The 55,644-nt window shown below is 68.1% G+C and carries 56 protein-coding genes (1 of these 56 only partly in view); 21 read left to right on the forward strand and 35 right to left on the reverse strand.

Annotation, left to right across the window (positions count from 1 at the left end):
- The first annotated feature begins 151 nt into the window (after positions 1–151).
- Both G6034_RS13565 and G6034_RS13570 read left to right on the forward strand, forming a co-directional pair.
- Complete coding sequence (locus G6034_RS13565) at positions 152–406, forward strand: hypothetical protein (protein ID WP_176635644.1); 255 nt, start codon at positions 152–154, stop codon at positions 404–406.
- A gap of 54 nt (positions 407–460) precedes the next feature.
- On the forward strand, positions 461–1,870 hold the full coding sequence (locus G6034_RS13570; protein ID WP_176635645.1) for an MFS transporter: 1,410 nt from the start codon (positions 461–463) through the stop codon (positions 1,868–1,870).
- A gap of 71 nt (positions 1,871–1,941) precedes the next feature.
- On the opposite strand, the gene G6034_RS13575 is transcribed toward G6034_RS13570, so the two are convergent.
- From G6034_RS13575 to G6034_RS13590, 4 genes are all read right to left on the reverse strand, one after another.
- The gene (locus G6034_RS13575; protein ID WP_176635646.1) at positions 1,942–3,690 is read right to left on the reverse strand and encodes a pyruvate dehydrogenase; all 1,749 of its coding nucleotides are present in this window, start codon (positions 3,688–3,690) and stop codon (positions 1,942–1,944) included.
- 118 nt (positions 3,691–3,808) lie between these two features.
- On the reverse strand, positions 3,809–4,975 hold the full coding sequence (locus G6034_RS13580; protein ID WP_176635647.1) for a mannitol-1-phosphate 5-dehydrogenase: 1,167 nt from the start codon (positions 4,973–4,975) through the stop codon (positions 3,809–3,811).
- A complete protein-coding gene (locus G6034_RS13585) occupies positions 4,975–6,894 on the reverse strand; it encodes a PTS mannitol transporter subunit IICBA (protein ID WP_176635648.1) in 1,920 nt (639 codons plus the stop codon). Before G6034_RS13585 ends, G6034_RS13580 begins: the two co-directional genes overlap by 1 nt.
- Positions 6,895–6,947: 53 nt before the next feature.
- Complete coding sequence (locus G6034_RS13590; RefSeq protein WP_176635649.1) at positions 6,948–7,670, reverse strand: TetR/AcrR family transcriptional regulator; 723 nt, start codon at positions 7,668–7,670, stop codon at positions 6,948–6,950.
- 115 nt (positions 7,671–7,785) lie between these two features.
- Between G6034_RS13590 and ptsP the strand changes: the two genes are divergently transcribed.
- Positions 7,786–9,471 (forward strand): phosphoenolpyruvate--protein phosphotransferase, encoded by a 1,686-nt coding sequence (gene ptsP, locus G6034_RS13595; RefSeq protein ID WP_176635650.1) that lies wholly within the window; start codon positions 7,786–7,788, stop codon positions 9,469–9,471.
- A 67-nt stretch (positions 9,472–9,538) separates the two neighbouring features.
- The gene (locus tag G6034_RS13600) at positions 9,539–9,817 is read left to right on the forward strand and encodes an HPr family phosphocarrier protein (protein WP_176635651.1); all 279 of its coding nucleotides are present in this window, start codon (positions 9,539–9,541) and stop codon (positions 9,815–9,817) included.
- 43 nt (positions 9,818–9,860) lie between these two features.
- On the opposite strand, the gene G6034_RS13605 is transcribed toward G6034_RS13600, so the two are convergent.
- The gene (locus G6034_RS13605) at positions 9,861–10,151 is read right to left on the reverse strand and encodes a MoaD/ThiS family protein (RefSeq protein WP_176635652.1); all 291 of its coding nucleotides are present in this window, start codon (positions 10,149–10,151) and stop codon (positions 9,861–9,863) included.
- A 9-nt stretch (positions 10,152–10,160) separates the two neighbouring features.
- Positions 10,161–11,273 (reverse strand): WD40/YVTN/BNR-like repeat-containing protein, encoded by a 1,113-nt coding sequence (locus G6034_RS13610; protein ID WP_176635653.1) that lies wholly within the window; start codon positions 11,271–11,273, stop codon positions 10,161–10,163.
- A 135-nt stretch (positions 11,274–11,408) separates the two neighbouring features.
- Here G6034_RS13610 and G6034_RS13615 point away from each other — a divergent pair, with 135 nt between their 5' ends.
- From G6034_RS13615 to G6034_RS13625, 3 genes are read left to right on the forward strand one after another with little or no spacing between them, the layout of a single operon-like run.
- Entirely contained in the window at positions 11,409–11,732 is a 324-nt protein-coding gene (locus G6034_RS13615; protein WP_176635654.1) for a metal-sensitive transcriptional regulator, read from the forward strand.
- Between the two features lie 4 nt (positions 11,733–11,736).
- The gene (locus G6034_RS13620) at positions 11,737–11,964 is read left to right on the forward strand and encodes a heavy-metal-associated domain-containing protein (protein WP_176635655.1); all 228 of its coding nucleotides are present in this window, start codon (positions 11,737–11,739) and stop codon (positions 11,962–11,964) included.
- Positions 11,965–11,982: 18 nt separating this feature from the next.
- Positions 11,983–14,328: a heavy metal translocating P-type ATPase gene (locus G6034_RS13625; protein ID WP_176635656.1), complete on the forward strand. Its 2,346-nt coding sequence runs from the start codon at positions 11,983–11,985 to the stop codon at positions 14,326–14,328.
- Positions 14,329–14,356: 28 nt separating this feature from the next.
- Here G6034_RS13625 and G6034_RS13630 read toward each other — a convergent pair whose 3' ends face one another.
- Positions 14,357–15,379 (reverse strand): EamA family transporter, encoded by a 1,023-nt coding sequence (locus tag G6034_RS13630; protein ID WP_176635657.1) that lies wholly within the window; start codon positions 15,377–15,379, stop codon positions 14,357–14,359.
- A gap of 73 nt (positions 15,380–15,452) precedes the next feature.
- Here G6034_RS13630 and G6034_RS13635 point away from each other — a divergent pair, with 73 nt between their 5' ends.
- Entirely contained in the window at positions 15,453–16,022 is a 570-nt protein-coding gene (locus G6034_RS13635; protein ID WP_176635658.1) for a CGNR zinc finger domain-containing protein, read from the forward strand.
- 9 nt (positions 16,023–16,031) lie between these two features.
- On the opposite strand, the gene G6034_RS13640 is transcribed toward G6034_RS13635, so the two are convergent.
- From G6034_RS13640 to G6034_RS13660, 5 genes are all read right to left on the reverse strand, one after another.
- On the reverse strand, positions 16,032–16,823 hold the full coding sequence (locus G6034_RS13640) for a carbohydrate ABC transporter permease (RefSeq protein WP_246295905.1): 792 nt from the start codon (positions 16,821–16,823) through the stop codon (positions 16,032–16,034).
- 104 nt (positions 16,824–16,927) lie between these two features.
- Positions 16,928–17,914, reverse strand: coding sequence for a carbohydrate ABC transporter permease (locus G6034_RS13645; RefSeq protein WP_176635660.1), 987 nt, complete (start codon positions 17,912–17,914; stop codon positions 16,928–16,930).
- Between the two features lie 5 nt (positions 17,915–17,919).
- Positions 17,920–19,335, reverse strand: a complete 1,416-nt coding sequence (gene ngcE / locus G6034_RS13650; protein WP_176635661.1) for an N-acetylglucosamine/diacetylchitobiose ABC transporter substrate-binding protein — start codon at positions 19,333–19,335, stop codon at positions 17,920–17,922.
- A gap of 80 nt (positions 19,336–19,415) precedes the next feature.
- Positions 19,416–20,180: a sugar isomerase domain-containing protein gene (locus tag G6034_RS13655; protein ID WP_176635662.1), complete on the reverse strand. Its 765-nt coding sequence runs from the start codon at positions 20,178–20,180 to the stop codon at positions 19,416–19,418.
- Positions 20,173–21,141, reverse strand: a complete 969-nt coding sequence (locus G6034_RS13660) for a MurR/RpiR family transcriptional regulator (protein WP_218063919.1) — start codon at positions 21,139–21,141, stop codon at positions 20,173–20,175. The genes G6034_RS13655 and G6034_RS13660 overlap by 8 nt, the downstream gene beginning before the upstream one ends.
- An 84-nt stretch (positions 21,142–21,225) precedes the next feature.
- On the opposite strand from G6034_RS13660, the gene G6034_RS13665 reads away from it, so the two are divergent.
- Positions 21,226–22,221, forward strand: coding sequence for an N-acetylglucosamine kinase (locus G6034_RS13665; RefSeq protein WP_246295888.1), 996 nt, complete (start codon positions 21,226–21,228; stop codon positions 22,219–22,221).
- Positions 22,222–22,224: 3 nt separating this feature from the next.
- Here the strand turns inward: G6034_RS13665 and G6034_RS13670 are convergent, their stop codons facing one another.
- The 4 genes from G6034_RS13670 to G6034_RS13685 form a co-directional block, all read right to left on the reverse strand.
- Positions 22,225–22,593, reverse strand: coding sequence for a hypothetical protein (locus G6034_RS13670; RefSeq protein ID WP_176635664.1), 369 nt, complete (start codon positions 22,591–22,593; stop codon positions 22,225–22,227).
- A gap of 77 nt (positions 22,594–22,670) precedes the next feature.
- Positions 22,671–23,261: a DUF308 domain-containing protein gene (locus G6034_RS13675; RefSeq protein ID WP_176635665.1), complete on the reverse strand. Its 591-nt coding sequence runs from the start codon at positions 23,259–23,261 to the stop codon at positions 22,671–22,673.
- Positions 23,258–24,643 carry an MATE family efflux transporter gene (locus tag G6034_RS13680; RefSeq protein WP_176635666.1) on the reverse strand — a complete coding sequence of 462 codons (1,386 nt, stop codon included), beginning with the start codon at positions 24,641–24,643 and terminating at the stop codon, positions 23,258–23,260. Before G6034_RS13680 ends, G6034_RS13675 begins: the two co-directional genes overlap by 4 nt.
- A gap of 4 nt (positions 24,644–24,647) precedes the next feature.
- On the reverse strand, positions 24,648–25,586 hold the full coding sequence (locus tag G6034_RS13685) for a LysR family transcriptional regulator (RefSeq protein WP_176635667.1): 939 nt from the start codon (positions 25,584–25,586) through the stop codon (positions 24,648–24,650).
- A 73-nt stretch (positions 25,587–25,659) separates the two neighbouring features.
- On the opposite strand from G6034_RS13685, the gene G6034_RS13690 reads away from it, so the two are divergent.
- Positions 25,660–26,622, forward strand: coding sequence for a DMT family transporter (locus tag G6034_RS13690; RefSeq protein WP_343038058.1), 963 nt, complete (start codon positions 25,660–25,662; stop codon positions 26,620–26,622).
- On the opposite strand, the gene dnaB is transcribed toward G6034_RS13690, so the two are convergent.
- Complete coding sequence (gene dnaB, locus G6034_RS13695; RefSeq protein WP_176635669.1) at positions 26,575–29,178, reverse strand: replicative DNA helicase; 2,604 nt, start codon at positions 29,176–29,178, stop codon at positions 26,575–26,577. The two genes, G6034_RS13690 and dnaB, sit on opposite strands and share 48 nt — an antisense overlap.
- 541 nt (positions 29,179–29,719) lie before the next feature.
- Here dnaB and G6034_RS13700 point away from each other — a divergent pair.
- Positions 29,720–30,226, forward strand: coding sequence for a DUF1801 domain-containing protein (locus G6034_RS13700; protein ID WP_176635670.1), 507 nt, complete (start codon positions 29,720–29,722; stop codon positions 30,224–30,226).
- Between the two features lie 62 nt (positions 30,227–30,288).
- Here the strand turns inward: G6034_RS13700 and rplI are convergent, their stop codons facing one another.
- From rplI to rpsF, 4 genes are all read right to left on the reverse strand, one after another.
- Positions 30,289–30,738 carry a 50S ribosomal protein L9 gene (rplI, locus tag G6034_RS13705; RefSeq protein ID WP_176635671.1) on the reverse strand — a complete coding sequence of 150 codons (450 nt, stop codon included), beginning with the start codon at positions 30,736–30,738 and terminating at the stop codon, positions 30,289–30,291.
- 15 nt (positions 30,739–30,753) lie between these two features.
- Entirely contained in the window at positions 30,754–30,993 is a 240-nt protein-coding gene (gene rpsR / locus G6034_RS13710; protein WP_003800144.1) for a 30S ribosomal protein S18, read from the reverse strand.
- A gap of 93 nt (positions 30,994–31,086) precedes the next feature.
- On the reverse strand, positions 31,087–31,683 hold the full coding sequence (locus G6034_RS13715; RefSeq protein WP_176635672.1) for a single-stranded DNA-binding protein: 597 nt from the start codon (positions 31,681–31,683) through the stop codon (positions 31,087–31,089).
- 61 nt (positions 31,684–31,744) lie between these two features.
- A complete protein-coding gene (gene rpsF / locus G6034_RS13720; RefSeq protein WP_113716340.1) occupies positions 31,745–32,050 on the reverse strand; it encodes a 30S ribosomal protein S6 in 306 nt (101 codons plus the stop codon).
- Between the two features lie 1,087 nt (positions 32,051–33,137).
- On the opposite strand from rpsF, the gene G6034_RS13725 reads away from it, so the two are divergent.
- From G6034_RS13725 to G6034_RS13735, 3 genes are read left to right on the forward strand one after another with little or no spacing between them, the layout of a single operon-like run.
- Positions 33,138–33,332 carry a hypothetical protein gene (locus G6034_RS13725; RefSeq protein WP_176635673.1) on the forward strand — a complete coding sequence of 65 codons (195 nt, stop codon included), beginning with the start codon at positions 33,138–33,140 and terminating at the stop codon, positions 33,330–33,332.
- Positions 33,333–33,337: 5 nt separating this feature from the next.
- Positions 33,338–33,922, forward strand: a complete 585-nt coding sequence (locus G6034_RS13730; RefSeq protein WP_176635674.1) for a Fic/DOC family protein — start codon at positions 33,338–33,340, stop codon at positions 33,920–33,922.
- A 35-nt stretch (positions 33,923–33,957) separates the two neighbouring features.
- Positions 33,958–34,599 (forward strand): DUF1345 domain-containing protein, encoded by a 642-nt coding sequence (locus G6034_RS13735; RefSeq protein WP_246295890.1) that lies wholly within the window; start codon positions 33,958–33,960, stop codon positions 34,597–34,599.
- Positions 34,600–34,602: 3 nt separating this feature from the next.
- Here G6034_RS13735 and G6034_RS13740 read toward each other — a convergent pair whose 3' ends face one another.
- The 5 genes from G6034_RS13740 to G6034_RS13760 form a co-directional block, all read right to left on the reverse strand.
- Positions 34,603–35,892 (reverse strand): M18 family aminopeptidase, encoded by a 1,290-nt coding sequence (locus tag G6034_RS13740; RefSeq protein WP_176635675.1) that lies wholly within the window; start codon positions 35,890–35,892, stop codon positions 34,603–34,605.
- 125 nt (positions 35,893–36,017) lie between these two features.
- The gene (locus tag G6034_RS13745) at positions 36,018–36,701 is read right to left on the reverse strand and encodes a response regulator (RefSeq protein ID WP_176635676.1); all 684 of its coding nucleotides are present in this window, start codon (positions 36,699–36,701) and stop codon (positions 36,018–36,020) included.
- Positions 36,702–36,752: 51 nt separating this feature from the next.
- On the reverse strand, positions 36,753–38,036 hold the full coding sequence (locus G6034_RS13750; RefSeq protein ID WP_246295898.1) for a sensor histidine kinase: 1,284 nt from the start codon (positions 38,034–38,036) through the stop codon (positions 36,753–36,755).
- A gap of 47 nt (positions 38,037–38,083) precedes the next feature.
- Positions 38,084–38,983: an ABC transporter permease gene (locus tag G6034_RS13755; protein WP_176635677.1), complete on the reverse strand. Its 900-nt coding sequence runs from the start codon at positions 38,981–38,983 to the stop codon at positions 38,084–38,086.
- Positions 38,983–39,933: an ABC transporter ATP-binding protein gene (locus G6034_RS13760; protein ID WP_176635678.1), complete on the reverse strand. Its 951-nt coding sequence runs from the start codon at positions 39,931–39,933 to the stop codon at positions 38,983–38,985. Before G6034_RS13760 ends, G6034_RS13755 begins: the two co-directional genes overlap by 1 nt.
- A 159-nt stretch (positions 39,934–40,092) precedes the next feature.
- On the opposite strand from G6034_RS13760, the gene G6034_RS13765 reads away from it, so the two are divergent.
- Complete coding sequence (locus G6034_RS13765; RefSeq protein ID WP_176635679.1) at positions 40,093–40,806, forward strand: phosphatase PAP2 family protein; 714 nt, start codon at positions 40,093–40,095, stop codon at positions 40,804–40,806.
- A 29-nt stretch (positions 40,807–40,835) separates the two neighbouring features.
- Here G6034_RS13765 and G6034_RS13770 read toward each other — a convergent pair whose 3' ends face one another.
- Entirely contained in the window at positions 40,836–42,125 is a 1,290-nt protein-coding gene (locus G6034_RS13770) for an MFS transporter (RefSeq protein ID WP_176635680.1), read from the reverse strand.
- 93 nt (positions 42,126–42,218) lie between these two features.
- On the reverse strand, positions 42,219–43,901 hold the full coding sequence (locus G6034_RS13775; protein ID WP_176635681.1) for an ATP-binding cassette domain-containing protein: 1,683 nt from the start codon (positions 43,899–43,901) through the stop codon (positions 42,219–42,221).
- Between the two features lie 130 nt (positions 43,902–44,031).
- On the opposite strand from G6034_RS13775, the gene G6034_RS13780 reads away from it, so the two are divergent.
- Both G6034_RS13780 and G6034_RS13785 read left to right on the forward strand, forming a co-directional pair.
- Complete coding sequence (locus G6034_RS13780; protein ID WP_176635682.1) at positions 44,032–44,262, forward strand: helix-turn-helix domain-containing protein; 231 nt, start codon at positions 44,032–44,034, stop codon at positions 44,260–44,262.
- A 23-nt stretch (positions 44,263–44,285) separates the two neighbouring features.
- Positions 44,286–44,624, forward strand: a complete 339-nt coding sequence (locus tag G6034_RS13785; protein WP_218063920.1) for a LuxR C-terminal-related transcriptional regulator — start codon at positions 44,286–44,288, stop codon at positions 44,622–44,624.
- Positions 44,625–44,639: 15 nt separating this feature from the next.
- Here G6034_RS13785 and G6034_RS13790 read toward each other — a convergent pair whose 3' ends face one another.
- From G6034_RS13790 to G6034_RS13810, 5 genes are all read right to left on the reverse strand, one after another.
- Positions 44,640–47,027, reverse strand: a complete 2,388-nt coding sequence (locus G6034_RS13790) for an HNH endonuclease signature motif containing protein (protein ID WP_176635684.1) — start codon at positions 47,025–47,027, stop codon at positions 44,640–44,642.
- Positions 47,028–47,190: 163 nt separating this feature from the next.
- Positions 47,191–47,523 carry a hypothetical protein gene (locus G6034_RS13795; RefSeq protein ID WP_176635685.1) on the reverse strand — a complete coding sequence of 111 codons (333 nt, stop codon included), beginning with the start codon at positions 47,521–47,523 and terminating at the stop codon, positions 47,191–47,193.
- 317 nt (positions 47,524–47,840) lie between these two features.
- A complete protein-coding gene (locus tag G6034_RS19550) occupies positions 47,841–49,058 on the reverse strand; it encodes a C40 family peptidase (RefSeq protein WP_281375483.1) in 1,218 nt (405 codons plus the stop codon).
- A 234-nt stretch (positions 49,059–49,292) separates the two neighbouring features.
- Positions 49,293–49,943: a response regulator transcription factor gene (locus G6034_RS13805; protein ID WP_176635686.1), complete on the reverse strand. Its 651-nt coding sequence runs from the start codon at positions 49,941–49,943 to the stop codon at positions 49,293–49,295.
- Entirely contained in the window at positions 49,940–51,244 is a 1,305-nt protein-coding gene (locus G6034_RS13810; protein WP_176635687.1) for a sensor histidine kinase, read from the reverse strand. The genes G6034_RS13805 and G6034_RS13810 overlap by 4 nt, the downstream gene beginning before the upstream one ends.
- 184 nt (positions 51,245–51,428) lie before the next feature.
- Here G6034_RS13810 and G6034_RS13815 point away from each other — a divergent pair, with 184 nt between their 5' ends.
- From G6034_RS13815 to G6034_RS13825, 3 genes are all read left to right on the forward strand, one after another.
- Positions 51,429–52,544, forward strand: coding sequence for an ABC transporter permease (locus tag G6034_RS13815; RefSeq protein WP_176635688.1), 1,116 nt, complete (start codon positions 51,429–51,431; stop codon positions 52,542–52,544).
- A gap of 95 nt (positions 52,545–52,639) precedes the next feature.
- Positions 52,640–53,359, forward strand: a complete 720-nt coding sequence (locus tag G6034_RS13820; protein WP_176635689.1) for an ABC transporter ATP-binding protein — start codon at positions 52,640–52,642, stop codon at positions 53,357–53,359.
- Between the two features lie 110 nt (positions 53,360–53,469).
- Positions 53,470–53,853, forward strand: a complete 384-nt coding sequence (locus G6034_RS13825) for an META domain-containing protein (RefSeq protein WP_176635690.1) — start codon at positions 53,470–53,472, stop codon at positions 53,851–53,853.
- On the opposite strand, the gene G6034_RS13830 is transcribed toward G6034_RS13825, so the two are convergent.
- Positions 53,850–54,266, reverse strand: a complete 417-nt coding sequence (locus tag G6034_RS13830; RefSeq protein ID WP_246295900.1) for a winged helix-turn-helix transcriptional regulator — start codon at positions 54,264–54,266, stop codon at positions 53,850–53,852. The two genes, G6034_RS13825 and G6034_RS13830, sit on opposite strands and share 4 nt — an antisense overlap.
- Positions 54,267–54,366: 100 nt before the next feature.
- Here G6034_RS13830 and G6034_RS13835 point away from each other — a divergent pair, with 100 nt between their 5' ends.
- Complete coding sequence (locus G6034_RS13835; protein WP_176635692.1) at positions 54,367–54,981, forward strand: NAD(P)-dependent oxidoreductase; 615 nt, start codon at positions 54,367–54,369, stop codon at positions 54,979–54,981.
- Between the two features lie 10 nt (positions 54,982–54,991).
- On the opposite strand, the gene G6034_RS13840 is transcribed toward G6034_RS13835, so the two are convergent.
- Positions 54,992–55,644: the end of a phytoene desaturase family protein gene (locus G6034_RS13840; RefSeq protein ID WP_176635693.1), read on the reverse strand. Its footprint extends 802 nt past the window's final position; only the last 653 of its 1,455 coding nucleotides appear in the window; its start codon lies beyond the right edge, outside the window — the gene reads right to left on this strand; the stop codon is at positions 54,992–54,994.

Here is a 55,644-nt window from a genome sequence, read left to right on the forward strand (position 1 = left end):
CGGCATGGCGGCCCGGGGACACGGGACCAAAATTTCATGATGTGAAATTTAGATCTCCTCTTGTGAAATCTAATGCATGGGTTTAGAGTCGTTTCATCCTCAAAATGTGAGGCACACAACACTCAGTTCCCTTGATTGGTTGTACCAAACGATGAATTACTACGAGCACGATGCGCTGAAGGCGAGTTCGGCGCATCCACGGCAGGGACGGCAACGACGCCGCATCCCCGGTCAGGTTCTGTTCGCCGCAGTGGCGTTGATAGTGATCGGCCACGTGTGGCCATTCACCGTCGTCCCGCCACTTTCCTGGAGCATGGAATCCGTCCTCATGGCGATCCTTTTGGCATCGCTGATCCCCATGGCGCGATCCGCCTGCAACTATTCAGCCGTTCGCGCCACCCCCTAGAAGAGCTCCCACCAGGCAGGCCAACGCCTCTACATCCCACTCCCGGAGATTTTCATGTCCAAATCAGCAAAAACGGTTCCTCCCGCGCAACCCACTGACCACCACGCGCCCAGCCCCGAGCCATTGTCCCCCGAGCGATTGTCCATTGCCAAGCCGGTGAAGCCACGCGGCAGGGCACGCTGGAACATTGCCCTGCTCATGGGCTTTGGCATTTTGATCAACTACATCGACCGGCTCTCCATCTCGGTCACCCAAACCCCGCTTTCGCACGAATTCGGTCTCACCGCGACCGAATTCGGCATCCTGTCCTCCGCCTTCCTGTGGTCCTACGCGATCATGCAGATTCCTTCGGGGATGCTCCTTGACCGCTTCGGCGTCAAGAAGATCTGGGGCGCCAGCGCCGTCCTGTGGTTCATCGCCTCGGTGCTGACAGCGGTTGCCTCGGGCGCCTGGATCATCGTCCTGGCCCGCGTCCTGCTCGGCGTCGCAGAGGCACCCGCCTTCCCCGGCGCCATGAAGGCCACCGGCCTGTGGTTCCCGCGCCACGAGCGCGGCCTGTGCACCGCCATCTTTGACAGCGGCACCCGCCTGGCCAATGTCCTCGGGCTGCCCCTGATTGCCTTCACCGTGGCCACGTGGGGCTGGCGCGAGGCGTTCTGGGTCCAGGCCGGCCTGTCCCTGGTGTTCCTGGCCGCCTTCGTCTGGAAGTACAGCGGCCCCGCGGCCAAGCTGCACAAGAAGGCGCTGTCCGAGGAAGAGTACAAGTACATCGTCGACGGCGGCGCCTCCTCCGAGTCCGTCCGCCCCAAGAGCGACCTGGCCACCGTCGGCTACCTCCTGCGCCAGCGCAAGGTCTGGGGCTTGTCACTCGGCCTCGCCGGGGCGGGGTACGTGCTCTGGATGCTGTTGACATGGCTGCCGGGCTACATGCAGCAGAGCATGGACCAGAGCATCCTCAAGAGCGGCATCTACGCGGCCGTGCCCGCCCTGGCCATGTTCATCTCGGAACTGACCATCGGCGGCTGGTGGGTGGACCGGGTGATTGGCCGCGGCGCCAACGCCGACAAGGTCCGCAAGGGCGTCATCATCGTCGGCATGGTCGTGGCCCTCCTGACGGTCGGCGCCGCCTTCAGCCACAGTGCGACGTCGGCCATCATCTGGATTGCCGCCGGCAGCGCCGGGATCGCGCTGGTCTACGTCACCAGCAATTCCCTCCCGGCCCTCATCGCCCCGGAGGGCAGCGCCGGCTCACTGGCCGCCATCGTCAACTGCGTCAACCTGCTGGCCGGCGTGGCCGCCCCGATCGTGACCGGCATGGTGGTGGACATCACCGGCAGCTTCGCCTTCGCCTTCATCATCGGCGGCGTGGCGCTCGTGGGCGGGCTGCTCTCCTACATCCTCCTCATGGGGAAGCTGGAACCCATCCCGGCCCGGGCCGTGGTGCACGACGACGCCATCGCCTGATCCCCCGCCCGCGTCCCCATCCCCCGCTGCTGCCGCGCCGTCCGCGCGCCAGCCGCGGGGGATGTTGCCTGTCAGCCGCGGGGGATGTTGCGCAGGTTGCTGCGGGCCATGCTGACGGCCTCGCCGGCCCCCTTGTTCAGCACGACCTTGGACATGGCCGTGGCAAAGCCGATCACCTGCCCGCCCTTGAGCTTGGGCGGGATGGACAGGGCCTGCGGATCGGTGATCAGTTCCACCAGGGACGGGCCGTTGTGGGCGAACGCGGCGCGGTAGGCGCCGGCAATGTCCGCCGGGTCGGTGACGCGGACGGCATGGAAACCCAGCGCGGCGGCAACCGCGGCGTAGTTGGCGTCCGGGACGTCCACACCAAAGTCCTGCAGGCCGTCCACCAGCATCTCCAGCTTGACCATTCCGAGCGTCGAGTTGTTGAAGACCACCACGTTGAGGGGCAGCTTGTGCGCGGCCGCCGTGACGAGTTCACCCAGGAGCATGGACAGGCCGCCGTCGCCGGAAACGGAAATGACCTGCCGGTGCGGAAAGGCGGATTGCGCCCCGATGGCCTGGGGCAGCGCGTTGGCCATGGAGCCGTGCAGGTAGGAGCCGATCAGCCGGCGGGTGCCAAGCGGGTTGATGTACCGGGCCGTCCACACATTGCACATGCCCGTGTCGGCGGTGAAGATTGCGTCCTCGGCGGCAATCTGGTCCAAAAGGGAGGCCGCGTATTCCGGGTGGATGGGCACCAGTTTGTCGGCCTTGCGCGTGTAGGCGCCCACCGCCTTGTTCATGAGCCTGTCATGCTTCTTCAGGATCGCGTCCAGGAATTTGGAGCCCTTCTTTTCCTTCACGAGCGGCAGCAGCGCCTGCAGGGTGGGCAGGACGTCGCCGTGAATGGCGAGGTCGACGTCGGTGCGCCGGCCCAGGTGTTCCGGCGCCCGGTCCACCTGCGCCGTCCTGGTTGCGGGCAGGAACTGGTCATAGGGGAAGTCGGTGCCGAGGAGGATCAGCAGGTCCGCGTCCTCGATCCCCTCAGCCGCGGCACCGTAGCCGAGCAGCCCCGTCATGCCGATGTCGTACGGGTTGTCGTATTGGATGAAGTCCTTGCCGCGCAGGCTGTGGCCGACGGGCGCCTTGGCCTTTCCGGCCAGCGCCAGGACCTCGTCATGGGCGCCCTGCACGCCGGCCCCCGCAAAGATGGCCACCTTGGCGGCGCCGTTGATGGCGTCAGCCAGCTCCTGCACGCTCTCGGCGGCCGGCACCAGGCTGGCCGGGCGCAGCGGGCGCTGCAGGGGCGACGGCGCGGTGGCCGGCAGGCTGGCGATGTCCCCTGGCAGGGTCACCACGGCCACGCCGCGCAGGCCCACCGCATGCTGGATGGCGTTGTGGAGCACGCGCGGCGCCTGGTCCGAGGTGCTGACCAGCTCCGAATACACGGAGCACTCGTCAAAGATCCGGTCCGGGTGGGTCTCCTGGAAGAAGCCGCTGCCAATCTGCTTGCTGGGGATGTGCGAGGCGATGGCCAGCACCGGGGCGCCGGTGCGGTTGGCGTCGTAGAGGCCGTTCATCAGGTGCAGGTTGCCGGGCCCGCATGAGCCCGCGCACACGGCGAGCCGGCCGGTCAGCTGGGCCTCGGCCCCTGCGGCGAACGCCGCGGCCTCCTCGTGCCGGACATGGATCCAGTCGATCCCGCCCTTGGCCGACCCTCCGGTTTTCCGCACGGCGTCGACCAGGGGGTTCAGGCTGTCGCCCACAATTCCGTAAATCCGCCGCACCCCCGCGGCCTGCAGTTGTTCGATGAGCTGGGTGGCAAGTTCCTTGGCCATGGGCACGTCTCCTGCAATTCTCGTCCAATAGGGTGGTCCTGCTGTTCGACTACCGCCAATATAGCCCCCGCGCCATGACGCCGGGCTACGAAAGAGGGGCCACGCCGCGGGTGCGCCGCTAGCTGGCTGCCGCCGAGTCCTGTGCCGCGGCGATCAGCTCGCGAACGGAAGGAAACAGCGGATGGCCGGGCGCGAGACCGGTGATCCGTTCCGCTGCGGCGTCCGCCGTGTTCTCGGCAAGGATGGAGGCCAGTTCCACGGCCTCGGCGTCGCCGGCGTCGTAGAAGCGCAGGGCGGCTCCGACGGCCTCCAGCAGGGCGGCGGGCAGGACGCCGTTTTCCGCGAGCTCGGCGGCCGGGCCGATAAAGCGCTCGTGGCGGCTGAGCTTGCGCAGCGGTGCACGGCCCACGCGCACCACGGTGTCCGGCAGGTGTTCATTGGAGAAGCGCACCAGGATTTTCTGGACGTAGGCCTCCTGCTCAGCCTCGCTGAAGTCATGCTTGGCCACCAGCAGGGCCTTCGTTTCCGCCAGCACGGCCCGGACCTTGGCCTGGACGTCCGGGTCCGCCATGGCGTCGGAAATCTTTGCGATCCCGGCGGCGTAGCCAAAGTAGGCCGTGGACGCGTGCCCGGTGTTCACCGTGAACAGCTTGCGTTCAATGTACGGGGCAAGGTCGTCAACAAAGGTGACGCCCGGAATGGCCGGCGCCGCCCCGCGGAACGGAGTCCTGTCAACGACCCATTCAAAGAACGCCTCCACCGTCACATCCAGTCCCTGGCCGGGCGCCTGGTCGGGCACAATCCTGTCCACTGCCGTGTTGGCAAACACGGCACGCGCATCAACAGTGGCGGCGTCCAAGGCGTCCGGCCCGGAGCCGCCGCGAATGGCCGCCTCCAGGATGTCCGTGGCGTTGATGGCGTTCTCGCAGGCCATGACCTGCAGCGGTGCCAACCCGGGCGAGCGGGCAGCGATGCCGCGGGCGATCAGCGGAGCCACGAACTTCAGGATGCCCGGCCCCACCGCGGTGGTGACCATGTCCGCCGTCGCAATTTCGGCAACCACTGCGTCGGGCTCCGCGGCCGAGTTCAGCGCCCGGAAGTTGTCCACCGTGTGCACGGCCGCGTTCTCACCCACCGCGCGCACCTGGTAGCTGTCCGCCGCCGCGAGCTCGTCGATGAGGGCCCCGGCGACGTCGGCAAAGACCACCTCGTAGCCGGCGTTGTGGAGCAGCAGCCCCACAAATCCGCGGCCAATGTTGCCGGCCCCAAAATGAACTGTTTTCACTACGCGTTGACCCTTCCGAAGATGTCCAGGACCTCGTCGACGCTGGTGGCCCGTTCCATCCGGGCCACCAGCTCCTTGTCCGTGAATACGCGGGCAATGGAGGACAGGATGGCCAGGTGCTCGTTGTTCAGACCAGCCACGCCCACCACGAACTTCACGGGCTTGCCGTTCCAGTCGATGCCCTCCGGGTAGCGGATGATGGACACGGCCGAGCTGGCAATGTTTCCCTTCGCCTCGTTGGTGCCGTGCGGGATGGCCAGGAAGTTGCCCATGTAGGTCGAGACCGTCTCCTCGCGCTCGTGCATGGACGCCACGTAGGCCGCATTGACTGCCCCGCGGGCCAGCAGCAGCGTGCCGGCCTCGTCGATGGCCGCGTCGCGGGTGGTGGCGGAGCCGTCCAGGATGACGCTTTCGCGGGCCAGGACGTTGCCGCCCACCTCATCCCCCGCTTCCTCGGGGCCCGCGAAGGCCTGCGCGGCGTCCGGGGAGTTGCTGGCCTTCACGAGCTCGACAATGTCCGCATAGCGGGGGCTGTTCATGAAGTTGTCCACGGCGAAGTGCGCGGCGCTGGCGGTGTAGGGCGCCGCCCGGTCCGCGAGGTCCTGGTGGGTGACCACCACGTCGTAGGAGTCCGTCAGGTTGGCGATGGCCGCGTTGGTGACCTTGACCTGGGGGAAGCCGGCCTTCTTGATCATGTTGCGCAGCACCGAGGCGCCCATCGCGCTTGAGCCCATGCCGGCGTCGCACGCAAAGACAACGGTGGAGATGGGGCCCCTGGCCGCGGCACCGGCCAGTGCCGAGGCCACCGAGCTCTTCCTGCCCTTGAGCTCCTCCATCCGCGCGGTGGCTTCGCCCAGGCTGTCCCTGTCCACGTCCTTGAGCGGGCTGACCTTCAGGATGAAGGAGGCGATCAGGAAGGAAACGGTGGCGGCGAGCACCACGGAGAGGGCGACGCCGACGTAGCTGTCCCTTGACGTCATGGCGAAGACCGCAAAGATGCTGCCCGGGGCCGCAGGGGCCACCAGGCCTGACCTCGTGATGACCAGCATGAAGATGCCCGTCATGCCGCCACCGATGGTTGCCAGGATCATGATCGGCTTCATCAGGACAAACGGGAAGTAGATCTCGTGGATGCCGCCCAGAAACTGGATCACTGCCGCGCCCGGGGCGGAGGCCTTCGCCAGCCCCTTCCCGAAGATGGCGTAGGCCAGCAGCAGGCCCAGTCCGGGGCCGGGGTTGGCCTCGAGCAGGAAGAGGATGGACTTGCCCTGCTGCAGGGCCTGTTCGGTGCCGAGGGGCGTGAGGATGCCGTGGTTGACGGCGTTGTTCAGGAACAGGACCTTGGCGGGTTCAATGAAGATGCTGGTCAGCGGCAGCAGGCCGTGATTGACCAGGAACTCAACACCGAAACTTGCGGCGTTGCTAAAGGCCAGCACCACCGGGCCCACCACCACCAGTCCGACCACGGCCATGATGCCCGAGAGGATACCCGCCGAGAAGTTGTCAATGAGCATTTCAAAGCCGGGCTTGACGCGCCCCTCCCACACCTTGTCCAGCCTCTTCATGATCAAGGCCGTCAGCGGGCCCAGGGCCATGGCGCCAATGAACATGGGGATGTCGGTGCCCACAATGACGCCCATGGTCGCCACGGCACCAACCACGCCGCCACGGACACCGTGGATCATCTTGCCGCCGGTGTAGCCGATCAAGAGTGGCAGCAGGTAGGTGATCATGGGACCGACCATGGCACCCAGGGCCGCGTTGGGGAAGAACCCCGCGGGGATGAAAAGGGCTGTGATGAGGCCCCAGGCGATGAAAGCCCCAATGTTGGGCATGATCATGCCCGAGAGGAAAGTGCCGAATTTCTGCACCCCAACCCGCGCGCCGCCCTTTGTGGCGGCCACTGATGGTGTTGCCATGTCAATTCCTAACCGTAGGTCCTGCGTCTGCGCAGAACGAGCAAGTGTTGGTCTTATGAAGTTTTGGCGATGCGGTCCAGCCACTCCAGGAACATCTTCAGTTCCGTGGTTGAGAGCTGCTCCGGGTGTGATGATTCAAGTGCGGCGTTGAGGGCGATGGCCGCCACCACCACCGACGACGCCCCCACCGGCGCCCCCGCACCGCTCAGTTCCGCCTCGGAGGAAACGGCCGAGATGACTGCCTCGCGGGTCATGTCCGACAGGTCGAAATTGCGCTCGGCGGCGGGTTCGGCAATGAGCATCAAGGTGACGCCGACGTTGGCGGCCAGGATGCTGCGGGCGGCTTCCTGGGGCGCAACGCAAAGCTGGCCCGCGGCTGCGGCCTTCTCCAGCATTTCCTCCATGAAGCCTTCCGCCTCGGCGACCCGCGCCGGACGGCTTTCCGGGCGGATGTTGCCAAACATCACCGAATACAGCTGGGGGTTGTCCAGGCCGAACTTCAGGTGGTTGTCCCAAATTTGGCGAACGTCCGCCAGGGGCTTGCCGGTGGGCGCGAAGTTGTGCTCACCGGCCACGTACTCTTCAAATCCGACGTCGATGACCGCATTGAACAGCCCCTCCTTGTCGCCAAAGTGGTGGTACAGGGTGGGAGCCGTCACGCCCGCCAACTCGGTGATTTGCCGGGTTGAGACAGGCTTGCCGGCCGAGTTGGCCAGCAATTCAGCGGCGGCTTTGAGCAGCCTGGCTTTAGGTGGAAGCTGGCCGTCGAAGTTCATGGCTGCTACCCTATCACCTATAGCAACGCTATATGAAGTAAATCACAAAAGTGATTTTGGGTCCCCGCGACAGCCGGGCACCGCCGCCAGCAACCAAGGAACGTGAGGACTTTCAATGCAGAATTTCCCAGGAGTGGGCGTCAGCCCGGGACGAATCGTTGCGCCCGTCCGGCAGATGCCCCGGCCGCTCGCGGACCCGCCTGCCGGTGAAAAACTGGCCCCGGGGACCACCGCCGAGGACGCGGCCGAGGCCCTGAAGGCTGCCGCCAGGACCGTCCAGGAGGAGCTCCGCCGCCGCGCCGCCGAGGCTGCCGGCGATGCGAAGGCTGTCCTGGAGGCCACTGCGCTCATGGCCACGGACCCCATGCTCATCAAGGCCGCCGTCAAGCTCATTAACACGGGAACGTCCGCGGAGCGCGCCGTCTGGGAGGCCGCCGAGGCCGTCGCCGCCATGCTGGTGAGCCTGGGCGGCTACATGGCCGAGCGCGCCACGGACGTCCTGGACGTCCGGGCCCGCATCGTCGCCGCCCTTCGCGGCGTCCCGGCCCCCGGCATCCCCGCCTCCGCCACCCCCTTCATCCTCGTGGCCGAGGACCTGGCGCCCGCGGACACCGCCACCCTGGACCCCTCGGTGGTGGTCGCTCTGGTGACGGCCGGCGGCGGCCCCCAGTCCCACACCGCCATCATTGCCCGCTCCCTGGGCCTGCCCGCCGTGGTGGCGGCCGCCGGCGTCGACAGGCTGCCGGACGGCACCGAGGTTTACGTGGACGGCGCCGCCGGCACCATCTCCACCGAACCCGGCGAAGGCGAGCGCGCGGCGGCCACCGCCTGGGCCGCCAACGCGTCCACGCTGGCCGTCTTCACAGGCCGGGGCACGACGGCGGACGGGCACCTGGTCCCGCTCCTCGCCAATGTGGGCGGCGCCAAGGATGCCGTCAAGGCCGCTGCCGCCGGCGCCGAGGGCGTGGGGCTGCTGCGCACCGAATTCTGCTTCCTGGAACGGGAAACCGAGCCGTCGAACGCCGAACAGGTGGAGGCCTACCGCGGCGTCTTTGACGCGTTCCCGGGCAGGAAGGTGGTGGTCCGGACGCTCGACGCCGGCGCGGACAAGCCCCTGCCCTTCCTCACCGATGCCACGGAGCCCAACCCGGCCCTGGGCGTGCGCGGCTACCGCACGGACGCCGCGTCCCCCGGCGTGCTGGAGCGCCAGCTCGCCGCCATTGCGGAGGCGGCCACCGGCTCCACGGCCGACGTCTGGGTCATGGCCCCCATGATTTCCACCGCCGCGGAAGCGGCCCATTTCGCGTCCCTCTGCGCGGCCGCCGGGCTGAAGACGCCGGGCGTCATGGTCGAGGTCCCGTCCGCGGCCGTGACCGCGGAGTCGATCCTGCGCGAGGTTGAATTCGCCAGCCTGGGCACCAACGACCTCACGCAGTACACCATGGCGGCGGACCGCCAGCTGGGGCCGCTGGCCGCCCTGAACAACCCATGGCAGCCCGCGGTCCTCCAGCTGGTCCGCCTGACCGTGGCCGGGTCCGCGGCCGAGGGAAACGGGAAGCCGGTGGGCGTGTGCGGCGAGGCGGCCGCGGACCCGGCCCTCGCCGTCGTCCTCGTGGGACTGGGGGTGAGCACGCTGTCCATGTCGGCGCGCTCGCTCGCGGCCGTGGCGGCGGTCCTGGCCACGGTGACCCTGAAAGAGGCCCGGGAAATCGCTACACTTGCCCTACGCGCAACCAGCCCCGGGGAAGCACGGGAGCGGGCGCGCGGGAAACTGCCCATCCTCGAGGAGCTCGGTCTGTAGGCCGGGCCCGTCCCCAACACCCACCGAACCACCCACGTTTTCACCACCAGCTCCCCCAGGAGGAACCATGTCCGAACGCAAGGCAACCGTTGCCAGCAGCTCCGGCCTGCACGCCCGCCCCGCCGCCCTCTTTGCCGAGGCCGCCGGCAACGCCGGCGTTGAAGTCACGATCGCCATGGATGGCGCCCCGGCAGAGGACGCGATGGACGCCAGCAGCATCCTGTCCCTCATGACGCTGGGTGCCGAGCACGGCAGCACCGTGGTGCTGCGCGCGGAAGGCGACGGCGCGGACGCCGCCCTGGACAAACTGGTCGCGCTGCTCGAGACGGACCTCGACGCCGTGTAGCGGGGCCGGCGTCGGCCCGGCGCCCGCGGGGGCCGGCGTCGGCTCAGCCGCCGGCCACCGACTGCATGACCATGACTTCCGATCCGGCGGCGACGCGGGTTTTCAGCCCGTCGAGCCGCCGGACGTCGTCGCCGTCGAGATAGATGTTCACAAAGCGGCGCAGGCTCCCCGTTTCATCACGCACCCGCCGGTTGAACACCGGGTATTGCGCGCCGATGGCGTCCAGCAGGTCGGCCAGCGTGGCGCCCGCCGCCTCCACGTCCAGCCGCAGCTCCTCCCGCCCGCCCGTGACCGGCCGGAGCAGGCTGGGTATCAGCACGTTGACTTCAGGCATGGACCCTCGTCACAGCCCGACGACGGCGGCCCGGACGCACAAGACGTCCGGCAGCCCCGTGAGGACCGGCGCAAAGCTGCTGCCCTCGTCGCCGCTGGCGTACACGGTGCCGCCGCGGGTGCCGAAGAAGACGCCCACGGGTTCCGCCGTGTCCACCGAGGCGGCGTCGCGCAGCACCACGTTGAAGTCGGGTTCCAGCAGGCCGTCGGCCAGGCGCGCCCAGGTGGCGCCGGCGTCGTCCGTGCGGTGGACGGCCAGCTGGCCCTCCGGCGGGATCCGCGCACTGTCGGCCGTAATGGGGACCACCCAGGCCGTCCCGGCACGCCGGGGGTGCGCCAGCATGGTGAAGCCGAAGTCGGCCGGCAGGCCCTCGGCGATGGATGTCCAGGTGTCGCCGTTGTCATCGGTGCGGTAGACGCCGCCGTGGTTTTGCGCGTACAGGACCCCGGGATTTCCCGCGTCCCGGGCCACCTTGTGCACGCACTGGCCGAATTCCGGCTCGGCGTCCGGCATGAACCCGGCACCGATGCCCTTGTTCCTGGGCTGCCAGGACGCCCCGCCGTCGGTGCTGCGGTAGACGCCGCCGGTGCTCATGGCGATATGGATCGTGTTGGGGTCCGCGGGGCTGGGCAGGACCGTGTGGGCCGCCGCGCCGCCAAAGCCGGCACCCCATTCGGACCGGTGGGGGTGGTCCCACAGGCCGCGGTTCAGCTCGAAGTGCTCGCCGCCGTCGGTGGACTTCCAGACGGAAATGGGCTCGCAGCCGGCCCACACCACCCCGGGCCGGTCCCCGGTGTCGGGCTGGATCTGCCACACGCGCTCCAGGGCGGCCCCGGTGTCCGGCGGGAAGGTGATGGCGCCGTTGTCCGGCTCCACCCACGTTTGCCCGAGGTCGTCCGAGTGCGCCACGGTGGGGCCCCAGTGTTCGCTGCGCACGCCCACCAGGATGCGGGTGCTGCCGTTGCGCGTGTCGATGCCGATGCTGGGGATCTCGTTCATCAGGAAGTGCGGGCCGGTGAAGGTGTAGGCGGCCCGGTCGGCACTGGTGCCCAGCCACATGCCCTTTTTGGTGCCCACAGCCAGCAGGTAGGTGCTTTTTGACGTATCTCCGTTGTTAGCCATGGGGTCAAGTCTTGCCACCCCGGGCCCGAGCGGCAAGAGTTTCCGGCCGGTAATTTGCCCGCGGGCGCGCCCGACCCGGAAGAATACCCCCAGGGGGTACTTGCCACATACCCCTTGGGGGTATAGCGTAAAGCCATGAGCACTCCAGCAGAAGCCAGCCACCCCTACGGCTACCACGAGCAAAAACAGGCCTACCTCCGCCGCCTCAAGCGGGCCGAGGGCCAGGTCCGCGGCATCGCCAGGATGGTCGAGGAAGACAAGTACTGCATTGACATCCTCACGCAGATGGCCGCCGTCAACAAGGCCCTGCACGCCGTGAGCATCGGCCTGCTCGAGGACCACATAGCGCACTGCGTGGTCAACGCGGCCAACGATTCCCAGGCCACCGGCAACCCGGAGATCGTCTCCGGGAAGGTATCCGAGGCCACCGCCGCCATTTCCCGACTCCTGAGGAGCTAGCACCATGAGCCACACCACCACCGTCAACGTCGCCGGCATGAGCTGCGAGCACTGCATCAATTCCGTCACCGAGGAAATTTCCGGGCTCAAGGGCGTGGAAGTGGTCGCCGTGGACCTGAACGCGGGCGGGATTTCCGAGGTCACCATCACCTCCACCCTGACCCTGGACCCCGCGGAAATCGGCGAGGCCGTCGCGGAAGCCGGCTACCTCGTCGTCGCCAACAACGCCTAGCCACCACGGAGGAGCGCCATGAGCGACCCAGCCATCTTGTCCCAGACCGCCGCGCCCGGGCCCCGCCTGGTCGAGATCGACATCCAAGGCATGACCTGTGCCTCGTGCGTCAGCCGCGTGGAGCGCAGGCTTGGCAAACTCGAAGGCGTCAGCGCATCCGTGAACCTCCCGCTGGAGACGGCTGCGGTCACGGTCCCCGCCGGCATTACCGACCAGCAAATCCTCGACACCGTCAAAGCCACGGGCTACACCGCCACCCTGAAGAGCCCCGCCTTTCCCCAGCACGACGCCGGACCCCACCTTGCGCCGGCGCCCCGCCCGGGTGCCGCGCAGCACGGCGGAGGACCCGCCCCTTCCGGCCAGGACCACCTGGCCCACGGCGGCAACGCCGCCACGCTGCGCCCGCGCCTGGTCCTCGCCGCCATCCTGGCCCTGCCGGTCCTGCTCGTTTCCATGGTTCCGGCACTGCAGTTCCCGCACTGGGGGTGGGTGGCCGGCATCCTCACGCTGCCCGTCGTCACGTGGTCCGCCTGGCCGTTCCACCGGGCGGCGGCCATCAACGCCCGGCATTTCGCCTCCACCATGGACACGCTGGTTTCCATTGGGGTCACGGCGGCCTTCCTGTTCTCCGCGGTGGAACTGGCCCTGGACCCGATGATGACGGCCCACGGCACGCCCATGAACGGCGAACACGCCCCGCTCTACTTTGAAGTCTCGGCCGTGGTGGTTTCGTTCCTGCTGCTGGGCCGCTACCTGGAGGCGCGCGCCAAGGCCAAGGCAGGCGACGCCCTCAGGGCCCTGCTCACCCTCGGCGCCAGGGAAGCCACGGTGCTGCGCGACGGCGTGGAGCTCAAGATCCCCGCCGCGGAACTCGCCGTTGGCGAAATCTTCGTGGTCCGCCCCGGCGAGAAGATCGCCACGGACGGCGTGGTCACCGACGGCGCCTCCGCCGTCGACACCTCGCTCATCACGGGCGAGTCACTGCCCGTCGATGTGGGCGTTGATGACGCCGTCACCGGCGCCACCATCAACACCTCCGGCCGGCTGCTGGTGCGGGCCACCCGGGTCGGCGCCGAGACTACGCTCGCCCAGATGGGCCGGCTCGTCAGCGCGGCTCAGGCCGGCAAGGCCCCCATCGCCCGGCTGGCGGACAGGATCAGCGCCGTGTTCGTGCCGGTCGTGCTCGCCGTCGCCGTCCTCACCTTTGCCCTGTGGCTGTTGCTCAGCGGTCCGGTGATCGGGGCTGGCGAGCTCCAGGCCGCGTTCACGGCCGCCGTTGCCGTGCTGATCATCGCCTGCCCCTGCGCCCTGGGCCTGGCCACGCCCGTCGGCCTGCTTTCAGGAACCGGCCGCGCCGCCCAGCTCGGCATCCTGATCAGGGGCCCGCAGGTCCTGGAGGACACCCGCACCGTCGACACCATCCTGCTGGACAAGACGGGAACCGTCACCGAGGGCAGGCTGTCCGTGGTCGACGTCGTGCCCCTCACCCGGGTGCCCGCCGCCGAACTCCTGCGCCTGGCCGGCACCGTGGAGTCCCACAGCGAACACCCCATCGCCCATGCCATCACGGCCCACGCCCGTCAACAGACCGGCGGGGCAGGCCTCCTGCCGGAACTCACGGAGTTCACCTCAGCGCCGGGCGGCGGCGTGCGCGCCGCCGTCGAGGGCCGCACCGTGCTGGCCGGCCGCACGGGCTGGCTGGAGGAAAACGGCGTCGAACTTTCGGCTGCGGACCGGGCAGCCCTGCTGGAGCAACAGCAGCGCGGCAGCACTGCCATCTGGGTGGCCGTCGACGGCGAAGCCGCAGGCCTGATCGCCCTCCGGGACACCGTCAAGGCCGGGTCGAAGGACGCCATTGCGCAGCTGCGGGAACTGGGTCTGCACCCCATCCTGGTGACGGGCGACAACGCGGCCGTGGCAGCCAGGGTGGCGGCCGCCGTCGGCATTGCACCCGGCGACGTGCATGCCGACGTCCTGCCCGAGGGGAAGGTGGAGGCGGTCAGGAAGCTGCAGGCGGCCGGCGCCACGGTGGCCATGGCCGGCGACGGCGTCAACGACGCCGCTGCCCTGGCGCAGGCCGACCTCGGCATCGCCATGGGCTCGGGCACGGACGTCGCCATCGAGGCGGCGGACCTGACGGTGATGGGCAGCGACCTGGGCCAGGTGTCCACCGCCATCGCGCTGTCGCGGAAGACGCTGGGAACCATCAAGGCCAACCTGTTCTGGGCGTTCTTCTACAACGCTGTCGGCATCCCCGTGGCGGCCCTGGGGCTGCTCAACCCGATGATCGCCGGCGGCGCCATGGCCGCCAGCTCCGTGCTGGTGGTGGCGAACTCGCTGCGCCTGCGCCGCTTCGGCCGGTAGCCGCCGCCGCGAGCCTTGCCGCGGCGCTTCAACCCTGCCGCTGCGCGTCCACGTGCACGGCCGGCGCGGCCTCCAGGTCCACGACATAGGACGGGCCGCGCCGGCGGGAGCCGCGCAGCTCGTCGAGCCGGACCATGACCACGCCGGCCATGATGGACAGCCCGCCCAGCAGCTGGACCAGTCGCGGCATCTCCCCCAGCAGAATCCATGCCCAGATCACGGCAAACAGCACCTCGAACAGCGCCACAAAGGACGCCACCTTCGAGCCCAGGCCGCGCGTGGCAATGATGCCGGCCACGTAGGCAAAGACCGTGGAGATGAGCACCAGCCCCAGCACGGGCACCAGCCACGGAACCAGCCGGCCGGCGAAAACCACGTCCGACGCAGTAAACGTCAGCGGCATCAGGCCGGCCAGGCCCAGGGCGAAGATCAGGGCCGCGCCGACGGCCGTGCCGCCGCCGGCCATGAGGATGGGCGGGACGTTGTCATTGCTGCGGGCGGACATGATGAAGAAGACGGCCGAACACACCGCCGCGGCAAGGCCCCAGAGGATGCCCGTCACGCTGACCTTGGTGCTGCCCGCCAGGTCCAGCACCAGGACCAGCCCGGCCATGGCACAGACCGCCCCGAGGATGGTCAGCAGGCGCGGGCTGGTCCGGGTGGTCAGCCACGCCCAGCCCACCAGCAGCACAGGCGAGAGGTACTCCAGCAGCAGCGCCACGCCCACGGAGAGGTGTGACACCGCGTTGAAGTAGAACAGCTGGCACAGCGCTATGGGCACGATCCCGTAGAGCGCAATGCGCAGCAGCGATCCCCTGACGGCCGCCCACTGCCGCACCAGGCTGATGGCCGTCGGCACCGCAAGCACGGCGGCGGCACCCCCGATGCGCGCCGCCACGGCGGCGCCCGGGGACCAGCCGGCCTCAAACAGGGATTTGGCGAAGGGTCCGGACAGCGCAAAGGTCGCCGCGGAGGCGAAGGCGAAGAGCAGCGCGGGGGAAAATGTCTTGGGGGGCGCGGTGGGCAGGGCGGCGTTCTTGGGCGAGGTCATGGGCGTGTCCGTATGTCATGAGTAAAAGGCGTTAGACTCATGACACTACGCCCGTCAATTGTCAGGAGTCAATGTGGCCTTTACTAATGACACGGAGGTGGCGCTGGTGTCCGCCGTGAACTTGATCAACACGGCGCCCATTGGCGTCCTGCCGGACGGCACGGAGTCCGGCATGGACACGCTGGCCACGGTGGCACAGCTGGATGGCTTCGTGGCGGCGGAACAGATCACCGGCTCACGGGAACACTCCGCGGCCGAGCTGGCGGCCGTGCAGCGGATGCGCACCGAGCTTCGGAGCATCTGGACGGCGGATGAGGACACGGCGGTGTCGATGGTCAACGCCCTGCTCGCCCGGGCCCGCGCCCTTCCCCAGCTGGTCCGGCACGACCAGTGGGACTGGCACCTGCACGCCACGGCCCCGGCGGCCCCGCTCGCCCAGCGGATCGGGGTCGAGGCCGCCATGGCACTGGTGGACGTCATCCGCGGCGGGGAACTGCAGCGGCTGAAGGTGTGCGCGGCCGGCGACTGCCGGGCCGTGTTGATCGACCTGTCCAGGAACCGCTCCCGCCGCTACTGCGACACCGGCAACTGCGGGAACCGCGCCCACGTGGCCGCGTACCGCCGTCGGAAATTGGAAAGTTGAGGTTGGGAGCTACTTCATGGTGCCTGCGGACACGGAGCCCTGCAGCTGGCGCTGGAAGAGAATGTAGGCGACGAGCACCGGCACCACCACGATCACGGCGGCCGCAAACAGCGAGCCAAAGTCCACCGCGTACCCCTGCTGGCCGGCGAAGGCCGCGATGCCCTGCGAAAGCACCTTCTCGTCGGGGTCGGTGTTGATGGCCACCGGGATCAGGTACTGGTTCCACAGGCCCAGGAAGTTGAAGATGGCCACCGAGGCCATGCCCGGCTTGGCCATGGGCAGCATGACCTGGAAGAAGGTGCGCCACTCCCCGGCCCCGTCGATCTGAGCGGCCTCGGCGATTTCACTTGGCAGGGCCTTGAAGAAGGCAAACAGGAAGAAGACGGTGAACGGCAGCGCAAACGCGACATAGACGATGATCAGCCCGGGCAGCGTGTTGAGCAGGCCAATGTTCTTCAGGATGAAGAACAACGGGACGATGGCCAGGAAGATCGGGAAGGTCAGGCCCGCCAGCATCAGGTAGTAGACGGCGCGCGAGCCCGGAAAGGCGTACCTGGCCAGGACGTAGGCGCACATGGCGCCCAGGACCATGACAATCACCAGCGCGCAGCCAACGACGATCACCGTGTTCAGGAAATAGTTGCCGATGCCGGCGGTGTTCCACGCGCTGACGTAGTTGGCGAAGCTCCAGTGCTTCGGCAGCGAAAACGGCGAGGCAAAGATTTCACTGGTCGTCTTGAACGAGGACAGCAGGGTCCAGGCCAGGGGGATCAGGACCATGAGGGACCACAGCGCCAGCATGGTGTGCGAGATCCCCGCCACCACCTTGTCGCCGGCCGTCTCCTGGGCCTTGCGGTTGACGTGCCCGAGGGTGTCGGACGGTTTCTTGGAAAGCTTGAGCGACATTATTCGTTCACCTCCCGGCTTCCGCCGGTCAGCCGGTTCACCATGAACACCAGCCCGGCGAAGATCAAGGTGAGCGCTGCCAGGACCACGCCCATGGCGCAGGCGAGGCCAAACTGGCCCTTCGCGAACGCCGTGCTAAACAGCTTTTGGGAAATCACGAGCGTGGAGTTTCCCGGTCCGCCCGTGGAGTTGAGGACGGACATGTAGACAAAGGCATCCAGGGCCAGGATGCCCATGTAGATGTAGGCGGTCTGGATGTTGTCGCGGATCAACGGGATGGTGATGCTGATGGCGGTGCGGAAGCGGCCCGCGCCGTCTATGCGGGCGGCTTCATAGGTTTCCGCCGGGATGCCCTTGATGGCGGCGATGAAGAGGATCATGTAGAAGCCCACAAAACCCCAGACGATGACCACCATGGAGGCGATCATGGCCGTGCGCGAATCGCCCAGCCACGGGTAGGACTTCAGCCCGTCGAACCCCATCCCCGTCAGGACGCCATTGAGCAGGCCGGAGCTGGGATCGTAGATCTGGCCCCAGATCAGGCCAATGACGACGGCGGGGATCACATAGGGGAAGAAGGAGATGATCCGGTAGAAGCCGGCTCCGCGCAACCCCTTGATCTGCCCGCGGCTGCTGCCGCCGATCGTGACAAGCGTGGCCAGCACCAGCGACAGGATGACGGTGATGACGGGCAGGAAGACGGCGAGGATCACGCTGTTGCGCACGGAGATCATGAAGATGTCGTCTTGAAAGAGCTTGACGTAGTTGGCCACGCCGATAAACGGCATGTTGTTGTTGTAGCCGCCCCAGCTGGTCATCGAGTAGTAAACGGCCTGGGCAAAGGGCGAAATGACGAAGACCAGATAGATCACCAGCGGCAGCCCCAAAAAGACCGCCATGAAGCTGACCTTGTCGAATGTCAGTTTTTTCCGGCGTCGCCGGGCAGCGGCGGGGACGCCGCCGCCCGGCAGCACGCGAGTTGCCATTTGAGTCACTTCACTTCAATCTTTGTGACCGAGCTGTCGTTGGCTACCTTGTCGGTGATGTCCTGCAGCGCCTTGGTCAGGCCGGCGGCGTCGAGCTTGCCGTCCAGGAAGGAGTTCCACGGCACCAGCTGGTCGGGGTTCATGCCGTAGAGGTCCACGAAGTTCCACGTGAAGATGTTCTTCTTCGCGTTGTCCAACATGGTGGTCTGCGAGACCAGCGCCGTCGAGCCGAAGCCGTCCGCGGGCACGGTGCCCTTGACGACGGTCGGGGCCAGCTTGGTCTTCGCGAAATTGACGGCCGATTCCTTGGAGAGCATGACGCGCAGCAGCTCCTTGCCGGCGGGAACGTTCTTGCCCTTGGAAGGAACGACGAACGGCTCACCCGCGGCGGAACGAATGCCCGTCTGCGGGATCTTCGGGCTCGAGGAGACGACCGGTACCGGGGTGCCGGTCATCTTGAAGTCGGCCTTGGTCTGGTCCTTCATCTCATTCTCGATCCAGGACCCCGAGGGATAGAGCAGGGCGTCCTGGTTGTTGGACCACTGGGCCTGGGCGGCCGTGAACTGGGTTCCGGAGCCGCCGGGCTTCATGTAGCCGGCCTTGATGATCTTTTCCAGGGCGCTGAAGACGCTCTGGACCGCCGGAAGCGACCAGCAGTTCGGCTTGAGGTTCTCCAGGGCCAGGCGGACCTCGTCGCCACCTTCCTTGATGGCCGATTCGATGGCCATGGTCTGGTAGTACGTGGCCGCTTCCTTGCCCCAGAGGAACAGGTACTTGCCCTTGGCCTTGGCCGCGGCGCCGAGCGCCATGGCTTCGTCCCAGGTGGTGGGGACCTTCCAGCCATTGGCGTCAAAGAGGGATTTGGAGTACCACAGGGCGTACACGGTCAGCACGTAGTTGATGGCCGCCACCTTCCCGCCAAAGGTCCCGGGGGCCAGGACGCCGTCGTACAGGGTGTCGGCGATCTTGGTGCCCTCGAGGTTGTTCGCCTCGGTGATGGACTTGAGGTCCTCGAGCTGGTCCAGGATGGTGCTGAAGCCGATGGACTTGGCACCGGAGTTGTCGATCAGGTCCGGCGGGGTGCCGCCGACGAATCGGGGCTGCATCTCCTGGGCTATGTCGGTGGAGGGGCTGATCTTCACGTCGATGCCGGGGAATTCCTTCTTCAGGATGGCACCGGCAAAGTCGACATAGTCAATGCCGTAGCCGCCCTTGAAGATGACCGCGTCAAGGGTGCCCGTCTTGGCAACGCCGAACGGATTCGTTGCGGAGACCGCCCCGCCGGCGGCCGCCGAGGTCTGGGTGGTGCCGCCGCCGCCTGCGCAGGATGCAAGGGCCCCGCCCAACGGAACAACGACGGCGGTGGCGAGGGCGCCGCGGAGGAATCCACGACGCTGCACCGGCTTGTTCAAAATACTCATTCTTTGTACTGCCTTCCATTGATGGTACGAGCGCTAAAGATGCTGCCGTGTACTTGGGGTACGGGTCCTGCTTCCATGTGTCATGCCTCGCGCCTGAGGCGGCCGGCATAACTGGCCACCAGCGCATTGTTGTGTTCGTCGCCGCCCGGCGTGTTTGCCGAAACGTAGATGGGCGGTTCTTTCCCCGCACGGACCAGGAATTGGACAGTCTCGATGGTCAACAACTGCGCGATGTACGCCCCTGTTATCGATGACACTGCCCCCACCCCTCCTCCGCCGGAAATCTCAAGGGTTGTATCGCCAAAAGGCGCCCTGTTATCCATAACAATATCCGCAATTTCACTGAGACGCATCCCACACGGGTGTTTGCTCTCCACGGCGGCCGTGTGCGCCAGGCTGGTCACCGCGATGACGGTGTGCCCGCGTTCCTTGGCCAGCAGCGCCAGCCCCACCACGGAGGCGTTGACGCCGGAGTTCGAGGCGATGATGAAAATGTCCCGCGGGTCCACGGGCTGGAGCCCAAAAAGTTCCTCGGCCACCCCGTCCTCGCGTTCCAGAATGGAGCCTTCCAGGGAGTCCAGCACGGCGACGTGGCGGCTGCCGTGCAGCACCAGGTCGCGAAGGGCAATCTTGCTGGTGGGTATCAATCCGCCGGCGCGTCCGGCGATTTCCATGGCGAAGGCCTCGGAATGCCCCGTGCCGAAGGCCTGGATGACGCCGCCGGCGGCGACGGCGTCGGCCAGGGCGTTCGCCGCGGCGGTCAGGCCGCCGGCGGCCGCCCACACGGTGATGTCTTCCAGGCGGGAGCTGACTTCACGACTGAATGCTGCAATGGCCTCAGACATGCTTGCGGCTCCTTTCACCTGTGCGCTGGCGGCGGACTCCCAACTCCAGGCGTGCCGCCCGGGTGGGGCGCCGGTGCGGCGAGACGGCAGCGGCGGAGGCGGCCAGCTTGGCGGCAGTCTGGGTGAAGTTCATCTGGGCCACCAGCAGGTAGATCATGTCCAGGACCAGCAGCTGCACGTGTTTGGCGGAGAGGTCGTCCGGCTGGAGGAATTGTTCGTGGACCGAGGTGATGATGGCCTCGTCGGCGCTCTCCGCGAGGGGCGAACCGGGGTTGTTGCTCAAGGCGACGGTCAGCGCGCCGGCCTCGCCGGCCTCGCGCAGCATTTGGATGGTTTCCTCGGTGCGGCCGGTGTTGGAAATGCCAATGGCCACGGAATTTGAATCCTGGATGGCGGCGCTGGTGAGTCCGGCGTGGACCTCGGACCAGTGGTGGGCATTGATGCCGATGCGGTAGAGGCGGGACTGCAGTTCCTTGGCCATGACGGCGCTGCCGCCAATGCCGTAGATGTCCACATGCGAGCTCATGGCGATGCGGCGGGCGATCTTGTTCATCAGCGCCAGGTCCATGACGGCAGCCGTTTCCTCCAGGGACCGGGTGTGGGCGTTGACCAGAGTGCTCAGCACGTCACCTGCCGAGTCATCGGGGCCGAACGCCCGCCCGATGTCCGACTTCCAGGATTCCCTGGCGTCGCTGCGGCCCACATCCGAGGCGATGCTCACCCGAAAGGGAACATAGCCCGCATATCCCAGCAGGCGGCAGAAGCGGGTCACCGTGGCCGGGGATGTCTTGGTCTGCCCGGCCAGCTCCATGATGGAAAGCTCCAGCGGGGCGTGCGGGTGCTCCAAAAGAAACGCGCCAATCTTGGCCATCGCCGCCGGCATGTCCGGCAGCTTGGCCTGAATGCGGTTCACCACGCCGGCGGCATTTGCCGCTGCGGGAGAAGGGGTGAACGTCGCCATCTGAAAATCCGTTTCTTTTTGACCTGCGTAGATTGAAAACTATTATCATGGTCAGTGTAAGTCAAGTCACAGCTAGGGCACGGAATGGTAACGATGCACAATTACCTCGCAATCGACGCCGGCGGGACTTCCACCAGGGCAGTTCTGGTGGCATCCTCAGGGCAATGCCTCGGCTATGGTTCCGCCGGCGGCGGAAACCCCGTTTCCCGGGGATTTGAGGGCTCGGCGGACGCCCTGCTGGGCGCCTCCGCCGAGGCCCTTGGGGGCACGGGTGGGACGGTCCATTCGGCCACCGTCGCGCTGGCCGGGGCATCACTTGAAATGCCGCCGGAGCCGCTCCTCAGGCGACTGGAACCCTTGGGTCTGAGTCACGGAGTCGTGATTGAATCTGATTTATTGGCGACCTTTTATTCCGGAAGTTATCATGACGATGGCCATGCGCTGATTGCCGGGACGGGCGCCGTGGCCGCCCGCGTGGAAGGCAGCCGCCTCGCGGATGTGGCCGACGGGACGGGATGGCTCCTGGGCGACAGCGGGGCCGGATTTTGGCTGGGCCGGGAGGTGGTGCGTGCCGTGGCGGCCGCCCTGGACGGGCGCGGGCCGCACACCGCACTGACGGAACGGGTGCTGGCCCAGCTGGACATCAGCGCGGACACGCCGCGGCGCCGGTTCGGCCGCCCGGGCGCCCTGCAGCAGCTGATCACCAAGAGCTACGCGCTGGCACCGATCGAGCTCTCGCGCTTTGCGCCCCTGGTCTTCGGGGCCGGAGCGGACCCCGTTGCCCGGGACATTGCCGGGCGTGCGGCTGCCGAGCTGGCCCGGACCCTGCTGGCAGTCCTGGAGGGGGGACTTGACGGGCCGCTGGTTTTTGGCGGCAGCGTCCTGACCAAGGGCGGATCCATTGCGGCGGCCGTCATGGAAGAGGTCCGGGAGCGGGCCGGGGGCCCCTGCCCGGCGCCCGTGCTGGTCCGCGACGGCCTGGCCGGCGCGGCCGTGCTTGCCCTCAAGCGCCACGGGGTGGCCGTGGACGCGGCCGTCTTTGACCGCATAACGGCCAGCCTGGCCGCCCTGCGGGGGTGACCGTCAGGCGGTGGGGGTGCCGCCGTCGTCCTTCTTCTCCGCGGTCTCCGCAGACGTCCCGGCAGCGTCCGCGGCGGCCTGCCTGGCACCGGGCAGGCGGTCCGAGGACCGGCGGTTCACTCCGGATCCCTCGCTGAGGTAGTCCGGGTTTTCCTTGTGGCTCATGACCAGCAGGGAGGAGACGAGCAGCGTGGCGATGAACGCGATGCCGAAGGCGATGCCGCCAAGGTCCCAGCGCAGCCCGTGCTTGGTGCCGCCGGCGGAGGAGACCAGCACAACAACGCCGGCCACGGCACCCATGGCGAAGGAGAAGCTCAGGGGGAACCTGATGGAATTGCCCGACTTCGAGCTCTGCGGCTCTTTATTGCCCACGATGGATCCTTAGGTATTGGTTGTGGCACCGGCTCACCTCGGTGCGTTCTACGCAAAGTAGAACACTTGCCCCCAGTTTACGTTCCTTTTGGCTGCCGGGCGTCATGGCGGAGGGTGAGCGAGGACAGGAGCCACAGGGCGCCGCTCATGAGCGCCCCGCCGCCGGCGACGCCGAGGAGGGCATGCGGGCCCGCGCCACTGAAAAATGGCAGGAGCACGCCGGTGCCCAGGCCCAGGACACCGGAGATCAGCCAGTCGCTGCGCAGCTGCGAGCGGTCCGAGGCGCGGGCCGCAAACAGCTCGGCGGCGCCCATGAGCGCAAGCGCCACGGCGCCGAGCCACGCCGCCAGTGCCGCGCTGATGGCAATGAAAATGACGACGCCGGCCACGGCCAGGAGCGCCGCCCCGCCGAGGAGGGCCAGGCGCCTGGTGTCGCCCCGCGGCAGGACCAGCCGCCGGACAACCCAGTAGTGCGACGCCGCCAGGACCAGGAAGTACCAGCCGAAGTTCAGGCACAGGCCCAGGGTGTCCGGCGAGCCGAAGAAGACGGTGATGATGCCGAAGAGCAGGGTGGCCATGGACCGGAAAAGCACCGGCTGCCAGATCCGGTTCCCGTGGGCGCTGGGCAGGGATGGGTTTGCGCCTTGCGGCACGGCTGTTTCACTCACCCGCCAATTCTACCGGTGGCCGGCACGCCCACCCGCATCCAGCGGCAAGTCCGGGCGCGCAGGCCCAGGGTGGCCCCGCGGGCCGCCATGTAGCCGAGGCTGAACGCGGCCCACAGCCACACCAGGGCGGGCGGGGCGTCTCCCAGCGAGGCGGCCCGGACCCACCAGAGCAGGGGGAGGTACACGGCCAGGTTGGCCAGCCCCGCCAGCGCCAGGTAGCGGGCGTCTCCGGCGCCGATCAGCACGCCGTCCAGGACAAAGACGTAGCCCGCCAGGGGCTGGCCCAGGGCCATCACGACGAGGGCGGCGGCGAGCGCCCGGTGGACACCGGCGTCGTTGGTGAACAGCCAGCCCACGGCCGGGGCCGCGGCCCACAGCGCCAGTCCCGTGACCACGCCGAAGCCCACGCCCCACCAGGTCATGGTGCGGGTGAGTGTGCGCACCACCGTGACATTCCCGGCGCCGAGCTCCTTGCCGATGAGCGCCTGGGCGGCGATGGCGAGGGCGTCGAGGGCGAAGGCGAGGAGGGTGAACAGGGTCATGGCCAGCTGGTGCGCGGCCAGGTTGGCCGGCCCCTGCGAGGTCGCCACGACCACGGTGGCGAGGATGGCCATGCGCAGCGACAGCGTCCGGACCGTGAGCCAGCCGCCCACGCGCGAGACGGTGCGGACGCCGGCCCAGTCGGGGCGCACGGCAACGCTTTCGGCCCGGGCGGCCCGGACGACGATCACCAGGTAGACGGCTGCCATCCCCCACTGCGTCAGCACCGTGCCGAGCGCGGCGCCGGCCACGGACATCCGGAGGCCGTAGACCAGGGCAAGGTTCAGGGCGATGTTGACGGCGAATCCCACGCCGGCCACCAGCAGCGGCGTCCGCGTGTCCTGCAGGCCGCGCAGCACGCCCATGGCCGCCAGGACCAGCAGCATGGCCGGGACGCCCGCCATGCTCACCACGAGATACTCGTGCGCGTTGCCCAGCACCGGGCCGCCGGCGCCCATCCACCGCAGGACAGGGCCCGCCGCCAGCCAGCCGGCCGCGGCGAGGGCGAGCCCCAGCACAAGGGCCAGCCACAGCCCGTCCCGGCCCACGGCCAGGGCGTCGGCACGGCGGCCGGCACCGAGGAGGCGGGCCACGGCGGGGGTGGCGGAGTACGCCAGGAACACCATGAGGCCCACCACCGTCTGCAGGACCGTGGCGGCCAGGCCCACGCCCGCCAGTTCGGCGACGCCCAGGTGGCCCACAATGGCTGAATCTGCCAGCAGGAAGAGCGGTTCGGCGATGAGCGCGCCGAAGGCCGGGACGGCCAGGTGCAGGATTTGCCGTGAGGTTGACGGGCCGGGCGCGGGTGCGGACGGGGCCTCTTGCGGCACGGATTTCGGCATGGCCCTAGCGTATCGTCGCGGGCGGCCTGCCGCCGCCCGGGCGGTTCACCAGGGCCGCCATGGCTCCGTGCAGGGCGCGGATGACGTGCTGGACGCCGGCCCGCTCCATCGCCTCCGGCCGGGCCAGGATGTCGATGTGCCGCCCGAGGGCCGGGGCCCGCAGCGGGACAAGCACAAGCTGTGGAAAGCAGCTCCGGCTCACGGTGTAGCGAGGCATGAGCGAGACGCAGGCGCCGCGCTCCACGACGGACGCGGCGACGAAGAACTCGTTGATCCTGTGCGCTATCGCCGCATCCTCCCCCGCCAGCGTGCCGATCAGCTCGATGGCCCCCTCCAGCGGGAAGCCGCGGTGCACCGAGATCCACTGCTCGCCGCGCAGGTCGGCCGGGACCAGGCTCTTGCGCCGGGCCAGCCGGTGCCCGGCGCCGACGGCCACGTCCAGCGGCTCGAACGCCAGCGCGGTGGCCCGCACCGTCTCCGGCCACGCGGGGCTGCCGGCCAGCCTGTGGGCGACCACGACGTCGTAGTCGGCCGTGAGCGCGGCAAAGCCCTGCTGGGCCACGTCCTCGTCCGAGAACGCCAGCCGCGGCCCGCCGCCTTCCGCCACGGCCTGCTCCAGGCGGCGGAACAGGGCCAGCCCGGCGCTGTGGAAGGCCGCCACGGACACGGGGGCGCCGGCGTCGTCGGTAAACCGCTGGACGGCGGTTTCGGCACGGGCCATGGCCACCTCCACCTCGGCGGCGGCCCGGGCGAGGGCGAGGCCCGCCGGGGTCAGGGCCGTGCGCCGGCCGTGCCTGTAGGTCAATGCCGTCCCCGCCCTGCGCGCCAGCGCCGAAAGCTGTTGTGAAACGGACGACGGCGTGACGCGCAGCGCCTGCGCGGCCGCGGCTATGCTTCCCCTCGCCTGGACTTCGCGCAGGGCCCTCAACTGGCCAAGTTCCATAAGTCCAAACTAATGCATTGCTGTCGGATTTGGCATCTGGTGCTAATGGATCTCGGCCGTCAGGATGGAAGCCGTGAAGACTTTGAGGGGCCGCCCGGGCGGAGGACGCGGCATTGATGTGGCGCTGCTGGGCGTGGCGGTGGTGTGGGGTGGCAGCTACCTGGTGGCGAAGGAGCTGACGGTGGTGGCCTCCGTGCCCGCCGTGCTGGGCTGGCGCTTTGTGGTGGCGACACTGGCGCTGGGCGCCGTGTGGCTGTGGCGGGTCCGCCGGGTTCCGGGGCGTGCGGAGTTGTGGACCGGCGTGCTGCTGGGGCTCACCCAGGCCGCGGTCCTGTTTCTGGAGACCTGGGGCGTGTCACAGACGCGCGCCGCCAATGCGGGCCTGATCATCAGCTTGACGGTGGTGTTCACGCCGCTGGTCGACTCCGCCGCCGCCAGGCGGTGGCTGCCGCCGGGATTCTTTGTGGCGGCGGTGGTCGGCGTGGTGGGCGTGGCGCTGCTGGTTTCGGGCGGCGGGTTCCGCGCACCCAACCCGGGCGACCTCCTCATGCTGGCCGCGGCGGCCGTCCGGGCCTGCCACGTGACGCTGCTGGGCACCCTGACGCGCGGCCGGCCCTACAGTTCCGTCACCGTGACGCTCATCCAGTCGGTGGTCTGTGCTGCGGCGGGGCTGGCCGTGGACCCGGCCGGCATGGGTGCAGCCGCCGTTGCCTTTGGCCCGTCCGGCTGGCTGGGCGTGCTGTTCCTGGGCCTGGCGTGCAGCGTTTTCGCCTTCCTGGTCCAGTTGTGGGCGGTGCGGCGCACCTCGGCCGCCCGGGCAAGCCTGCTGATGGGGACCGAACCCGTCTGGGCGGTGCTGGCGGGGGTGCTGTTCGCCGGGGAGGCCCTGGGCCGGACCGGTGCGCTGGGTGCCGCCCTGATCGTGGGCGGCTGCTTCGCCGGGCAGCGGATCGAGGCGCGGTTCAGGGGCGCCGGGGTTCCGCCTGGGCTAGTAGCCGCCCCCGCCGCTGTCGCTGGCCATGTTGGCGAACCGTGAGTAGTGGCCCTGGAACCCCACCACGATCGTCTTGGTGGGGCCGTTGCGGTGCTTGGCCACGATGACGTCGGCCTCGCCGGCGCGCGCCGACTCCTTGTCGTAGATGTCCTCGCGGTGGAGCAGGATGACCATGTCCGCGTCCTGCTCGATCGAACCACTTTCACGAAGGTCGGAAACCATCGGCTTCTTGTCCGTGCGCTGCTCGGACCCACGGTTCAGCTGCGAGAGCGCCACCACGGGCACCTGCAGCTCTTTGGCCAGCAGCTTCAGGGCACGCGAGAACTCGGAGACTTCCTGCTGGCGTGATTCCACGCGCTTGCCGGAGGACATGAGCTGGAGGTAGTCAAGGATGACGAGCTTGAGGTCGTGCTGCTGCTTCAGGCGGCGGCACTTGGCGCGGATCTCCATCAGCGACATGTTCGGGGAATCGTCAATGAACAAGGGGGCGTCATTCATCTTTCCCATGGTGGTGGCGATCTTGGACCACTGGTCGTCCTTGACCGTTCCCTTGCGGAGGTCCTGCAGGCTGATGGTCGCCTCGGCCGAGAGCAGGCGCATGGCCAGCTCGTTCCGGCCCATTTCCAGGGAGAACACGACGGTGGCCATGTTGTGCGTGATGGCCGCAGAACGCGCCCAGTCAAGTGCGAACGTCGAGTTGTGGGTGGGAATGAAGGAGCGGCCGGCCAGGTACAGGTGGCTGCCATGGGCGATCTGGATGCACTTCACGGGGACGGATTCAACCGGGCGAACCGACGTGATGAAACGCTGGGTGCGCTTTGGCGTGGCACGCGCGCCGCGTTCCTTGTGCAGCAGCTGCTTGCGGGTCAGGCCAAAGACGACGTCGTCGGTGGCGAAGGTGATCGTGTAGCAGGTCGACGACTGTTCAGTGTGTCCGTTCACCCGCTTTTCCGACCACCCGGTGCGGTAGCCCAGGCTGTGCACGAGTTCGCGCGTGTCTTCGGCCAGATGCCGGCTCGTCACGGCGAATTGAACGCACCCGCTGCTGGTCACAGTCCCGTCGGTGTCCAGCAGGCCCGCCAGGAGGTCCCGCCGTTGGGCGATGCCCGCCCGGAGATAGGTGCCGGGAATGTGCTTGTTGCCCAGCAGCCCGTTTGATCGCAGCAGCGCCTGAAGTGACCCATGGTCGAGCCGGCAGGGCTCACAGCGGAGTCCACCGCTGCAGGGGACTCCGCAATCAATGCAAGTCGGTGACGGCACCGGCGAGGTCGTGTACCGTGCCTTGCGGCCGCAATTCTGGGAGCAGGTGCGGACCTGTCGTAGTTTGTTGGTGAACGACGTTCCACAAACAACACAGATGCCTTCAAACACAAACGATTCCGCCGGCAGGTGGAGGCTGTAGACCATGCCCGAGACGGCCCTGAGTTCGTAGCCCTCGGCGGAGATGCGCATGAACACCTCGTCGTCCGTGTTTGTCACGCGGGCGGCCGCTGATGCGCCATCGCCCAGCCACGCCCCGAGCGTGTACGGGCCGATTGGCAACTCTGCCGCGGGCAGTTCCAGGGCGGCGGCGTTCCTGATCGAGTGGTTCAGGCGGTTGTCCGCTGTTTCACAGCGCAGGGTTTCGGCAATATCCGCCGTTGTGCGCACCTGCGGCGTGATCCGCGGTTGGCTGGCCGCCTGCGCGGATTTCCGCGAGGAGCGCGTGTCGGTGAGCCACTGGTGCTCGGCATCGGCAACCAGGACACTGCCGTCGTCGAACGTCACCTCAAAGCAGGGACGGCCCAGCATGACTTCAGTAGCCGCCACCACCAGCGTGGGCGTGCCGTCGGCGGCCAGGACGGTGTCCCCGACCTTGACCTCGCCCATGGTGGTCCAGCCCGCAGGCGTGGGCAGGGCGGTGTCCAGCGCGAGGGCCTTGCCCACGGCCGGCCTCGCCGCGATGACGATCATCTGGCCAGGATGCAGGCCGTTGGTCAGCTCGTCGAATTCGTAGAATCCGGTGGGCACGCCGGTCATGCCCTCGCCCTTGTGGCCGGACGCCTCGATCTCATCGACGGTGGACTCCATGACGTCCTTGAGGATCACGTAGTCCTCCGTGGTGCGGCGCTCGGCCACGGCGAAGATCTCCGCCTGGGCGGCGTTCACCACGTCCTCCACCTCGCCGTCCTGGGCGTAGCCCATCTGGACGATCTTGGTCCCGGCCGTGACGAGCCGGCGGAGCACGGCGCGCTCGGCCACGATCTCGGCATAGAAGCCGGCGTTGGCGGCCGTGGGGACGGACTGGATGAGCTGGTGCAGGTACGCGGCGCCGCCCACCTTGGCGATTTCCTGGCGCTTGGTCAGCTCATCGGCAACGGTGACGGCGTCGGCGGGCTCGCCGCGGCCGTAGAGGTCAAGGATGGCCTCGTAGATGCTCTCGTGGGAGGGGCGGTAGAAGTCGTTGCCGCGCAGCACCTCCACGACGTCCGCAATGGCGTCCTTGGAGAGCATCATGCCGCCCAGGACGCTTTGTTCCGCCACGAGGTCCTGCGGGGGCGTCCGGGCAAAGTCCGGCTCCCTGGACGTTCCGACGGTGTCCATTGCTGGAGCTGACATGGCTTGTGCCCACTTTCTTACCTGCTGGCCTGGCATCCTGCGAACCCGGCTGGATTCGCCAAGAGTGCTTCCTCCCGTCCTACCAGCCCACAACGACATTATCGCCGTTCGCGGAGGGGATCCCCTGCAACGGTAGACGCTCTGTGGACAACCACCAACCCCGTTGTCCACCACCCCTGTGGATAACTTGTGCATTAACTGCCCTGTCTTGTGCACAGGATGGGGACAACCGTGTGGATAAGCGATGACTTTCATCACCAACCCGCTTCTGACCTGCGCAAACACTGCCCACCGGCTGTGGATGAAAAGTATTTGGCAGGCGAGTCTCATCCACAACTTGCATGTTGACAGCTGCGAAATTGGCGGATCCAACGCTAGATATCCACAGACATATGCCCAGCTTGTGCATCATGCGGGCAGCCCCGGCAAGGCTGACCTGCACTTATGCACTGCAGCGTATGTACTCGTCAGTAACCATGTCCTTCCGCGACCGCACTAGGCTGGGGCTTAGCGCCCATGGACCAACACCGGGAGGCATCACATGGCTGCCACAAAGGGCACCCCGCCGCGGAGGGCCGGGGACGCCAACAAGACGCATCCGACCGCGGGCAGCGTCGAGGACTTCATCGACACCGTGGACACCAGCGCCGTGCGCCGCGCGGACGCCCGCGTCCTGCTGGCCATGATGCGGGAGGCCACCGGGCAGCCCCCGGTGATGTGGGGGCCCACCATCATCGGCTTCGGCAGCTACCACTACCGGTACTCCTCCGGCAGGGAGGGCGACGCGCCCGCCGCCGGATTTTCCCCCAGAAAAGCCCAGTTGGTGATTTACGGCCTGACGTACCCGCCCGGCGTCGACCGTCTCCTGGACACGCTGGGAAAGTTCAAGCGCGGCGCGGGCTGTGTTTACGTCAACAAGCTGGCCGACGTGGACCTGGACGTGCTGCGCGAGCTCGTCGGGACAGCATATGTCCACATGACCACGCAGCAGCTCGATTCGCTCCAGTCGCAAAAGGGTCGGGCGCAAAGGCAAGAGGGCCGGGGGTAAGGAAAAGGCCGGCCCCCCGCGAACGGGAGCCGGCCTTCCTGATGAAGCGTGAGGCAGGGGTGTTAGCCTGCAACCACGTTCAGCGTGATCACGGCGGTGACGTCTTCGTAGAGACGGACGTTTGCCGTGTACTTGCCAACCGACTTGATGTGGGTGGGCAGTTCGATCTTGCGCTTGTCGACGTTGCCGAGACCGGCAGCAGCAACAGCCTTTGCGACATCGTCAGTCTTGACGGTGCCGAACAGGCGTCCGGACTCGCCGGCCTTGACGGTCAGCGTGACCGGCTTGGCGGCCAGTCCGGCGGCCTGGGCCTGAGCGGCTTCAACGGAAGCGTGCTCATGGGCGGCGCGGGCAGCCTTGATGGACTCAAGCTGCTTCTCGCCTCCCTTGGACCATGCCAGGGCGTAGCCGCGGGGCAGAAGGTAGTTACGTGCGTAACCGTTCTTCACCTCAACGATGTCGCCCGAGGTGCCGAGACCGGTAACTTCGTGGGTCAAAATGAGCTTTGCCATGTTTGTTTATCTCCCTTAGCCTCGGCCAGCGCCGGAGTAGGGCAGCAGTGCAACTTCGCGGGCGTTCTTGATTGCCTGGGCGATCTTGCGCTGCTCCTGGACGGTGACACCCGTGACGCGGCGCGCACGGATCTTTCCGCGGTCGGAGATGAACTTGCGCAGCAATGCTACGTCCTTGTAGTCGATGACAGTGATGTCAGCGGCCTTCAGGGGGTTGGACTTTGGTTTGGGCTTACGGAGTTCAGCCTTAGCCATCGTGGAGCTCCTTAATATTCGTGGAGCCCGTGGATATTAATCCGCGGGATGGTGGGCGTGCGGCGGTTGCCGCACTGGGTAAAGAAGTTGTTGCTAGAAGGGGGGCTCGGAGCTATCCGGGCCCGCGCCCCAGCCACCGGTCGATCCGCCGGGCGTGGCCCAGGGGTCGGATGCCGGTGCAGCCTGTGGCTGCTGCTGGCCGCCGTTGCCGCCGAAGTTTCCCCCGCCGGAATTGCCGCCAAAACCGCCCTGTCCCCCGCCGGCGTTGCCGCCGCCGAAGTTGCCGCCGTTGCCTGCGCCAAAGCCGCCACCCTGACCGCCGGAGCGCTGGGTGCGGTTGACCTTGGCATTGGCGTAGCGCAGCGAGGGGCCGATTTCGTCGACCTCAAGCTCCATGACGGTGCGCTTTTCGCCTTCCTTGGTGTCGTAGGTCCGCGACTTCAGCCGGCCGGAGACAATGACGCGGGTGCCCTTGGTGAGGGACTCGGCCACGTTCTCTGCCGCTTCACGCCAGATCGACGCGCGGAGGAACAGCGTTTCGCCGTCCTTCCACTCGTTGGTTTGGCGGTCAAAGGTCCGCGGAGTGGACGCAACGGTGAAGTTCGCCACTGCTGAACCGCTCGGGGTAAACCGCAGTTCGGGGTCACTGGTGAGGTTGCCAATGACCGTAATGGTGGTTTCGCCTGCCATCTGCTCCTGCTTCCTGCTTGGGTGTTTTCCTACGGTGAAAAACTTTTGGGGTGGACCGAGGTTACTCGGCCACGACCTTCTGGTCTTCCGGACGGATGATCTTGGTGCGCATGATGGTCTCGTTGAGGCCAAGCTGGCGGTCAAGTTCCTGGGCGGTAGCCGGAGCAGCGGTGAAGTTCACCACGGCGTAGATACCTTCGGACTTCTTCTTGATTTCGTACGCCAGGCGGCGACGGCCCCAGATGTCTACCTTTTCGATGGTTCCACCATCGGTGGTGATGACATTGAGGAACTTCTGAAGTGACGACTCTACGGTACGCTCGTCGACCTCGGGGTCGATGATGACCATCAGTTCGTAAGGACGCATATGTGAACCCACCTCCTTTGGGCTAAGCGGTTACGGTCTTTCCGTAACAGGAGGTTCATTTGCGGCGCCTGCGCCGTTCCCCGGCCCCACCGGTGGGGTGGACGGGTGCCAGCACAGACTCATCCATCTTACATTACGCACGACGCCGGCCACTCGCCTTTTCCCGTCAGCCCCGCCACACGCTGTGGACAAGTTGGGGTGGCCGCCGGGCATCTGCGTTAATCTCGGGACGGGGAAATGCGGGCGGGGAACCAGGCCAGCCCTCAGCGCTGCGATGCTGAAGCCGTCCACGAACAGGTCATGAAGGACGTCTCGGACGTCCAGCTGAACTTGGAGCACACCATTTCCCGGGCCAGGAAGGGCTCCGACTTAATTAGTCCGACCCTTGCGGCATGGTCTCCATAAACGTCGGTTCCATGGGGGTAGCCATTCGGGCACGGAAAGGGCAGAGGCCCATGGTTCCAACCGCCAAACCGCGGGCGCCGGTTGTGAGGATTTTAGCGGCTCGTCCGGCTTCATGGACCTGCACTGGCCGGGCACTCTCATTGCCAACCTTTGGCCTCACCAGGCTCTACAACCTGATGGACGACGGCGGGTACGCCGACCTCAAAAAAACTCCACAAGCAGCCCGACGAGGCCGCTGCGGCCTGCTACGGCTGGCCAAAGTCCGCGGCGCAGAGTTGTCCACATGCGACTCTTCCTCCGGCTTCTCGCCAGCTCAGACCGGTAGAATGGAGGGAGCAGGCGGCGCGTTCACAACTGGTCCGTCACCTTCAATCCAAGGAATCGTGGCATGTCGAGGCTGAAGGACAAGAGCGGGTTGACCGGCGCCGAGGTCCAGTCGGCCTTGGAATTTGCAAACGGGGCTCGGCAGGTCGTTCCCGCGGATCCGGGGCCAAGACCGTCGTGACCCTGCGGAACGGAACCACACCCGAATTGGGCTCACCGACCTGCCACCATCCCCAATTCCCGGTCCCTTCAGCTTTCCGCTCAACCGCGACCACGACGGGTTTGCCCAACGTCCGGCCCGCCATTGGGACGACCACCTGGCCCCGGCTGTCGCCCCCCACCACCGAAAGGACAAGCAATGAGCCGCAACGAAGCCCTGGACGAGCAGGACGTGGCCGCCGCCATGGAGTTCGCGGCCGGCATCCAGGGCTTCGCCGGCGGCAACCCGGACAAGCGGTCCCTGCGCCTGGCCCGGCGGATCCTGCGCGGCACCTCGACTCCCGAGTCCGCCGTGCGCCGCTACCTGGATGCCACCCTGCCGGAGGTGCAGTAGCCGCCATGCCGGACAGATACACCTACCCCAATTCCGAGGTCCTGAAGAACAAGTTCAGCCTGGTCGAACAGTTTGCGCTCCGCCGGGTGGAGAACGGGCTGGTGGAGCTCGGCCTGGCGGGGCTGGCCGTGGCCCCCGAGGAGCCGGTGTTCCGCCTGGCCCACCTGCAGGCCATCCACCGGCGCCTCTTTGGGGAACTGTACGAATGGGCCGGGCAGCTCCGGGAGACGGACCGGACGGCCCGGGGATCCGGCGTGGTCCACTGCCGTCCGGAGTTCATTGAGGCGGCGGCCGACGGCGTGTTTGGGGCGCTGGAGCACGAAGGCTTTCTGGCGGGTCTGGACGTCGACGGATTCACCGAGCGGCTGGCGCACCACTGGGGTGCGCTGGCCGTGCTGGACCCCTTCCGGGACGGCAACATCCGCTGCCAGGCCGTCCTCCTGGACCAGCTGGCCCGCGGCGCCGGCTGGTCCGTCAACTGGGCGGCCCTGGACCCCGACTGGGTCAAGGAGGCGCGGCTCGGTGCCGCCGCGGGCAGCCCCGGCCTGCTGGGAAAACTCCTCGCCCGCGCCACCACCCCGCTGGGCTGAGTGAATAGGGCCCTGAGGCATGGCATGATCGCGAGATGGAAACCACTCGTGCCCGGCACCGCCGGCGCCGCCTGGCCGTCATGGTCGTTGCCGGGCTTGGCGCGGCGGCCGCCACCGCCGTCTTTGGCGCGTGGGTGTACGCGCCTGCCGTGGGCTGGACAGTTGCGGCACTGATCTACAACCTCTGGGTCTGGCTGACCATCGCGCCCATGGACAACGCGCACACAGCGGCCCATGCACAGGAGGAGGACCCGGGGCGGAACACCTCGGACCTGCTGATCCTGCTGGCAGCGGTCGGTTCGCTGGCCGCCGTCGTGCTGGTCATGGTGGGCGGCAAGGACGTGGCCGGCGGCGGCAAGCTGCTGCTGGCGCTGCTGGCCATGACATCCACTGCCATGTCCTGGCTCCTGGTGCACACGCTGTTCACCCTGCGGTACGCGGAGATTTACTACGCGGGCGAGCCCGGCGGCATCGGCTTCAACCAGGATGCGCCGCCGCAGTACACGGACATCGCGTACATGGCATTCAGCGTCGGGATGACGTACCAGGTCTCGGACACGAACATCACCAGCCGGCACATGCGCTCGGCCGTGCTGCGGCACAGCCTGCTCGCCTTTGTGTTCGGCACGGGCATCCTGGCCACCACCATCAACCTGGTGGTCAGCCTCGCGCAGTGACTCCTACACCACGCCCTGGACCGAGGTGCGGAAGAACGTCTCCGTGATGCGTGCAAGGTGGAAGGGGTCATCGACCCCGCACAGCTCCCGCGCCGAATGCATGGACAGCAGCGGCGTGCCCACGTCCACGGTCCGGATGCCCAGGCGCGTGGCCGTCAGCGGGCCGATCGTGGAGCCGCAGGGGACGTCGTTGTTGGAGACGAACTCCTGGTAGGGCGCGCCCGTCGCCGTGCACAGCCTGGCCCAGGCGGCGGCGCCCGTGGCGTCGGTGGCGTAGCGCTGGTTGGCGTTGATCTTCAGCAGCGGGCCACCGCCCAGCACGGGCAGGTTGGCCGGGTCGTGGCGTTCAGAGTAGTTCGGGTGCACCGCGTGCCCGGCGTCGGCGGAGACGCAGAAGGAGTTGGTGAAGGCCCGACGCCGCTCGCTCACCGAGGCGCCCAGGCCGTCGGACACGCGGGTCAGGATGTCCTCGAGGATGGGGCCGCACGCCCCGGAGCGCGAGCCCGAGCCGATCTCTTCATGGTCAAACGCGGCCAGCACGGGGATGACGGTATCGCCGGCCGACCCCTCCGCCGCGTTGATCAGGGCCGTCAGGCCGGCATGCACCGAGGTCAGGTTGTCCATCCGGCCCGCGGCAAAGAATTCACCCTTGGCGCCAAACACCTGTCCCGGCTGGGTGTCGGCCACCACGATGTCATAGCCGCCGATGGTCCTGGCATCCACGCCGGCCCGGTCCGCGAGCAGCCCCAACAGGTCCTCCCTGCCGGGATGGCCCTGGCCCCACACCGGGTTCATGTGCTGCTGCTTGTCCAGCTTCAGCCCGTCGTTGACCCCGCGGTCCAGGTGGATGGCCAGCTGCGGGAAGCGCAGGAGCGGGCCGGTGGCCACGAGCGATTCCGTCCCGTCGAGGTCCACGAGGCGGCCGGCAAACTGCAGTTCGCGGTCAAGCCAGGAGTTCAGCAGCGGGCCGCCATACACTTCGACCCCTGCCTGCAGCCAGCCGAACCGGCCCGTGGTCGGCCTGGGCTTGAGCTTGAAGGACGGCGAGTCCGTGTGGGCGCCCAGGATGTTGAAACCCGTGGTGGCCGTGGCACGCTCCGGCGTGATCCAGGCGATGACGGCACCGTCCCGAACCACAAAGTGCCGCCCGTGTGCGGGCCATTCGGCGCTTTCGTCCAGGCGGGTGAATCCGGCGGCCTCCAGCCGCCGGCCCGCTTCACGGGCCGCATGGAAGCTTGACGGGGACGCCTCAATGAAGTCGCGCAGGTCGTGGGTGTGCTCAAGGGAAGTCATGCTTCGATTCAATCACGACGGCCCCGGCGACAAGGCAGGCGGGGGGCCGGCAGGGCACCCACGCGATCCATCCAGCGCCAGCGATTGGCGAAGCCGGGTCCGGGCGCCGCGAACGCCGTCGGGGTTCAGTAGTCGGGGTTGCTCGGCGTGGCCAGGCCGGTCTCATAGGCGTAGACCACCACCTGGACGCGGTCGCGCAGGTGCAGCTTGGTCAGGATCCGCCGCACATGGGTCTTCACGGTGGCCTCGGAAAGGAACAGCCGGTGTGCGATCTCGGCGTTGGACAGGCCCTGGGCAATGGACTTCGCGACTTCCAGCTCCCGCGGCGTCAGCTCGTCGAGCAGCGGGTCCCGCGGCAGCGGCGGGCGTGCCGGCTGCGAGCGCACAAAGTTCTCCAGGAGCCGCTGCGTGACGCGGGGCGCCACCACGGCGTCCCCGCTGGCCACCAGGCGCACGGCGTTGCCCAGCTCGGCCGGTGCCACGTCCTTGAGCAGGAACGCGGACGCCCCCGCCTGCAGCCCGGCAAATGCGTATTCGTCCAGGTCGAAGGTGGTCAGGATGATGATCCGGGCCTGGGACGCCGAGGCGGAGATCTTCCCCGTCGCCTCGATCCCGTCCATGAGCGGCATGCGAACGTCCATGAGCACCACGTCCGGCTCCAGCCGGTCGACGGCGGCCAGCGCCTCAAGCCCGTTGGACGCCTCCCCCACCACGCTGAGATCGTCCTCGCCTTCCAGGATCAGGCGGAAGCCCATGCGCAGCAGGGGCTGGTCGTCCACGAGCAGGACCCTGATGGGTTCGGCGTTCAACTTGTTCTCCTTGGGTCCGTGGTGGTGCACGCAGGCAGGTCCCGCACGCGTTCAGTCCCGCGCCGCCGCGGGGTGCAGCACCGCGTCGACGGTCCATCCTCCGTGCGGCGCGGGGCCGGCGTCGACCGTGCCGGCATAGATCCGGGCCCTCTCCCGCATGCCCACAATGCCTTGGCCGGTTCCCATGGACGCGTCCAGCGAGCCGCGGCCGTCGTCGGCCACCACCACCTTCAGCACCCCCGCCGCAGGATCGTTGTCAATGCGCACCTGCACGCGCGAAATCGAGGTGCCGTAGCGCAGCACGTTGGTCAGCGACTCCTGGACAATCCGGTACACCGTCAGCTGCAGCGCCGGGTCCTTGGGCAGCAGGGGGCCGGCCTGCGTGACGGACAGCGGAAGCCCAGCCTGGCGGAACCCCTCGAACAAGGCTGCCAGGTCGGTGTCGTCGGGCTGCGGAGAGCGTGAATCCGCGCCGGAGTCGTCCCGCAGTACGCCGAGCACGCGGCGCATGTCCGCCAGCGCGTTGCGCCCCGTTTGGGAGAGTTGGGCCAGCACGTCGCCCGCCTTCTCCGGATTCCTCCTGACCACCACGGCGGCCCCGTCGGAAAGGGCCACCATCACGGTCAGGGAGTGGGCAACGACGTCGTGCATTTCGCGGGCAATCCTGTTCCGTTCGGCGATGGAGGCCAGCTGGGCGTTGCGGACCGCCCATTGCCTCAGTTCGGCCTCGTGCTCGCGGCCGCGCCGCACGGAGACGCCCACGCCCGTGGCAATGACGTTGGAGAGGAGCATGACGATTCCCGTGATGACATTGCTCTCGAAGGCGGTGGGCCCGTCCACCCTCAGGAATTCCCTGGGAAACTGGTACACGAAGAGGGTGTACAGGACCAGTGGCAGGGAGGCGGCGGCGGCCACGGAAAAGCTGAACACACCCCGGTAGGCCACGGCCACGGCATACAGGGCAAACCACAGGCTGGCCCCGATGTTGCCCGAGGTAGGCACCAGGATGATGTTGATGATTTCAAAGACGGCCAGGATGGCCAGGACAGACAAGGGCCTGTCCCGGCGGAACATCAGGACAACGCAGGACGCGGCGAGCACCACCAGATGGGCGCCGAGGTTGGCGGTGCGGCCGTTCAGGAACGTGCCGGAGCCGGCCAGCAGGTACACCAGGACCACCACCACGTCCATGACGCGGGGGTGGTTGTACAGGTACTTGCGCACCACGCCGCGCCGGCTGGCCGTGAACTCGTCGGCCCGCCGGGCGGCGGAAGGCAGTTCGGCGGGGGCGGCGGCCGTTCGTTCCGCAACCCCCGCCTGCTCATGTGTGCGCATAAGGGTGAGTCTAGAAGCCCGGCAGGCGTGCCGGGCAAAAGACGCTCTTAGACGTCACGGGTCTTGAGGGAAATGACGGCGGGAACTGTGACCAGCACAATCCAGCCCAGGAAGATCAGCCCGCCGGAGAGGGGGCTGATGAATGCCGCCTTGTCCCCAATCTCCAGCATCCGCCCGCCGGCCACGCTGGGGACGTACTGGCCCACGTATTTCCAGAAGTCGCCGGGGACCAGCCCCAGCAGCGACGTGGCGATTTCCAGCAGGAAGAACAGGGCCACCAGGACGATGACGCCGCCGGCCGAGCTGCGGATCAGCGTGCCGAGGGACAGGCCCATGAGTGCCACGCCGGCCACGTAGACCCCGCCCATGAAGATGCTGTACACAACGCCGTCCAGTCCCAGGGACATGCTGATGCCGTAGGAGTGCAGGATCGGGATGGAGATAAGGAAGGTGGCAAAGGCGGCCAGGAGGGTCAGCACGTAGGAGACCACCACCAGGACAATGGCCTTCGCCAGGAACGTGGGCAAACGCTTGGGCACGGCCGTCATCGTGGATCGGATCATGCCGGTGCCGAACTCCGAGGAGATCAGCAGCACGGCCAGGGCACCCAGCACCAGGATGCCCAGCTGCAGCCCGGCAATGGGCGTGCCGTAGATGTTGATGCCCTGCGCGCCGGCGGCGCTGATCGCCTGGTCCATGGTCAGGGTGTGCCCGCCCACGGCACCGGGCCGCTCCGCCCCGAACTTCATCAGCTGGTGGATGATGGTCCCGCGCAGGAAGGCGGCGATGGTGCCCACGCCCACCACGGCCACAAAGGTGAACAACAGCAGCAGCTGCGTGGAGCGCAGGGAACGGAACTTGATCCATTCGCTGCGCAGCACGCCCGAAAATGTCAGTCCCGTGCCGCCGGCAGCGGCGGAAGGCGCGGGGCTCGTCGTCGTACTCATCACTTCAGTGTCCCTTCCAGGGCGCCGGCCGGAGCGGCGTCATCAAGTTCTTGCGAGTGGTACTCCACGGAGTCCTTGGTCAGGTCGAAGTACGCATCTTCCAGCGAGGTCGCCAGCGGGGTGAGCTCGTAGACCAGCACCTGGTTCTCAAGCGCCACCTGGGCGATCCGGCGGGAATCGACGCCGGTCACCTCAAGGGTCTCGGTTTCGTTGGACTGGACCTGCACTCCGGTGCCGCTGAGCAGCTCGCCCAGGCGGGTGGCCTCCGCGGTGCGGACGCGGACCTTGGCCTGCTGGCTGCCGGCCAGGATCTCGGCGATGGGGGCGTCGGCAATGATCCGGCCCCGGCCAATGACGATCAGGTGGTCCGCCGTCTGCGACATCTCACTCATGAGGTGTGAGGACAGGAACACGGTTTTTCCCTGCCCGGCCAGGTGCCTAGCCAGGTTGCGCACCCACAGCACGCCTTCCGGGTCCAGGCCGTTGACGGGCTCGTCGAGGATCAGCGTCTGCGGGTCGCCCAGCAGGGCCGAGGCAATCCCCAGCCGCTGGCCCATGCCGAGGGAAAACCCGCCGGCCTTCTTCTTGGCCACGGCGGCCAGCCCGGTCATGTCGATGACCTCATTGACCCGGCTGGTGGCAATGTTGTGCGTGGCGGCCATGGCCAGCAGGTGGTTGTAGGCGCTGCGCGAGGTGTGCACCGCCTTGGCGTCGAGCAGGGCGCCCACCTGGTGGAGCGGGTCGTGGTGCTTGACATAGGGCTTGCCGTTGACCGTGACCGAACCGGCGCTGGGCTTGTCCAGTCCCACGATCATGCGCATGGTGGTGGACTTGCCGGCGCCGTTCGGGCCGAGGAAGCCCGTCACCATCCCGGGCCGGACCGTGAACGTGACGCCGTCCACCGCGGTCTTGGAACCGTAGTGCTTGGCGAGGTTGACTGCCTCAATCATGTGGACATCCCCTTATTTCTAGACATGTTAACCACCGTACGCAGCCATGCCGGGGTTTTCTTCGATCTCAGGGATGAATCAGGGTCCGTTCAGGGTCGTCCCTTTGGATGACGGGTCGTGCCCGGGCGCCCCCGCCAGGGGCGCCCGTAGAATGGCCAGATGCCCGCCCACGTACGCAACCGTCCCGGCCTGCGCCAGCTGCGTCCGCTGCGCGGCTCCCGGCGACCACTGCTCTGGACCGCGTGCACGGCCCTGGCCCTTGTGCTGGCTGGCGCGCTGGTCCTGGCCGCCTCGGGCAGCCACCCGTTCTTCCAGATGTACGACGGCGCCTGGCACCGCGCGCTGACGGCTTCACGTACGCCGTGGCTCACCGGCGCGAACCGGGTGCTCGACTTTGTGGGCAACGCCGGCATGTACATCTACTGCACCGCGTTGTTCCTGGCGCTGCTGGTGCGCCACCGCCGACTGGCACTTTTTACGGGAGGTGCCAACCTCCTGGTGGCCGGCGCCACGAACCTGCTGAAGTTCCTGCTGGGGCGGGAGCGGCCGCCGGACAGCCTGGTCCACGTCCATACCGCCTCATACCCGTCGGGGCATGTCAGTGCCACGGTGGCGGCGATGGTGGCCACCGCCGTCGTGTTGGGACGGCTGTGGATGTGGGTCAGCGGGGCCATTCTTGGCGTCGCCATGATGTACAGCCGCATGTACCTGGGCGCCCACTGGCTTTCCGACACCATTGCCGGGGCGCTGCTGGGGTTGGGACTGCCGCTGCTGCTGTGGGCCGTGGTGCGGGATGGATGCCTGGCAGGGCATACTGTGCCGCAGCCGGAAACCAGCCGGGAATCGACTGGGAATCGACTGGGAATCGACTAGGAACCGGCTAGGAATCGGCTAGGCGGGGATCAGCACCCGGCGCCCTGGTAGGACTCGTGCGCCTCGGCCGGAAGCGGGCGGGCGGCCGGGGCCGTGAGGATGGAGGCGATGATCGCCACGCCAATCGCGAGCAACGCCCAGCGCACAGTGATGTGGTCGCCCAGGAAGCCGAGCAGCGGCGGGCCGGCCAGGAAGGCGACGTAGCCGATCGTGGACACGACGGAGACGCGGGCGGCCGCCCGGGCGGGATCATCGGCGGCGGCGGACATCCCCATGGGGAACCCCAGCGCGGCGCCGGCACCCCAGAAGATTGCGCCGAGGGCCGCCAGCCAGATGTTGGGCGCCACCACGAAGAGCACCAGCCCCAGCAGTGCGGCCCCGAGGCTGCCGTAGAGGACTGGCACGCGGCCGTAGGCGTCAATGAACCGGCCGCCAAAGAACCTGAAGGCCGTCATGGACGCCACAAAGAGGGCAAACATGATGGCGCCGCCGGATTCGGTGGCGCCGATGCCGTCCACGGTGGCCTTGGCAATCCAGTCGTTGGCCGCTCCCTCGGTCAGCGCGGCACCGAGGACCACCAGGCCCACCAGGAGCGTGCGGCTTTCGGTCCAGGCGCTGCGTCCCTTCGCGCGCGTCGCCACGCCGCCCGTGGACCCGCCGGCCGTGGACCCGCCGGCCGCCGGGGCCACACGCGACCCGGGCGCGTGCTGGGACCCGGACGCTGCCGCCGTCGTCCCCGCTGTCCCTGCAGGGGACGCGAGGAAGTGCCGCGGGATAGTAATCATGGCGGCCACCACAAGCGCCACGATCGTGAACAGGTGGGCGGACATGCTCACGTTCAGGGCCGAGAGCCCGGCCCCGACCAGCGCACCGACAAAGGCGCCCCCGCTGAAGCCGGCGTGGAACTTGGGCATGATGGTCCGGCCCAGGTGCCGCTCCACGTCGGCGCCTTCCACGTTCTGGGAAACGTCCCACAGGCCGATCCCCACGCCGAAGAAGAAGAGCCCAACGGCTGTCAACGGGACGGACCCCAGGGCCAGCGCCGTGGCGACGATCAGGCCGCCGAGGGAGGAGGTGAGGCCGCCCACCCGCACGGTGGACGCGGTGCCGAGGCGGGCCACCACCGTCCCGGCCAGGGGCAGGGCAATGACGGAACCGGCCGCAATGGTCAGCAGCAGCAGGCCCATCTCGCCGGCCGTCAGGTCCAGGACGCGTGTGACGGCAGGGATTCGTGCCGCCCAGCTGGCAAAGACGAGACCGTTGATGGCAAAGACAGCAAAGGTGGCGACGGCCGCGCGGCGGACCGAATGCTTGTTCATGGTGGGGCTGCTTCTTACGCTGCTAGGGAACAGGTGGCACTACCTCCACTCTAGTGGGGCAGCCGGCTGCACCCTTTCGGCTTCAGCCCGCGGTCAGCGGGCGCGCTCCACGCGCTTTTCGTCCCAGACGGGCTCGTCGGCTTCGTACACCTTGCCGTCGGATCCGAACACCAGGAACCTGTCAAAGGAGCGGGCAAACCAGCGGTCGTGGGTCACGGCCAGGACCGTTCCCTCGAAGGAGTCGATCGCCTTTTCCAGCGCCTCGGCCGAATGCAGGTCCAGGTTGTCCGTGGGTTCGTCGAGCAGCAGCAGCGTGGCGCCGGAAAGTTCCAGGAGCAGGATCTGAAACCTTGCCTGCTGGCCACCGGAGAGGGAATCGTACTTTTGCTCCGAGCTGGAGGCCAGTCCGTAGCGGTCCAGGGCGCCGGCGGCGGCTTCCCGGCCCAGACCCGAGCGGTGTTCGTCCCCGCGGTGCAGGATGTCCAGCAGGGTGCGGCCCAGCAGGTCGGGGCGGGCATGCGTCTGGGCAAAGAATCCGGGCCGGATGCGGGCGCCGAGTTTTACGGAACCCGTGTGCGGAACGTGCGCAATTTCGACGTCGGACACGGGCTCGTGTTCCTTGTCCGGGTCGGAGCCGCCGGCCGCCAGCAGGCGCAGGAAGTGGCTTTTGCCGGAGCCGTTGGACCCCAGCACGCCGACGCGGTCGCCAAACCACACCTCCGTGCTGAACGGTTTCATGAGCCCGGTCAGCTCCAGTTTGGTGGCCACGATGGCGCGCTTGGCCGTGCGCCCGCCCTTGAGCCGCATCTTCACGTTCTGCTCGATGGGCAGGGCCTCCGGCGGGCCCTTCTCCAGAAACTGCGCCAGGCGGGACTGTGCGGCCTGGTAGCGGTTTGCCATGTCGGAGCGGAACGCCGCCTTGGTCTTGTACATGGTGACGAGTTCCTTGAGCTTGACGTGCTCCTCGTCCCAGCGCTTGCGCAGCTCCTCGAAGCGGGCATTGCGGTCCGCGCGCGCCTTCACGTAGGAGGCAAAGCCCCCGCCGTGGGTCCAGCTGGAGGCGCCGTTGATGCCAGGCTCCAGCGTGACGATCCGGTCCGCGGCGTTGGCCAGCAACTCGCGGTCGTGGCTGACGAACAGCACGGACTTGTCCGAGGCCGCCATTTTCGCTTCGAGCCAGCGCTTGCCGGGGACGTCCAGGTAGTTGTCGGGCTCGTCGAGGAGCAGGACCTCGTCGGGCCCGGCAAACAACGCCTCAAGGACCAGCCGCTTTTGCTCGCCGCCGCTGAGGGAGGCCGCCTTGCGGAACTGCGCCGAGTAGAAGTCCAGGCCCATGGCGGCCATGGTGACTTCGTCCCAGGTTGTTTCCATCTCGTAGCCGCCCGCGTCGCCCCAGTCGGCAATGGCCTGGGCGTAGGCCATCTGGGAGGGTTCGTCGTCGCGTTCGACCATCGCTTCCTCCGCGGCGTCCACGGCCCTGCCGGCGGCGGCGATGTTGGCCGACGCCACGGAAAGCAGCAGGTCCCGTACTGTGCTGTCGTCGCGGACCTGGCCCACGAACTGGCGCATGACGCCCATGCTGCCGGAGCGTGAGACCACGCCTTCGTCGGCCTTGATGTCCTGGCAGATGATCCGCAGCAGCGTGGTCTTGCCGGTGCCGTTGGGTCCGATCAGCGCCGTCTTGGTGCCGTCTGCGACGCGGAAGTTCACCCCGTTCAGCAGCTGCCGGCCGTCGGAGAGAAAGTAGTCAATGTTTGCAACGTCAATGTGTCCCACCGGTTAATCCTCCCATCTTCCGCCTCCTCGCCCCGCCGGTTGCCTGTGAAGCACGACGACGTCCCCAACCATCCCGTTCTGCATGCCAGCCACCCAGCCACCGTCACGTCATAACGCTTAGCCTGAGCCCATGCGAGTGGTTCTGGCGGAGGATTCGGTGCTCCCGCGGGGCGGTCTTGTCAGACTGGTCCGGGAAACCGGGGCAGACGTATGTGCCTCTGTCGGCGGCGGGGACGCACTGGTGCATGCCGTCGCCGAACATGTCCCGGGCCTGATGATTACGGATGTGCGGATGCCGCCCTTCCGCCGCGACGAGGGACCGAAGGCGGCGCTGGCCATCCGTAGCGACTTCCCGCTGTAGCGGTGCTGGTACTTTCGCAGTGCGTGGAGCTGACATGCGCCGCTGAGCTGTTGGCAGGGGCGTCAGCCGGGGCCGGCGTCGGATACCTGCTGAAGGACGGGGTGTCCCGATTTGAGGATTTTGCGGACGCGATCGAGCGGGTGGCCGCCGGGGATGCGATGGTCGATCCGGTCGTGGGCAGCCAGCCGCCGGCCGGCCGTGGCGCCTCCGACCCCGCGGCCGCACTGAGTCCGCGCGAGTCCGGGATGCTGGCACTGATGGCGCAGGGCCGCACAAACGCCGCCATTGCGCAGCGGCTGGTTAGTCAGCTCGGGCGCCGGTGGTTGAGCCTGTCGAAACCGGCCCTGTCCGCCGGTGGTTGAGCCTGTCGAAACCGGTCAGTTGTCGTTGTCCGGGTGGGGCTGGCTGTTGTATTCGATGAGGCTCTCGAGCGGGCTTCGCCGCAGGTCGATCCGCGGTGCCGTGCCGACCCTGTTGTCACGGCGCGCAGGTCCGTTGGCCATGCGTTTTTTGAGCCATTTGGGGTAGGCGGGCGGCTGGGTGGTGCGTGGCTTTGGCGGGTGGTATTTGCCGGTGGGTGAGGTCCAGGCGATGCGTCCGTCGTTGGTGGTGCAGGGTTTCCAGCCGCGCAGCTTGATCCCGCGACGGTCGGGGTCCAGGTCCTGCCGGTAGCGGCCGTGCCTGTCCTTGTCGTCGCGGAAGTGCTTGTAGCCGTGGTGGCGTTTGCATTCGGGCAGGGAGTTTTCCACGGTGGTGTGCCCGCCGGCGGAGTAGGGGGTGATGTGGTCGGTTTCGGTGTCCAGGGCCGGGTTGGTGCAGTTCGGGAACGAGCAGGTTTCGTGCAGGGCCCGGAGCAGGGTTTTTTCGGCCCCGCGGAGCCGGTAGCGGTCCGGGGGCAGGCCCGCCAGCGGGGTGTTGGTGAGCGGGTCGGTGAGCACGCGCAGGAACGCGCCGGCGTTGAGCAGGAGCTTGCGGGCGATCTCCTCCGGGATGGGCCCGTGTCCGGCCAGTTGCGCGGGCTCGTTCGTGATTCCGAGCAGGGCCAGGGCCGGGACGGTGACGATGACCTGCGCAGAAGGCAGTGGCGGCTCCGTGACCGCCGTCCCATTGCGGGTGGCCTCCAACTGCGTGAAGTACTCCTGCACCGGGTCCTCGGGCATCCCGTCCACGCCGCCGTCCACCACGGCGGCAGCCGGCTCGGTGATCCAGGCCCCCAAAGTGCTGCCGGCACGGCAGTCCGTGGTGCTGCCGGTCGGGCCGTCCGCCCGTGGCCGCCCGTCCGGAACCAGGCCGTCAGGAACCAAGCCGTCCGGAACCAAGCCGTCCGGGGCCCGTCCGTGGCGAGTGCGGGGGTCCGGTTGTGCCGGCGGCCCGGCGGGGCAGGCGGTTCCCCCGAGTGGGATGGTTCCTTCAAGGGGGATGTTTTCCGGGTTGGTTTCCCATTTCTCGCGGGCGGCGGCCGCGTGTTCCGTCAAGGGCCCGATCGCCGGGGACCGGGGAACAATGGCCCAGTCGGGGAGGGTGTCGATCAGCCCGGTGCCGATGTACCCGCTGCCCTGCAGCATGGCCGGGCCGAAGGGTGCGTAGACGTCGAGGATCGTGCCGGCGAGCTGGTCGCCGATGAACCGGGCGCCGGCGGGGCGGCTGCCCGCCGTCTGGCTGTTCTCGGTCGCCTGACCGTCCCCGGAAGCGGTCCCCCCAGTGCCGCTGAAGCCGCCTCCGGTGGCATTGGCAGAACCGCCGCGATCCCCCGGAGCGCCGCGGCTGGTCCCGCCTCCGGCGCCGGCAGTCCCACTACCAGTCCGGCGGCCAGTCGGGCTGCCAGCGTTGCCGGCAGTGGTTGCGGTGGCCCCGGTGTCCGCAGCGGTCGCGGGCAGTGGTTGCCCGAGGAGGAGGATCGCGGCGGTGTCGGCCCGGAGCTGGCCCAGGGTGCGGTGCTCGCCCGGTCCCTGCTGGGCGCGGGCGATCCTGGTGCACTGGACAAGGGCGCCGTTCGCGGCAGGGGCGGGGAGGTGCAGGGTCAGCCACGCCATTCCGTCCTTGCCCGGTTCGACGGTCATGCTTCTTTTGGCGATGGCCTGTCGCATGCGGGTCGTGAGGGTTTCCGGGTGCGTGCCTTCCCGCAGGCGCCTGGCCCGGCAGGCGAACCCGCCCCCGGTCGTGCCGGGTGCTGCCGCCAGCAGCCTGGCCTCAAAGGCGGCAAGGTCGGCCGCCTGGATGGCGGGGGTTTCGGCCAGGGTGCGGCTTTCGTCAATGATCGTGCACGCATGCCGCCACGAGAGCATGCCCGCGTCGAGCGCGGCCAGGGTGTCCGGATGCTCCTGTACCAGCTCCACCGCGTGGTTCGCGAGCGCCTTCGCGGTGCCCTCGGGGACCTGCAAGGTGGCGGCGATCTCCGCGACCGCGCAGGACTCGGCCACCCCGGCCTGGTGCGCGTCCAGTGCCAGGGCCGCGGCTTCCACGGCGGCGGCCGCGAGATGGCGGGTCACCAGGGCGGCCTTCACCGCCGCAGTGCGGTTCTCGAGCAACTTCACTTCGGCCAGGGCCGCCACGGTGGAGTCCTGCACGGCCCGGGCGACGGAAACCCGGGAGGCCGGTTCCGGGTCCGGGGCGGGATGCACGGTGTACGGCGGCAGTCCCGCCAGCGCGGGAATGTCGGGGCCAAAGGGTTCAATGGAGGGAAGGGCGAGGGCGGCGATGAGTGCCGCCACGTCCCGCGTGGCGGGGAACTCCCCGTTGCCGGGGTTAAAAACCGGCTCTTCCATGGCTCAAGACTACGCCAACTGTTATGATATCACAATACTTTATAGAATATTTGTTCTATATTTTTTCAAGCTTATTTTCTGCCCCCCCACATCCCACCGGTCTCGCCCACGTGGTTTCGTCACCCCCGCGGCAGGCTCCTCCTCGGCACTGCCGCGCCCTCCTTCAGGCGTAGGGACGGAATTGCCCCTCCCGGCGGGACAGGTGAACGAGCCTAGGGAGGGCGGTCATGCCCGCCAGGACCGGTCCGAGGCCCGCAAGGTTGTCCACACCGGCCGTCGTGACCGCCACTTGCAGGATCGAGCCGGGTTCGATCCGGTCCTCGGGCCGAGTACTGACGAGCGCGGCAACGATGGCGACAGCCGCGTTAACGGCGAAGATCACCGGGCAGCCCAGCGCGGTGAACCCAAGCACGCTGTGCAGCACAAAGGATGAGGCGGATACATATATAGGAGAAAGGGGAGCGAAGGCCAAGCCGGAGGTCAGCACCCGGGCCATGAACGACGGCGTGCGCAGGACCTCGGTCCGTCGCGATGTCCGAGATCACGGCCCGTGCAACCACCCCCGGTTGCGCCCGAGACACCCAGGCGCCCGCGGGGACCTTCCGAAAGCCATGATGGGCACGACCCGGTCCTTCGCCCGAGGGGTGTGGGCGCGAGTGGAAATCCTCATCGCTGTTTACTGCACGTCCGGATGGTCCTTCAGGGATCGGGCGGAGGGGAGACCTTTTGCTCACATTTGATGGTTGTCTCCGGACGAACCGGAGAGGTGGTCAGGCCCCGGACGTCCCGATGGGCTGAATCGTCCATGCCTGCTCAGCCCGTCGGACGGGTGGTTTCCTCGGGGGCTGTCTCCGTGGCGTCCGGGCCGTCCGCCGATGGCGTCGCCGACACCGTGGTGGACGACGGCGCCGGGCTGGGGGACGGTGACGCCGTCGTCGTGGCGCTCGGACTCGGCGAGGGGGTGGCAGCCGGGCTCGGCGTCGCGCTGGGGCTCGACGTCGGACTTGCCGTTGACGTCGGCACCTGACTCGCGCTCGGGGTCGAACTCGCGCTGGGCGTCGGGCTCGGCCTCGCGCTCGGCGTCGGCGATGCGGTGGCCGTCCGGCTCGGTGCCGGTGTCTGTGTCGGGGTGCCAGTGGCTGCCGGCGGTGTCGACCCGGTCGTCGGGCCGGGAGCCGGCTTCGTGGTGGCACCAGGCGTTGACCCTGCGCCCGTCGCCGGACGGGTGGCGCTGGGCGGGCCCGCATTTTCCCTGGCGACAAGGCCCGCATGGTCCAGCGCAGCCTGTTCGTCCAAGCTCGCAAATTCCCGCATGGTGAAATACGTGGAGGAACTGCTGGTGGACGCCGGGGTGTGCATAATGGTTCCCACCGCGGGATTGAGCGCGCTGATCATCAGGCCGCCCCCGATGTAGATGCCGATGTGCGACCAGTGGTCGGGCCCGTCAGGGTTTTGGACCACGATGTCGCCCGGCTGGGGGTTGTTGGTCCTGACCATCGAAGCCCACTGTTCCGTCCGCGGCAGGGCGATGCCGGCCTGGGCATAGGCCCACTGCACAAAGCCGGAACAGTCCCAGCCCGCCGAAAAGCTGGTGCCGCCCCAGACGTAACTGTGGCCCAGGCCTTCGAAGGCGGCAGCCAGAATCTCCTTGCGGACCTGCGAGATGAATTCCGGCGAAAATTCGGTGATGCCGCCAAGCAGGACGTCGGCGGCATCACCCGCGCCCGGATGCTTTCCGTCGAAATTCGTGAGGTCGAAAATTGTCTTCGGCCGGGGCTTGCGCGAGATGATCAGCGTGTCGGCAAAGGCAATCTTGATGCCGGCGTTTGGGGTGGCAAGGGAATCCAGCCGTGAGGCAAGCTCGGGGCCGGAGCCGCGGACGTTTCCCGCCGTGGCCGCCGTGGCCGGCGCCGCGTCGGCCACGGAATTGTCTGCATAGCCCGCGCCCACAAAGCCGCCCGAGGCCAGCAGCGTGCACGCAACCGCCATGCTCAATTGGAACGGCCGGGATCTGCCCTGCGGAAACGTCATTTAGAGGTCCCCTTGCTTAAATGCATTCGTTGGGGTGAGCCTACGCCGAATACCCAAATCCAAACAGGTTTTTCACAAATTCACACAACATCCCTTAAGTGCACGTCGGCCTCCGGCGTGTCGCACAGATTCGGCCAGGTTGGCCCCGCCACCGGGTTTCGACAGGCCCAACCGCCGGGTTTCGACAGGCCCGACCACCGGGTTTCGACAGGCCCAACCACCGGACGCGGCGCGCTATCCGCCGGTGCGGATGATGCGGCGCTGGGCGGCCACCGAGATCGCCGCCGTCCTGTTGTCCACGCCGAGCTTGTCGTAGATGTGCACCAGGTGGGTCTTGACGGTGGCCTCGGAGATGAACAGCTGCCTGGCCATGGACTTGTTGCTCATGCCGGTCGCCAGCAGTTCCAGCAGCTGGACCTCGCGCGTGGACAGCACGGGCTCCGGGTTCCGGATGCGGCCCAGGAGCCGGGCCGCCACCTCCGGCGCCAGGGCCGTCTGCCCCGCGGCAGCCTGCTGGACGGCCGCGCGGATCTGTTCCGGCGGGGCGTCCTTGAGCATGTAGCCGCTGGCCCCCGCCTCCACGGCTGCCAGGATGTCCGCGTCGGTGTCGTAGGTGGTCAGGATCAGCACCGGCGGGGCCGGCGACAGCGCCTTGATGGCCCGGGTCGCGGTGACGCCGTCCATGCCCGCGCCCATCTGCAGGTCCATGAGGACCACGTCCAGGGGTTCCCCCAGCGTCTGCAGGCGCTGGATTTCCCTGATGGCGGCGGCCCCTTCGGGCGCCTCGGCCACCACGGAGAACCCCTCGAAGCCGGAGAGCATGGCGCGCAGCCCGGCCCGCACCACTGGGTGGTCGTCCACCAGCAGAATCCGTATTTCGCTCATGCCACGCCCTGTTCAGTCGCCGATTCCGCCGCCGTGACGGCCAGCGCGGCCAGTGGCAGCCGGACGGCCACCACGGTCCCTTCGCCCGGTGCCGACTCTATCTCCAGCGTCCCGTTTTGGGCCGCCACCCGCTGCCGCAGCGACTCCAGCCCGAACCCGCTGCCGTCCGCCCGGCCAGCCCCGGCACCGGGCAGCGACGAGGGGTCAAAGCCCCGTCCGTCGTCGTACACGTCAAGGGTCACTTCCGTGTCCAGGTAGGCCAGGCTGACGACGGCGGTCCCCGCCTTGGCGTGCAGCCAGACGTTGGCGAGGCTCGCCTGGGCGGCGCGCAGGAGGGTGACCCGGTAGGGCTGCGGCAGGTCCACGGGGTTGCCGTCCGAGCGGAAGCTGCAGTTGAGGTTCACGCCGCGGGCGGCCGCCTCCAACTGCGTCTTTTCACACAGGCGCGCCAGGGACCCCGGCAGGGAGGTCCCCTCGAGCGCCGGGGACGAGAGTCCGTGCACGAAGCTGCGGGCCTCGGCCAGGTTCTCGGCCGCCGTGGCCTCCATCATGACGAGGCTTTCCCGGGCGGATTCAACGTCGCCGGAGGCCAGCGAGCGGCTGGCGGCCCGTGCCACCAGGACGATGGAGGAGAAGCCCTGGGCGAGGGTGTCGTGGATTTCCCGGGCCAGCCGCGCGCGCTCGGCCAGGACCCCGGCCTCGTGCTGGCTGGCAGCCAGCTCGGCCCGGGTGCGGCGCAGCTCGTCGGCCGCGCGGCGCTGGTTTTCACCCTCCTGGTAGAGCATCCGGTAGGCCTTGGAAGTCACCACGGCAAAGCCCGCGCCAAAGAGGGGGCCCAGCACGGCGGCCAGCGGCGGATAGGCCGTCCCGGCCCCGAGCCACTGCGCCACAATGACGCCGGCCGTCATGGCAATGACCACGGCGTTGCCGGCCCAGCGCGGCAGCAGGTGCAGGTGGAGGAAGAACAAGGGGAAGGCAAGCCAGGAAAACTCCACCGAACCCACCAACAGCGCGGCCCAGAGCACCGTGACAGTCCCCAGCCACAGATACGCGTAGCGGCCCGGGTTGGCGCCGGCGCGGCCCGCCGAAAAGCGCTTCTCCGCCACCGTTCCCAGCAGGTAGACGGACGCCAGCAGCGCGGCCAGGGCCAGCAGCACGAAGCGCAAGAGCCCGTCCAAGGGAACGGCGAACAGCCGGGCAGTGGCCACGCCCAGCAGGATGGCGAAGCCCACGTGCAGGGCCACGCGCAGGAAGCGCAGGATGGCGGCACTCGTCACGGGCGGGGCATCCGGGGCAGACATGCCACCAGCTTAGGCCCTGCCGCCACGGGCCCGTATCAACCAAACGGTTGACTCCAGGATCAACCGTCGGGCCCGAGCAGACCATCCAAGCCTGCGATGGAAGACGCCCCGAATGAAAGGACAGTGGAACTAAAGGAAAAAAGTGGCCCGCCTCGAGGGCCCACCACTGAAAGAAGATCCACACATGTTCCTCGCCATCCGAGACATCCGCTTTGCCAAGGGCCGCTTCGCCCTGATGGGCGGCGTGGTCGCCCTGATCAGCCTGCTGCTGGTGCTGCTTTCCGGCCTCACCGCCGGGCTGGGCAACCAGTCCACCTCCTCGATCGCCGACCTGGGCAAGTCCACGCAGGCCCCCGTCAACCAGCTGGTCTTCGGGGCGCCGGGCGCCAACGACGCCAAGGTCTCCTTCACCGAAAGCCAGGTCACGCAGGCCCAAGTCGATTCCTGGGCCGGCCAGCCCGGCGTCGCCTCCGCCGTGCCGCTGGGCATCAGCCAGACCCGCTTCCAGGGTGCCGGTTCCGCGAAGGGGACCACCAACGTGGCCGTGTTCGGTGTCGGCGAGGGGGGCGCCACGGCCGGGATCGCGCCGTCGGGCCTCAGCGACGCCACCGTCATCATTGGTGAATCCGTGGCCAAGGACCTCCACCTGGCCATCGGCGACGCCGTGAACCTGGGCGGGTCCACGCTGAAGGTCTCAGCCGTGGTGCCCGACCAGTGGTACTCCCACACCTCGGTTGTCTGGACCACCCTGCCCACCTGGTCCAAGCTGGCCCATCTCAGCGATCCCGCCCAGGTGGCCACCGTGGTCGCCGTGACGTATCGCGGCGGAGCCTCCGTTGACGCGGCAGCCGCCAACGCCGCGGCCGGCACCGTGAGCACCACCCGCACCGGCGCGTTCCAGGGCCTGGGCGGCTACAAGAGCGAGAACGGCTCGCTGCTGATGATGCAGGCCTTCCTGTACGGCATCTCCGCGCTGGTGATCGTGGCCTTCCTGACCGTGTGGACCGTGCAGCGCACCCGCGACATCGCCGTGCTGAAGGCCATGGGCGCCTCCGGCAGGTACCTGTTGCGGGATGCGCTGACGCAGGCGGCCCTGGTGCTGCTGGCCGGCGCCGCGCTCGGCGGCCTGGTGGGCGTGGCCGGCGGGTTCTTCGCGGCCAAGGCCGCCCCGTTCCTGGTCACCCCGGCCACCACCGTGCTGCCGATGCTCGGCATCGTCGGCCTCGGCCTGGCCGGCGCTGCCCTGGCCGTCCGCAAAGTCACGAAGGTCGACGCGCTCATCGCCCTCGGCGGCAGCTAAGCGGCAACTCCCCGTTGGGATTGGAGATAACCACCGATCCGCGCGGGGAATGACGTCATTATCTCGAACCTCAACAGCTTATTTAGGAATCCCCCATGTCTGCCCTGAACTCCCCCGCCCTGTTCCTGACCAACATCACCCTGGAGTACCCGGACGGCGACGGCACGGTCACCGCCCTGGACCGCGCCACCCTGAACGTCGACGCCGGCGAATTCGTCTCGCTGGTGGGTCCGTCCGGCTCCGGCAAGTCGAGCCTGCTGGCCGTCGCCGCCACCCTTGTCAAGCCCACCTCGGGCATCGTCACGATCGACGGCGAAGACGCCACCGGGCTGGCCGACAAGGCCTTGACCACCCTCCGCCGGGACAAGGTGGGCATCATCTTCCAACAGCCGAACCTGCTAGCCTCGCTCACGGCAGCGGAACAGCTCATCATTGGCGACCACCTCCGCGGCAAGCCGCTGCGCGCGGCGGCGGTCCGGGCTGGGGAGCTGCTGGAAGTCGTCGGACTGGCCGACTCCGCCAGGAAGCGCCCCCACCAGCTCTCCGGCGGACAGCGCCAGCGGGTCAACATTGCCAGGGCGCTGATGGGCTCCCCGTCCGTCCTGCTGGTGGATGAGCCGACGGCGGCCCTGGACCATGAGCGCAGCGAATCCATTGTGCGCCTGCTGCGCCGGGTGACGGACGAATTCGGGGTGGCCACGGTCATGGTCACGCACGACACCGAGTTTGTCCCGCTCACCGATGCCGTGGCCACCATGCGCGACGGCGTGCTGGCCGCGGCGGTCCCCACGGTAGCCGGCGTCGGCGCCAGGTAAGCCGGTCCGGGTGCCAGGCGGCCGGCCCGGAAAAGGCGCGGGGAGTGGCTCCCATGCAATAACATGGGGGAAACCTGACTCTTCAGCTTCCGATACGGAGACACCCTTTCATGAAACGCGTCCTCGCCCTGGCCGGCAGCCTGGTCCTTGCCTTCATCATTTCCTCCTGTGGAGCCTCGACCGGTCCGGTGGGCACGTGGGGCAGCGGCTACAACACGGACAAGCAGCCGTACCTGGCGCTGTCCCTGGCGGCTGAGCAGAACGGCGACACCGCCGGCTACCTGCAGGGAAGCGACGGCTGCAACCGCCTGTCCGGGCAGTGGATGATGGCCGCCGGCAAGTTGACGTTCCCGCAGCTGGGCAAGACCCAGCTCACCTGCGACGGCATTGACTCCTGGCTGTCCAAGGCCGCCTCCGGCAGCATCGACGGGAACAAGCTGACCGTCAAGGATGCCCAGGGCAAGGTCCTCGGCACGCTGGACCGCCGCAACTAGGCCCGCCGCGCCCCGCCGGGCTGCAGAATGGCCGCGTCCGCCCGCTCGTCATAGGCGTCCCGCGCATCCAGCATGGCCGCGGCGTTGCTTTCAGCCCACTGCCGCAGGCCGCTGAGAGGCCCCAGCAGCGTCCGGCCCAGGGGCGTCAGTTCATAGTCGACCCGCGGCGGCACCTGGGCAAAGACGGTGCGCGTGAGCAGTCCGTCGCGCTCCAGCGACCGCAGCACCTGGGTCAGGACCTTCGGCGTGACCACGTGCACCCGCGTGCGCAGTTGCGAGAACCGCAGCGGCCCGTCGGCCAGCACCTGGATGACCAGGGCGGCCCATTTGTCCCCAATGCGGGCGAAGACCAGCCGCGACGGGCAGTCGGGGTCCAGCACATTGCCAATGAACCCCGCTCGTTGAGTATCCAATGGGTAACCCAGTTTCTTTGAAGACAGCAGTTTCCTTTGAATACCATTGTTCCAGCCGTTGCGCCCAGACAGCAACAGCGCCACCCAAGGGAGCACCACCATGAAGATTGCAATATTCGGCGCCACCGGAATGATCGGCTCGCAGATCGCCGCGGAGGCCGTGCGGCGCGGCCACGAGGTCACCGCCATTTCCCGCACCGGCGGCACCGTGGCCGGCGCGCCCTCCGCCGCCATCCTGGCCGCTGACCAGTCCGACGCCGGAACGGTCGCCTCCGTCGCGAAGGCGCACGACGCCGTCGTGCTCGCCACCGGGCCGAGCCGCACCGGCGGCGACCACCGTCTGTGGCTCGACGCCACCGCCACGGCCATGGCAAATGTGGGCGGCACGCGCACCATCGTCGTGGGCGGCGCCGGAACGCTGCTGGTGGACGGCACGCGCCTCCTGGACCTGCCCGGCTTTCCGGACGCCTACCGGGCCGAGGCCCTCACGGCCGCGACCGCGCTGGAAGCAATCAGGGCCCTGCCGGAACACGTCAACTGGACAGTCCAGGCGCCCGCCCCGGAAATCGCGCCGGGCGAGCGGACCGGAAGCTACGTGCTGGGCACCGACTCCCCGGCGGGTAAGACGATTTCGACGCAGGACTTCGCCGTGGCCATGCTGGACGAGCTGGAAGCCCCGAAACACCTGCGGCGGCGCTTCACGGCGGCAAACTGACCCACGCAGATCAGTGTGACGGGGACAGGTCGGGGGCGGGAAGCCCGAACGTGTGCCGCAGGGCGGACCGTGCGGCCAGCCAGCCGGCCATGCCGTGCACCGCGGGACCCGGCGGCGTGGACGCCGAGGCCAGGTAGAGTCCGGGGCAGGGCGTCCTCCACGGCTCGCGTGCCACCACGGGGCGCTTGAGCAGCTGGGCCATTGTCACCGCCCCCGAGCTGATGTCCCCTCCTATGTAGTTGGGGTTGCCGGCGGCGACGTCAGCCGCGGTAGCCGCGTGCGTGGCCAGGACCAGGTCGCGGAAGCCCGGGGCAAACCTCTCCAGCTGGGCCGTGACGGCCTCCGTCCGGTCCCGCGTGGATCCGGCCGGAACGTGCGTGTAGGCCCACAGGGTGTGCCGGCCGGCAGGCGCCCTCGTGGGGTCGACCGCGCCCGGCTGCGCCACCAACACGTAGGGGCGGTCCGGATGCCCGCCCGCGAGGACCTGGTTCTCCGCGCGGGCGATCTCGGCGCGCGTTCCGCCGAGGTGGACCGTCGGGGCGCCGGCAAGGGCCGGATTGGCCCACGTGAGCGGCCCTGACAGGGCAAAGTCGACCTTGCACACGCCCGGCCCGTAGCGGAAGGATTCCAGCCGGCGTATATAGCCGGAGGGCAATTCATTCA

Origin of the sequence: Arthrobacter wenxiniae, assembly GCF_013376105.1 — a bacterium.
Lineage (GTDB): Bacteria > Actinomycetota > Actinomycetes > Actinomycetales > Micrococcaceae > Specibacter > Specibacter wenxiniae.

Coding starts and splice junctions, on each gene's coding strand:
- G6034_RS13725 (WP_176635673.1), top strand. CDS start 33,138: ATGAGCCGCAACGAAGCCCTGGACGAGCAGGACGTGGCCGCCGCCATG.
- G6034_RS13625 (WP_176635656.1), top strand. CDS start 11,983: ATGAGCGACCCAGCCATCTTGTCCCAGACCGCCGCGCCCGGGCCCCGC.
- G6034_RS13680 (WP_176635666.1), bottom strand. CDS start 24,643: ATGCCGAAATCCGTGCCGCAAGAGGCCCCGTCCGCACCCGCGCCCGGC.
- dnaB (WP_176635669.1), bottom strand. CDS start 29,178: ATGTCAGCTCCAGCAATGGACACCGTCGGAACGTCCAGGGAGCCGGAC.
- G6034_RS13585 (WP_176635648.1), bottom strand. CDS start 6,894: ATGGCAACACCATCAGTGGCCGCCACAAAGGGCGGCGCGCGGGTTGGG.
- G6034_RS13665 (WP_246295888.1), top strand. CDS start 21,226: ATGGTAACGATGCACAATTACCTCGCAATCGACGCCGGCGGGACTTCC.
- G6034_RS13740 (WP_176635675.1), bottom strand. CDS start 35,892: ATGACTTCCCTTGAGCACACCCACGACCTGCGCGACTTCATTGAGGCG.
- G6034_RS13730 (WP_176635674.1), top strand. CDS start 33,338: ATGCCGGACAGATACACCTACCCCAATTCCGAGGTCCTGAAGAACAAG.
- ptsP (WP_176635650.1), top strand. CDS start 7,786: ATGCAGAATTTCCCAGGAGTGGGCGTCAGCCCGGGACGAATCGTTGCG.
- G6034_RS13795 (WP_176635685.1), bottom strand. CDS start 47,523: ATGGCCCGGGTGCTGACCTCCGGCTTGGCCTTCGCTCCCCTTTCTCCT.
- G6034_RS13770 (WP_176635680.1), bottom strand. CDS start 42,125: ATGAACAAGCATTCGGTCCGCCGCGCGGCCGTCGCCACCTTTGCTGTC.
- G6034_RS13590 (WP_176635649.1), bottom strand. CDS start 7,670: ATGAACTTCGACGGCCAGCTTCCACCTAAAGCCAGGCTGCTCAAAGCC.
- G6034_RS13565 (WP_176635644.1), top strand. CDS start 152: ATGAATTACTACGAGCACGATGCGCTGAAGGCGAGTTCGGCGCATCCA.
- G6034_RS13655 (WP_176635662.1), bottom strand. CDS start 20,180: ATGTCTGAGGCCATTGCAGCATTCAGTCGTGAAGTCAGCTCCCGCCTG.
- ngcE (WP_176635661.1), bottom strand. CDS start 19,335: ATGAGTATTTTGAACAAGCCGGTGCAGCGTCGTGGATTCCTCCGCGGC.
- G6034_RS13835 (WP_176635692.1), top strand. CDS start 54,367: ATGAAGATTGCAATATTCGGCGCCACCGGAATGATCGGCTCGCAGATC.
- G6034_RS13620 (WP_176635655.1), top strand. CDS start 11,737: ATGAGCCACACCACCACCGTCAACGTCGCCGGCATGAGCTGCGAGCAC.
- G6034_RS13570 (WP_176635645.1), top strand. CDS start 461: ATGTCCAAATCAGCAAAAACGGTTCCTCCCGCGCAACCCACTGACCAC.
- G6034_RS13640 (WP_246295905.1), bottom strand. CDS start 16,823: ATGCTGGCGCTGTGGTCCCTCATGGTCCTGATCCCCCTGGCCTGGACC.
- G6034_RS13825 (WP_176635690.1), top strand. CDS start 53,470: ATGAAACGCGTCCTCGCCCTGGCCGGCAGCCTGGTCCTTGCCTTCATC.
- G6034_RS13615 (WP_176635654.1), top strand. CDS start 11,409: ATGAGCACTCCAGCAGAAGCCAGCCACCCCTACGGCTACCACGAGCAA.
- G6034_RS13815 (WP_176635688.1), top strand. CDS start 51,429: ATGTTCCTCGCCATCCGAGACATCCGCTTTGCCAAGGGCCGCTTCGCC.
- rpsR (WP_003800144.1), bottom strand. CDS start 30,993: ATGGCTAAGGCTGAACTCCGTAAGCCCAAACCAAAGTCCAACCCCCTG.
- G6034_RS19550 (WP_281375483.1), bottom strand. CDS start 49,058: ATGACGTTTCCGCAGGGCAGATCCCGGCCGTTCCAATTGAGCATGGCG.
- G6034_RS13750 (WP_246295898.1), bottom strand. CDS start 38,036: ATGCGCACACATGAGCAGGCGGGGGTTGCGGAACGAACGGCCGCCGCC.
- G6034_RS13760 (WP_176635678.1), bottom strand. CDS start 39,933: ATGATTGAGGCAGTCAACCTCGCCAAGCACTACGGTTCCAAGACCGCG.
- G6034_RS13715 (WP_176635672.1), bottom strand. CDS start 31,683: ATGGCAGGCGAAACCACCATTACGGTCATTGGCAACCTCACCAGTGAC.
- G6034_RS13805 (WP_176635686.1), bottom strand. CDS start 49,943: ATGAGCGAAATACGGATTCTGCTGGTGGACGACCACCCAGTGGTGCGG.
- G6034_RS13820 (WP_176635689.1), top strand. CDS start 52,640: ATGTCTGCCCTGAACTCCCCCGCCCTGTTCCTGACCAACATCACCCTG.
- G6034_RS13600 (WP_176635651.1), top strand. CDS start 9,539: ATGTCCGAACGCAAGGCAACCGTTGCCAGCAGCTCCGGCCTGCACGCC.
- G6034_RS13605 (WP_176635652.1), bottom strand. CDS start 10,151: ATGCCTGAAGTCAACGTGCTGATACCCAGCCTGCTCCGGCCGGTCACG.
- G6034_RS13685 (WP_176635667.1), bottom strand. CDS start 25,586: ATGGAACTTGGCCAGTTGAGGGCCCTGCGCGAAGTCCAGGCGAGGGGA.
- rplI (WP_176635671.1), bottom strand. CDS start 30,738: ATGGCAAAGCTCATTTTGACCCACGAAGTTACCGGTCTCGGCACCTCG.
- G6034_RS13765 (WP_176635679.1), top strand. CDS start 40,093: ATGCCCGCCCACGTACGCAACCGTCCCGGCCTGCGCCAGCTGCGTCCG.
- G6034_RS13700 (WP_176635670.1), top strand. CDS start 29,720: ATGGCTGCCACAAAGGGCACCCCGCCGCGGAGGGCCGGGGACGCCAAC.
- G6034_RS13575 (WP_176635646.1), bottom strand. CDS start 3,690: ATGGCCAAGGAACTTGCCACCCAGCTCATCGAACAACTGCAGGCCGCG.
- G6034_RS13755 (WP_176635677.1), bottom strand. CDS start 38,983: ATGAGTACGACGACGAGCCCCGCGCCTTCCGCCGCTGCCGGCGGCACG.
- G6034_RS13790 (WP_176635684.1), bottom strand. CDS start 47,027: ATGGAAGAGCCGGTTTTTAACCCCGGCAACGGGGAGTTCCCCGCCACG.
- rpsF (WP_113716340.1), bottom strand. CDS start 32,050: ATGCGTCCTTACGAACTGATGGTCATCATCGACCCCGAGGTCGACGAG.
- G6034_RS13645 (WP_176635660.1), bottom strand. CDS start 17,914: ATGGCAACTCGCGTGCTGCCGGGCGGCGGCGTCCCCGCCGCTGCCCGG.
- G6034_RS13780 (WP_176635682.1), top strand. CDS start 44,032: ATGCGAGTGGTTCTGGCGGAGGATTCGGTGCTCCCGCGGGGCGGTCTT.
- G6034_RS13735 (WP_246295890.1), top strand. CDS start 33,958: ATGGAAACCACTCGTGCCCGGCACCGCCGGCGCCGCCTGGCCGTCATG.
- G6034_RS13630 (WP_176635657.1), bottom strand. CDS start 15,379: ATGACCTCGCCCAAGAACGCCGCCCTGCCCACCGCGCCCCCCAAGACA.
- G6034_RS13660 (WP_218063919.1), bottom strand. CDS start 21,141: ATGGCGACGTTCACCCCTTCTCCCGCAGCGGCAAATGCCGCCGGCGTG.
- G6034_RS13610 (WP_176635653.1), bottom strand. CDS start 11,273: ATGGCTAACAACGGAGATACGTCAAAAAGCACCTACCTGCTGGCTGTG.
- G6034_RS13810 (WP_176635687.1), bottom strand. CDS start 51,244: ATGTCTGCCCCGGATGCCCCGCCCGTGACGAGTGCCGCCATCCTGCGC.